Annotated in this window: 53 protein-coding genes and 7 pseudogenes (1 of these 60 running past the window's edge); 24 read left to right on the forward strand and 36 right to left on the reverse strand. The window is 69.6% G+C overall.

Annotation, left to right across the window (positions count from 1 at the left end; all coding sequences use genetic code 11):
- Positions 1–114: 114 nt before the first annotated feature.
- The 4 genes from A949_RS0128105 to A949_RS0128120 all read right to left on the reverse strand — a co-directional run bounded on the left by A949_RS0128105 (position 115) and on the right by A949_RS0128120 (position 4,200).
- A complete protein-coding gene (locus A949_RS0128105; RefSeq protein WP_019359390.1) occupies positions 115–666 on the reverse strand; it encodes a hypothetical protein in 552 nt (183 codons plus the stop codon).
- Between the two features lie 85 nt (positions 667–751).
- Positions 752–1,453 carry a bifunctional 4-hydroxy-2-oxoglutarate aldolase/2-dehydro-3-deoxy-phosphogluconate aldolase gene (eda, locus tag A949_RS0128110; protein WP_019359391.1) on the reverse strand — a complete coding sequence of 234 codons (702 nt, stop codon included), beginning with the start codon at positions 1,451–1,453 and terminating at the stop codon, positions 752–754.
- Positions 1,454–1,527: 74 nt separating this feature from the next.
- Positions 1,528–2,316 (reverse strand): peroxide stress protein YaaA, encoded by a 789-nt coding sequence (gene yaaA, locus A949_RS0128115; RefSeq protein WP_019359392.1) that lies wholly within the window; start codon positions 2,314–2,316, stop codon positions 1,528–1,530.
- A gap of 120 nt (positions 2,317–2,436) precedes the next feature.
- Complete coding sequence (locus A949_RS0128120) at positions 2,437–4,200, reverse strand: FAD-binding oxidoreductase (protein ID WP_019359393.1); 1,764 nt, start codon at positions 4,198–4,200, stop codon at positions 2,437–2,439.
- A 270-nt stretch (positions 4,201–4,470) separates the two neighbouring features.
- Here A949_RS0128120 and A949_RS0128125 point away from each other — a divergent pair, with 270 nt between their 5' ends.
- Positions 4,471–4,980, forward strand: coding sequence for a DinB family protein (locus A949_RS0128125; protein ID WP_026005105.1), 510 nt, complete (start codon positions 4,471–4,473; stop codon positions 4,978–4,980).
- Between the two features lie 50 nt (positions 4,981–5,030).
- Here the strand turns inward: A949_RS0128125 and A949_RS0128130 are convergent, their stop codons facing one another.
- The 3 genes from A949_RS0128130 to A949_RS36875 all read right to left on the reverse strand — a co-directional run bounded on the left by A949_RS0128130 (position 5,031) and on the right by A949_RS36875 (position 7,529).
- Positions 5,031–5,642 (reverse strand): dihydrofolate reductase family protein, encoded by a 612-nt coding sequence (locus A949_RS0128130; protein ID WP_019359395.1) that lies wholly within the window; start codon positions 5,640–5,642, stop codon positions 5,031–5,033.
- A gap of 128 nt (positions 5,643–5,770) precedes the next feature.
- Positions 5,771–7,159, reverse strand: coding sequence for a radical SAM protein (locus A949_RS0128135; protein ID WP_019359396.1), 1,389 nt, complete (start codon positions 7,157–7,159; stop codon positions 5,771–5,773).
- A gap of 217 nt (positions 7,160–7,376) precedes the next feature.
- Positions 7,377–7,529, reverse strand: coding sequence for a hypothetical protein (locus A949_RS36875; RefSeq protein WP_019359397.1), 153 nt, complete (start codon positions 7,527–7,529; stop codon positions 7,377–7,379).
- A 416-nt stretch (positions 7,530–7,945) separates the two neighbouring features.
- Between A949_RS36875 and A949_RS0128145 the strand changes: the two genes are divergently transcribed.
- The 7 genes and pseudogenes from A949_RS0128145 (at position 7,946) to istB (ending at position 14,123) form a co-directional block, all read left to right on the forward strand.
- Positions 7,946–8,356, forward strand: coding sequence for a nitroreductase/quinone reductase family protein (locus A949_RS0128145; protein ID WP_019359398.1), 411 nt, complete (start codon positions 7,946–7,948; stop codon positions 8,354–8,356).
- 71 nt (positions 8,357–8,427) lie between these two features.
- Positions 8,428–9,291: an isocitrate lyase/PEP mutase family protein gene (locus A949_RS0128150; RefSeq protein WP_019359399.1), complete on the forward strand. Its 864-nt coding sequence runs from the start codon at positions 8,428–8,430 to the stop codon at positions 9,289–9,291.
- A 182-nt stretch (positions 9,292–9,473) separates the two neighbouring features.
- Positions 9,474–10,130: a hypothetical protein gene (locus A949_RS0128155; RefSeq protein ID WP_019359400.1), complete on the forward strand. Its 657-nt coding sequence runs from the start codon at positions 9,474–9,476 to the stop codon at positions 10,128–10,130.
- 296 nt (positions 10,131–10,426) lie between these two features.
- Positions 10,427–11,056, forward strand: a complete 630-nt coding sequence (locus A949_RS0128160) for a hypothetical protein (protein ID WP_019359401.1) — start codon at positions 10,427–10,429, stop codon at positions 11,054–11,056.
- A gap of 239 nt (positions 11,057–11,295) precedes the next feature.
- Positions 11,296–11,538: pseudogene (locus A949_RS0128165) on the forward strand (response regulator); the annotation flags it as partial.
- A gap of 155 nt (positions 11,539–11,693) precedes the next feature.
- Positions 11,694–13,331, forward strand: a pseudogene (istA, locus tag A949_RS34880) (IS21 family transposase).
- Positions 13,328–14,123, forward strand: a pseudogene (istB, locus tag A949_RS34885) (IS21-like element helper ATPase IstB). Before istA ends, istB begins: the two co-directional pseudogenes overlap by 4 nt.
- Here istB and A949_RS0128180 read toward each other — a convergent pair.
- Positions 14,124–15,050 (reverse strand): class I SAM-dependent methyltransferase, encoded by a 927-nt coding sequence (locus A949_RS0128180; protein ID WP_237735930.1) that lies wholly within the window; start codon positions 15,048–15,050, stop codon positions 14,124–14,126.
- A gap of 79 nt (positions 15,051–15,129) precedes the next feature.
- Here A949_RS0128180 and A949_RS39345 point away from each other — a divergent pair.
- Positions 15,130–15,336, forward strand: a pseudogene (locus tag A949_RS39345) (DNA-binding response regulator); the annotation flags it as partial.
- 31 nt (positions 15,337–15,367) lie between these two features.
- Here the strand turns inward: A949_RS39345 and A949_RS0128185 are convergent.
- The 15 genes from A949_RS0128185 to A949_RS34900 form a co-directional block, all read right to left on the reverse strand.
- Complete coding sequence (locus A949_RS0128185; RefSeq protein ID WP_019359404.1) at positions 15,368–16,243, reverse strand: universal stress protein; 876 nt, start codon at positions 16,241–16,243, stop codon at positions 15,368–15,370.
- Positions 16,244–16,843: 600 nt separating this feature from the next.
- The gene (locus A949_RS0128195; protein WP_019359406.1) at positions 16,844–18,004 is read right to left on the reverse strand and encodes a tyrosine-type recombinase/integrase; all 1,161 of its coding nucleotides are present in this window, start codon (positions 18,002–18,004) and stop codon (positions 16,844–16,846) included.
- A gap of 222 nt (positions 18,005–18,226) precedes the next feature.
- Positions 18,227–18,745 carry a helix-turn-helix transcriptional regulator gene (locus tag A949_RS39350; RefSeq protein WP_337463734.1) on the reverse strand — a complete coding sequence of 173 codons (519 nt, stop codon included), beginning with the start codon at positions 18,743–18,745 and terminating at the stop codon, positions 18,227–18,229.
- A 457-nt stretch (positions 18,746–19,202) separates the two neighbouring features.
- Positions 19,203–20,033, reverse strand: coding sequence for a glycosyltransferase family 2 protein (locus A949_RS0128205; protein ID WP_051019670.1), 831 nt, complete (start codon positions 20,031–20,033; stop codon positions 19,203–19,205).
- 125 nt (positions 20,034–20,158) lie between these two features.
- Positions 20,159–20,977 (reverse strand): nucleoside phosphorylase, encoded by an 819-nt coding sequence (locus A949_RS0128210; RefSeq protein ID WP_019359408.1) that lies wholly within the window; start codon positions 20,975–20,977, stop codon positions 20,159–20,161.
- The gene (locus A949_RS0128215; RefSeq protein ID WP_019359409.1) at positions 20,974–22,776 is read right to left on the reverse strand and encodes a B12-binding domain-containing radical SAM protein; all 1,803 of its coding nucleotides are present in this window, start codon (positions 22,774–22,776) and stop codon (positions 20,974–20,976) included. The genes A949_RS0128210 and A949_RS0128215 overlap by 4 nt, the downstream gene beginning before the upstream one ends.
- 13 nt (positions 22,777–22,789) lie before the next feature.
- The gene (locus tag A949_RS0128220; protein WP_026005109.1) at positions 22,790–23,998 is read right to left on the reverse strand and encodes a DegT/DnrJ/EryC1/StrS family aminotransferase; all 1,209 of its coding nucleotides are present in this window, start codon (positions 23,996–23,998) and stop codon (positions 22,790–22,792) included.
- Positions 23,998–24,498, reverse strand: coding sequence for an RpiB/LacA/LacB family sugar-phosphate isomerase (locus tag A949_RS0128225; RefSeq protein ID WP_019359411.1), 501 nt, complete (start codon positions 24,496–24,498; stop codon positions 23,998–24,000). The genes A949_RS0128220 and A949_RS0128225 overlap by 1 nt, the downstream gene beginning before the upstream one ends.
- Positions 24,491–25,492, reverse strand: coding sequence for an MvdC/MvdD family ATP grasp protein (locus tag A949_RS39355; RefSeq protein ID WP_063826285.1), 1,002 nt, complete (start codon positions 25,490–25,492; stop codon positions 24,491–24,493). Before A949_RS39355 ends, A949_RS0128225 begins: the two co-directional genes overlap by 8 nt.
- Before the next feature lie 87 nt (positions 25,493–25,579).
- The gene (locus A949_RS0128235) at positions 25,580–25,825 is read right to left on the reverse strand and encodes a hypothetical protein (RefSeq protein WP_114018448.1); all 246 of its coding nucleotides are present in this window, start codon (positions 25,823–25,825) and stop codon (positions 25,580–25,582) included.
- 101 nt (positions 25,826–25,926) lie between these two features.
- Positions 25,927–26,580, reverse strand: a complete 654-nt coding sequence (locus A949_RS34895; RefSeq protein ID WP_019359414.1) for a hypothetical protein — start codon at positions 26,578–26,580, stop codon at positions 25,927–25,929.
- Entirely contained in the window at positions 26,577–26,807 is a 231-nt protein-coding gene (locus A949_RS39360; RefSeq protein WP_078565550.1) for a DUF5999 family protein, read from the reverse strand. The genes A949_RS34895 and A949_RS39360 overlap by 4 nt, the downstream gene beginning before the upstream one ends.
- Before the next feature lie 294 nt (positions 26,808–27,101).
- Entirely contained in the window at positions 27,102–27,566 is a 465-nt protein-coding gene (locus A949_RS0128245) for a LuxR C-terminal-related transcriptional regulator (RefSeq protein WP_019359415.1), read from the reverse strand.
- Positions 27,567–27,602: 36 nt separating this feature from the next.
- A complete protein-coding gene (locus A949_RS0128250; protein ID WP_019359416.1) occupies positions 27,603–28,100 on the reverse strand; it encodes a hypothetical protein in 498 nt (165 codons plus the stop codon).
- Positions 28,100–28,576, reverse strand: coding sequence for an ATP-binding protein (locus A949_RS34900; protein WP_019359417.1), 477 nt, complete (start codon positions 28,574–28,576; stop codon positions 28,100–28,102). The genes A949_RS0128250 and A949_RS34900 overlap by 1 nt, the downstream gene beginning before the upstream one ends.
- 192 nt (positions 28,577–28,768) lie before the next feature.
- Here A949_RS34900 and A949_RS0128260 point away from each other — a divergent pair, with 192 nt between their 5' ends.
- A complete protein-coding gene (locus A949_RS0128260) occupies positions 28,769–30,115 on the forward strand; it encodes a hypothetical protein (RefSeq protein WP_019359418.1) in 1,347 nt (448 codons plus the stop codon).
- Between the two features lie 5 nt (positions 30,116–30,120).
- On the opposite strand, the gene A949_RS0128265 is transcribed toward A949_RS0128260, so the two are convergent.
- Positions 30,121–31,152, reverse strand: coding sequence for an NAD-dependent epimerase/dehydratase family protein (locus A949_RS0128265; RefSeq protein WP_026005110.1), 1,032 nt, complete (start codon positions 31,150–31,152; stop codon positions 30,121–30,123).
- Positions 31,153–31,571: 419 nt separating this feature from the next.
- Positions 31,572–32,471, reverse strand: a complete 900-nt coding sequence (locus A949_RS35790; RefSeq protein WP_158687646.1) for a MerR family transcriptional regulator — start codon at positions 32,469–32,471, stop codon at positions 31,572–31,574.
- A 139-nt stretch (positions 32,472–32,610) separates the two neighbouring features.
- Between A949_RS35790 and A949_RS0128275 the strand changes: the two genes are divergently transcribed.
- The 8 genes and pseudogenes from A949_RS0128275 to A949_RS0128310 all read left to right on the forward strand — a co-directional run bounded on the left by A949_RS0128275 (position 32,611) and on the right by A949_RS0128310 (position 40,256).
- Positions 32,611–32,850 carry a hypothetical protein gene (locus A949_RS0128275; protein ID WP_019359421.1) on the forward strand — a complete coding sequence of 80 codons (240 nt, stop codon included), beginning with the start codon at positions 32,611–32,613 and terminating at the stop codon, positions 32,848–32,850.
- 61 nt (positions 32,851–32,911) lie between these two features.
- Positions 32,912–34,171: a polyprenyl synthetase family protein gene (locus tag A949_RS34910; protein WP_078565552.1), complete on the forward strand. Its 1,260-nt coding sequence runs from the start codon at positions 32,912–32,914 to the stop codon at positions 34,169–34,171.
- Positions 34,168–34,371: pseudogene (locus A949_RS39365) on the forward strand (FAD-dependent oxidoreductase); the annotation flags it as partial. The gene A949_RS34910 and the pseudogene A949_RS39365, both read left to right, overlap by 4 nt.
- Before the next feature lie 263 nt (positions 34,372–34,634).
- The gene (locus tag A949_RS0128285; RefSeq protein WP_078565560.1) at positions 34,635–35,882 is read left to right on the forward strand and encodes a hypothetical protein; all 1,248 of its coding nucleotides are present in this window, start codon (positions 34,635–34,637) and stop codon (positions 35,880–35,882) included.
- Between the two features lie 92 nt (positions 35,883–35,974).
- Entirely contained in the window at positions 35,975–37,195 is a 1,221-nt protein-coding gene (locus A949_RS0128290; RefSeq protein ID WP_026005111.1) for a phospholipase D-like domain-containing protein, read from the forward strand.
- Between the two features lie 727 nt (positions 37,196–37,922).
- Positions 37,923–38,924, forward strand: a complete 1,002-nt coding sequence (locus A949_RS0128300; RefSeq protein ID WP_019359426.1) for a DUF6192 family protein — start codon at positions 37,923–37,925, stop codon at positions 38,922–38,924.
- 2 nt (positions 38,925–38,926) lie between these two features.
- Positions 38,927–39,346: a hypothetical protein gene (locus tag A949_RS0128305; protein WP_019359427.1), complete on the forward strand. Its 420-nt coding sequence runs from the start codon at positions 38,927–38,929 to the stop codon at positions 39,344–39,346.
- A 64-nt stretch (positions 39,347–39,410) separates the two neighbouring features.
- On the forward strand, positions 39,411–40,256 hold the full coding sequence (locus A949_RS0128310; RefSeq protein ID WP_026005112.1) for an IS5 family transposase: 846 nt from the start codon (positions 39,411–39,413) through the stop codon (positions 40,254–40,256).
- A 708-nt stretch (positions 40,257–40,964) separates the two neighbouring features.
- Here the strand turns inward: A949_RS0128310 and A949_RS0128315 are convergent.
- The 3 genes from A949_RS0128315 to A949_RS38315 form a co-directional block, all read right to left on the reverse strand.
- Positions 40,965–42,158 (reverse strand): alcohol dehydrogenase catalytic domain-containing protein, encoded by a 1,194-nt coding sequence (locus tag A949_RS0128315; RefSeq protein ID WP_019359429.1) that lies wholly within the window; start codon positions 42,156–42,158, stop codon positions 40,965–40,967.
- Positions 42,159–42,347: 189 nt separating this feature from the next.
- On the reverse strand, positions 42,348–42,905 hold the full coding sequence (locus A949_RS0128320) for a type 1 glutamine amidotransferase domain-containing protein (protein ID WP_019359430.1): 558 nt from the start codon (positions 42,903–42,905) through the stop codon (positions 42,348–42,350).
- Positions 42,906–43,348: 443 nt separating this feature from the next.
- Positions 43,349–43,486 carry a hypothetical protein gene (locus A949_RS38315; protein WP_019359431.1) on the reverse strand — a complete coding sequence of 46 codons (138 nt, stop codon included), beginning with the start codon at positions 43,484–43,486 and terminating at the stop codon, positions 43,349–43,351.
- Between A949_RS38315 and A949_RS39375 the strand changes: the two are divergent.
- Positions 43,478–43,632: pseudogene (locus A949_RS39375) on the forward strand (transposase); the annotation flags it as partial. The gene A949_RS38315 and the pseudogene A949_RS39375 sit on opposite strands and share 9 nt — an antisense overlap.
- Positions 43,633–43,635: 3 nt before the next feature.
- Positions 43,636–43,836, forward strand: a complete 201-nt coding sequence (locus A949_RS39380) for a hypothetical protein (protein ID WP_228773899.1) — start codon at positions 43,636–43,638, stop codon at positions 43,834–43,836.
- Between the two features lie 122 nt (positions 43,837–43,958).
- Here A949_RS39380 and A949_RS0128335 read toward each other — a convergent pair whose 3' ends face one another.
- From A949_RS0128335 to A949_RS0128365, 7 genes and pseudogenes are all read right to left on the reverse strand, one after another.
- Positions 43,959–44,267, reverse strand: coding sequence for a putative quinol monooxygenase (locus tag A949_RS0128335; RefSeq protein WP_019359433.1), 309 nt, complete (start codon positions 44,265–44,267; stop codon positions 43,959–43,961).
- A gap of 304 nt (positions 44,268–44,571) precedes the next feature.
- Positions 44,572–44,982 (reverse strand): annotated as a pseudogene (locus A949_RS34915) (GlcG/HbpS family heme-binding protein).
- Positions 44,983–45,392: 410 nt separating this feature from the next.
- Positions 45,393–45,584, reverse strand: coding sequence for a hypothetical protein (locus A949_RS0128345; protein WP_147266579.1), 192 nt, complete (start codon positions 45,582–45,584; stop codon positions 45,393–45,395).
- A gap of 115 nt (positions 45,585–45,699) precedes the next feature.
- Positions 45,700–46,533 carry an aldo/keto reductase gene (locus tag A949_RS0128350; RefSeq protein WP_026005114.1) on the reverse strand — a complete coding sequence of 278 codons (834 nt, stop codon included), beginning with the start codon at positions 46,531–46,533 and terminating at the stop codon, positions 45,700–45,702.
- 134 nt (positions 46,534–46,667) lie between these two features.
- Positions 46,668–47,768 carry an NAD(P)/FAD-dependent oxidoreductase gene (locus A949_RS0128355; RefSeq protein ID WP_019359437.1) on the reverse strand — a complete coding sequence of 367 codons (1,101 nt, stop codon included), beginning with the start codon at positions 47,766–47,768 and terminating at the stop codon, positions 46,668–46,670.
- 1,214 nt (positions 47,769–48,982) lie between these two features.
- Positions 48,983–49,384: an OsmC family protein gene (locus tag A949_RS34920; protein WP_019359438.1), complete on the reverse strand. Its 402-nt coding sequence runs from the start codon at positions 49,382–49,384 to the stop codon at positions 48,983–48,985.
- 201 nt (positions 49,385–49,585) lie between these two features.
- Positions 49,586–51,184, reverse strand: coding sequence for an FAD-dependent oxidoreductase (locus A949_RS0128365; RefSeq protein WP_078565555.1), 1,599 nt, complete (start codon positions 51,182–51,184; stop codon positions 49,586–49,588).
- 229 nt (positions 51,185–51,413) lie between these two features.
- On the opposite strand from A949_RS0128365, the gene A949_RS34925 reads away from it, so the two are divergent.
- Both A949_RS34925 and A949_RS0128375 read left to right on the forward strand, forming a co-directional pair.
- Entirely contained in the window at positions 51,414–52,445 is a 1,032-nt protein-coding gene (locus tag A949_RS34925; RefSeq protein ID WP_106428942.1) for a carotenoid biosynthesis protein, read from the forward strand.
- A complete protein-coding gene (locus A949_RS0128375; protein WP_026005115.1) occupies positions 52,445–53,938 on the forward strand; it encodes a phytoene desaturase family protein in 1,494 nt (497 codons plus the stop codon). Before A949_RS34925 ends, A949_RS0128375 begins: the two co-directional genes overlap by 1 nt.
- Before the next feature lie 856 nt (positions 53,939–54,794).
- Here A949_RS0128375 and A949_RS39805 read toward each other — a convergent pair.
- The gene (locus A949_RS39805; protein ID WP_443332996.1) at positions 54,795–55,478 is read right to left on the reverse strand and encodes an SDR family oxidoreductase; all 684 of its coding nucleotides are present in this window, start codon (positions 55,476–55,478) and stop codon (positions 54,795–54,797) included.
- 122 nt (positions 55,479–55,600) lie between these two features.
- On the opposite strand from A949_RS39805, the gene A949_RS0128385 reads away from it, so the two are divergent.
- On the forward strand, positions 55,601–55,816 hold the full coding sequence (locus A949_RS0128385) for a hypothetical protein (RefSeq protein WP_019359444.1): 216 nt from the start codon (positions 55,601–55,603) through the stop codon (positions 55,814–55,816).
- A 201-nt stretch (positions 55,817–56,017) separates the two neighbouring features.
- Positions 56,018–56,171, forward strand: the 5' portion of a protein-coding gene (locus tag A949_RS0128390) for a hypothetical protein (protein WP_019359445.1). The gene runs 41 nt beyond the window's last position; only the first 154 of its 195 coding nucleotides appear in the window; its start codon is at positions 56,018–56,020; its stop codon lies off the right edge, out of view.

Raw genomic sequence — 56,171 nt, forward strand, 5'->3', positions numbered from 1 at the left:
TGCGCGGGTAACCGGGTACGGCGAGAAGCGGCGGGGGACAGCGGGGCGCGACGGGGAGCGGCGGGGACCGGCAGGGCGCGACGCGGCACCCCGGGGTGCCCGCGCGGCCGTGCGCTAGCCGGTGCCCCGGTGCCGGCCGCCGCGTGCCCCGCCGCGGGGTGCGTGCCGGGGCAGTTGGTCCGCGTAGCCGGCCTCCGTCCACACGTGGGTGCGGAACTCCTCCGGCGTCAGCACACCGGGCCAGGGTTCCCCGCCGGGGCAGAAGACGGATTCGCAGCCGTAGCAGTAGCGGGCGGGCGCCCACAGCGCGTCGGCCCGCGCCGCACCGGCCGACTCCGCGTCCTGTTCCTGCCGGTCGCCGCGCACCACGACGATGGTGCCGGCGAAGCACACGGCGGCCAGCAGGATGCCGCCGCCGAGCTGGAGCGGTTTGTCCTGGTCCATGCCCGTCCAGGCGAGCGCCGCACCCATTCCGGTGAGCACCATGCCCTCCAGGAAGTGCATACAGCCGTCGCCGGTCTTCTCCGGCCCTTTGGCCAGCCGGGTGCCCAACTCCTTCCGGAGCGCGCCCTTTCCGGTGCGTGCCTCGGACACGGGCCGGGTGTCGCCGCCGCCGCAGCCGGGGCATGTCGCCCCGTCGCCGCCGGACGCGCTGTCAGTCGCCATGCGGGCAACCTACCGGCGCCGGTGGCGACCCCGTGCGGGGAGGCCGGGGAAGAGGCACATGAGCGAGTCGAGACGTATCGTCCTCTCAAACTCCCGGGTGTGCCGTACCTTCGTGCCCATGGGGTCCCTGTGAGATCGAAGGCGCCGACGGCGTAGAGCAGCGCTCCGCCGTCGCCGCCGCCTCGGCGGCCAGCCCGCGTACCCGCTCCCAGTCCCCGGCCGCGAGCGCGTCGGCGGGCAGCATCCAGGTGCCCCCGACGCAGCCGACGTTGGGCAGCGCCAGATAGTCGGCCGCGTCGTCGGCGGTGATGCCGCCGGTGGGGCAGAAGCGGGCCCGCGGCAGCGGGGAGGCCAGGGACTTCAGATAGCCGGTGCCGCCCGCCGCGCGCGCGGGGAAGAACTTCATCTCCGTCACGCCGCGCTCCAGCAGGGCCATCGCCTCGGAGGCGGTCGAGACGCCGGGCAGGAAGGGCACTCCGGAGGCCCGCATGGCCTCCAGCAGCGCGTCGGTCCAGCCGGGGCTGACCAGGAAGCGCGCGCCTGCCGCCACCGCGGTCTCCACGTCCCGCGGACCCAGTACCGTGCCCGCGCCGACGACCGCCTCGGGTACGGCGTCCGCGACGGCCCGGATCGCCTCCGGCGCGGCGCCGGTCCGCAGCGTGATCTCGATCGCGGGCAGCCCCCCGGCCACCAGCGCCCGGGCCAGCGGGACGGCGTCCGCCGCGTCCTCCAGCACGACGACCGGGAGGACGGGGGCGAGGTCGAGCAGGGAGGGCGCGGAAGTCATGCCCGTATCGTGCCCGCGGGCAGCATCCTTCGCAACGGGCGTTGCGGCATGTGCAACCAGTCTGATCCGGCGGATCAGAGCTCGGTGACGACCACATCCAGCGCCCGCGCGTCCGGACCCTCGTCGCCCTCCACGGTGTAGCCCAGCTCGCGCAGCGCTCCGGCCAGCGCCGCGGGGGTCTTCGGCGCCGCACCGGACTCCAGCAGCGCCCGCACGATGCGGCCCTTGGTCGCCTTGTTGAAGTGGCTGACGACCGACCGCTTCTCCACCCCGTCCACCAGCCGGGACTGCAGGACCCGCACGGTCGCCGTGCGGCGCGCCAGTTCGCCCTTGGGCTTCCACATGCCCGCGTACGCCGACGAGCGCAGATCCAGCACCAGCCCGCCGCCCGCCGCCTCGGGCAGCACCGACTCCGCCGGGCCGCGCCAGAAGGCGCCCAGCGCACCCGTGCCCGGCAGCTTCACACCCGCGGACAACCGGTAGGAGGGGATCCGGTCGGTGACCCCGACGGCACCCCACAGCGCGGAGAAGACCAGCAGCGAGCGCGCGGCCCGCCGCTTGGCCGCCGTGCTCAGGCCGGCCAGTCCCAGCGCGTCGTAGAGCACCCCGGTGTAGATCTCCCCGGCGGGACGGGTCGGCGCGGTCCGCAGCCGGGCGTTCTTGGCGACCTCGCCGCGCAGCCCCTCGCCGATCCCCAGTACCCCGCGCGCCTTCTCCTCGTCGGCCCGGCAGAGCGCCACCAGTTCCTCCAGCACCGTCTCCCGCGCCGGGTTCAGCCCCGGAAGGGAGAGCGAGTCCAGGTCCAGCGGGCGCCCCCGCGAGCCCTCGGCCTTCCCCTCGGACGGGGGCAGCAGCACGAGCACGGCACTTCTCCTCGGTTCCTCGGTGCGGCGCCCGCCTGCGACGCCGGTGGTGCGATCCCTCCGGCCGCCGGAGGGGACCCCAGCGTACGGGCCCCGGCGCGGAACACCGCCGCTGGTCCCTCACACGGCGTGCGGGAACGAGAAGACCCGGTCCGGGTCGTACACGGCCTTGACCCTGGCCAGCCGCTCGGCGTTGGCACCGTAGTAGGCCCGCCGCCAGTCGCGCAGCGCCGGGTCGGGGCAGTTCTGGTAGGCGAACCCGCTGGCCCACGGCCGCATCGCGGCGTGGGTGGCGTCCAGCCAGCCGCGGTGCCCCGCCACCGCCTCGGCGCCGGAGCCGTCCGGCCAGGCGACGGCGTACTGCGCCAGGAAGCGGGCACTGCGGTGCACGAACGCCGTCGCGTCCGGGCGGGGCCGGTTGACGGCTCCGCCCAGCGCGTCGAGGACGACGCTCCCGGCGCCGCCGCCGCGCAGTTCGGCGACCCGCTCCACCCGGTCGAGCAGCGCCCGTATCCCGGCGAGCGGCAACGGGCGGGTGTAGAAGTCGGAGCGAGCGGCGTACGACTCGCGGGCCACCCTGCCCCGCTTGGTGCGGCCGGGCAGGGTGCCGCGCTGGTGCGCCTGGGCGAGGGTCCAGCCCGAGACGCCGCCCAGCACCTTCAGCGCGTCCAGGTAGCCGTGCCTGCGCAGCGACAGGTCGGCGGTCGTGCCGATCCGCCCCGCCAGCCGGTCCAGTTGCGTCTCCACCTCGCGCCGCGCCCCCAGCGACAGCCCGCCCAGCCGCACACTGCCCGGCCGCCCGCCCGCCGGCGCCGACAGCCGCAGATGCGACCAGATCTCCTCCGGCGCCACCGGCGCCCACCGCTGCCACTCGCGCACCACGGCCGCCGCCCGCGACCAGGGCCAGGAGAGGAAGAACGTCTGGCAGCCGGGCGCCACATGGGTGCGGAAGTCCAGCGCGGTGACGACGCCGAAGTTGCCGTTCCCCGCGCCGCGCAGCGCCCAGAACAGCTCGGCGTCGTCGGCCCCGCCGTCCGCGGACACCTCGCGCAGCGCGCCGTCGGCCGTGACGATCCTGGCCCCGGTGAGGCTGTCGCAGGTCAGCCCGTAGGCGCGGGCGACGGCGCCGATCCCGCCGCCCAGTGCCAGCCCGGCGATCCCCACGGTCGGCCCCGACCCGGCCGGTATCGTCCGCTTGTGCGCCGCCAGACCGGCGTGGACGTCGATCAGTTTGGCCCCGGCGCCCACCGTGGCCCGGCGTCCGGAGGCGTGCACCCCGGCGAGCCGCTGCACGTCGATGATCAGCCGGCCGTTGCCGCTGGACCAGCCCGCGGACGAGTGGCCCCCGCTGCGTACCGACACCGGTATCCGGTTGCGCCGCGCGAACGCCAGGCACTCGGCGATGTCGCCGGGCCCCGCGCAGTACGCCACCGCGGCCGGGCGCACCGCGTCGAACCGCGGGTTGAACAGCTTGCGGGCCGCGGTGAAGTCCCGGTCGCCGGGGCGCAGCAACGTTCCGTCCAGCCCGCTGCCGAGCGCCCTCCACGCCGCGCCCCTGGTGTCCGCGGCCCCGGCGCTCGCCGTGCTCGCCGTGCTCGCGGCGGCCCCGGCGTTCGCCGTGTCGGCCGGGCCGGCCGCGCTCGCCGGGTTCGTCCCACCGGCCGGGTCCGCGGTCCTCCCCGCGTCCCCTGAATCCGCGGTGTCCCCTGCGTCCCCTGTGTCCCCCGCGCTTCCCGCGTCCGCTGTGTCCGTCCCGTTCCCCGGGCCCGTTTCGCACTCCGTCATCCGCGTCCCCCTGGCCGCTGTCGCGCTTCCCGCCGCGCTCCGCGCCGCTTCGTCGTCCCGCGGCAGTCCGCGCCCCGCCTCCGCCGCCGTTCCCGGCATGTGCGCCGCCTCTTGCTCCGCTCGTCCCACCGCTCCTCGACGAAGATCCACTCCCCCGTGGGAAGGGACGGACCGGCGGGTGACGCGGTTCCGTCCGGTACCCGTGGCCCGCACCGGCGGCCCGTTACCTTCCGCCCCGCGGGCGGGTGAGCGGGGCCACCGGGGACGACCGGCCGCGCCGTACGGCGGCGGGGTGCGGGTGGCGGTCACCCCGGAAGCCAACCAGTACCACCGCACCCCCGCCAGCCAATTCTGGTTACAGTCGGCGGCATGACTGATGTGACCGGCTTTTCCGCGCGTGGCGATGTAAGGCCCCCTGCCGTGGCGGGTGGCGAGAAGGAAACCCTGCTGGCGTTCCTGCGGTATCTGCGCGAGGCGGTGATCGCCAAGGCCGCCGGACTCACCGACGAGGTCGGCCTCGCCCCGGGCGTGCCCTCCGGAACCAGCCTGCTGCGCCTGGTGCGGCATCTGACCCTGGTGGAGCGCAACTGGTTCGGCCATGCGTACGCCGGGCAGGGCGAACTCCTCGACGACGACGCGCCGCCCGAGCCGGGCGAGACCGGTGAGTCGCTGATCGCCGCCTACCAGGAGGCGATCAGCGCGTCGGACGCGGTCATCGCCGACTGCGACGACCTCGACCGGCCCGGGGCGCGCTCCCTGCGCGAGACCCCGCCGCCGACGATGCGCTGGATCCTCGTGCACATGATCGAGGAGACGGCGCGGCACGCGGGCCACGCCGACATCCTCCGCGAGCAGACCGACGGCGCCACCGGCCGCTGAACCGGGTCCGGACCCGCCCCGCCGGACGGCGGGCGGCCGGCCGGCGGCGCTCAGAACGATCCGAACGCCGGCCGCCCCGCCGGGGTGTAGGTCTGCATCGTGACGCCGGAGGGCAGCGCCTCGGCGGTCTCCAGCGCGAGCGCCGCGGGCACGCCGCCCTCCGCGAAGAGCCGTCGGCCCCTGCCCAGCACCACCGGGAAGACCAGCAGCCGGTACTCGTCGATCAGGCCGTGCGCCATCAGCGACCGGGCCAGCACGCCGCTGCCGTGGATCTGCAGATCGCCGCCCGGCTGCCGCTTGAGCTCCCGCACGGCCTCCGGCACGTCGCCCCCGAGCACCGTGCTGCCCTGCCACTCGGGGTTCCGCAGCGTGGTCGAGGCGACGTACTTGGGCAGCGAGTTCAGCCGGCGGGCGATCACCGGGTCCTCCTCGTCGCCGACCTGCGGCCAGTACGCCGCGAAGATCTCGTAGGTGCGCCGCCCCAGCAGGAAGGCGCCCGCACGGGCGAACCAGTCGCCGACGACCTCGCTCATCCCCTCGTCCGCGTAGGGCACCACCCAGCCGCCGAGGTCGAACCCGTCGCGCGGGTCCTCCCCGGGACCGCCGGGCCCCTGCATCACACCGTCGAGCGACAGCATCGTGGTCAGTGTCAGCTTGGCCATGGTCCTCGCCTCCGAGTTCTTCCCGCGTACCGGTGCCTCCGGTCCGCGCGCACCGAGGGCCCCGGTCTCTCCTGCTGGAGGAGGGACCGGGGCCCTCGGCGGAAATCATCGGTGACGGGCGGTCCGTCTCACACCACCGGCGCGCCCTCCTCGGCCGGCAGGGTGTCCATGAACGAGCTGACGGAGAAGACCGCGCGGCCCGCGCCCGCCGGACCGTAACCGGGAGGTGAGGAGAGCCCGTGCCGCTGCATCGCGGAGCGGTAGGCGTCCAGCAGCCGGATGTGGTATTCCAGCGGGGCGCCCTGCGGATTCGACTTGCCCAGCGGGGTCGTCGGCTCCGGGCACCAGGTGGTGAAGCGCGGGGTGATGCCGTGCGACATGAAGAAGTCCAGGCCCTCGGTGGTGGAGGCGATGGCGTCGTCCACCGTGCCGAACCCGTACGGCTCGGCCATCTCCACCCCGGCGACGAAGTTCGGGATCACGTTCCGGGCCCCGAAGACGTCCGCCGAGTCGAGCACGCGGCGGTGCCACTCCTCGCGGCCGACGTAGCGCTCCTTGCCGGGGCAGTACAGCTCGAACAGCCGCTTGTCCCACACCTCGAAGTTGGGGTGGTAGATGCGGATGCCGTGGTCGTGGAACCGCTTGACGTCGTCCTTGGGCAGCGCCTGCGCCACGACCTTGCCCGTCCAGCGGCCCGGGAAGCGCTCCTCGATGGCCTGCGCGTACTGCCCGTAGAAGTCCGCCTCGTCCTTGCCCTGGACCTGCGAGGTGATGGAGCCGCCGGTGAGGGTGTAGGCGTGCGAGGCGCCGAGCGTGTCGTGGTCCGAGATGATCTGCAGCGCCTCCAGCACCTCCTCGACCGGCTTGACCCCGGTGTACGGGCGGCCGGCGGCCTTGTGCTGGCGCCAGTTGTGGTTGATGTCGCAGTACTGGCACTCCTCCTTGGCGCCGAAGTACTGGCACACCCGGAAGACCGTCAGATAGATCAGGTAGCCCCACTGGATGGTGGGCGCCACCTCCATCACGGACTTGCCGTTGGCGAGCGTGTGCCGGTAGTAGTCCGGCATCGGCGGCAGGCCGACATCCGCGATCCGCCGCCCGTCCAGGTAGAGGCCGAGCGCGCCGTCCTCGCCGGCCCGCACCCGGTAGGGCGAGCTCGGGTTCACCCGTACGGAGACCACGGTGCGGCTCAGGTCGTAGGGACCTCCGGTCAGCACGATCTCCTCCGGCGGCCGCCGCAGCGCGGCCTCGCCCAGCTCGGGCAGGGTGCGGTGGTCGAAGGAGAAGATGAAGTAGGACTTCGGCTTGACCTCGCCCGTCGCCTTGTCGGCGGTGTCGCTGAGCGCCGAGTCGTCGAAGGCCATCCCGCCGCGCAGCAGGTCCTCCTTCAGCACGGCCTCCCGCGGGATATGCGGAAAGCGCTCCATGAGGTCCTCGACCAGAGCGGTGCGGTTGCCTTGCTCCGGTGGGACCTGCTGGCCCTGCTTGCCCCGTCCGGACGGCACGTGCGACGGCATCGGCAGGGGAGTCGGCGTTGGCGGCATGGTGTGATCAAGCTCCTCACTTCGCGGCCCGGGGGCGTACCCGACGGTACTCCGGTGCCCGAATCGGCCGCACACCTGCCTCTTGTTCCGTACGCCCGGCCCCGCGCCCGGCGGGCGGCACACGGCCCGCGGCGCGGGTGCGCGCGGGCTCACGCCGCGCGGAGCGCGCCCGGTCCCGCGGCGCGGAGGGTCACCGCCATACGTCGGGGCCGCCGCCGCGCCACTCGATCAGGTTGGGATCTTCGAGCTGGATCTCGGCGGGGTCGAGGCCGGCGCGGCGCAGGAACTCGACGACGTCCTCGGGCCGGTGTGCGAAGCCGAGGCTCTCGGTGTGTGCGGTCACTTTCCGTCCACCGGTCTGCGACGGAGGGTGTACGACGATCGGAGGGGTCATAACTCCAGAGTGCAACTTTGGCCAACGGCCCGCACCCGTGCCGGCGGCCCGCCCCCGGGACAGCCGCCCGGGCCTCGGGGAAGCGCCCCTGCCGCCGCCGCACGCCTCGGCCGGTGGCCTGCCCTGCCCCCGGGCCGACGCGGTGCCCCTCGCCCAGCGGGAGCTCGCCCGCCGCCGGGCCGGGGTGCGGTCTCGCAGGGATCCTGCGACCGGCCGTGCACGGCCCGGAGCGCCGTTCCGGAGCCGTTGTCAGTGGCCGGTGGCAGACTCCTGGACATCCGTAACCATCATGCTGGCTGCGTGTGGACGGAAGGCCCCGCCGACAGCGCGGCGGGGCCGCTCGACGGACGAAGGAAGGAACGCGCATGGCGGGAGCCGGGGGCAAGGGGAGCGCGGCGAAGTTCCGGGCCGTCACGGCGCTTCAGCGCCACGTGGTCAATCCGCTCTCCCGCCGGATGCCGGGTCAGACCCTGCTGGAGACCACGGGCCGCAGCAGCGGTGTCCCACGCCGCACACCGGTCGGCGGGCGCCGCGAGGGGCGGCGGTTCTGGCTGGTGTCCGAACACGGCGACCGGGCGCAGTACGTGCGCAACATCCGCGCCGACCCGCGGGTGCGGGTGAGGGTCTCCGGCCGCTGGTACACCGGGACGGCCCGGCTGCTCGCCGACGACGACCCGTACGCCCGCCTCGCCGCGCTGCCGCGGCTGAACAGCGCCGTGGTCCGCGCGGTGGGCACCGATCTGCTGACCGTCCGCATCGACCTCGACGCCGAGTGATCCGGCCGCACCCGGGCCGCGTCCCGGAGCAGTGCACAGAGCGAACCGGCGCACCGTGGAGAGGGCCCACCATGCAGCAGCCCGTGGCCGTCCCGGACCAGAACCGACGTGCCGTCACCTTCCGGGCGCTGCACGAGGGTCCCGACCCCTTCGTGATGCCCAACCCGTGGGACGCCGGGACCGCGCGGGTCCTCAGCGGGCTCGGCTTCGCGGCACTGGCCACCACCGGCGCGGGCCTGGCGCACGCCCGCGGACTGCCGGACAGCCGTGTCACCCGGGACGTCCTCCTCGACAACGCCAGGACCGTCGCCGAGGCCACGCCGCTGCCGGTCTCCGCCGACCTGGAGAGCGGCTTCGGCGAAACGCCCGACGACGTCGCGGAGACGATCCGGCGCGCCGCCGCTGCCGGTCTGGTCGGGGGCTCCGTCGAGGATTCCACCGGCCGGGACGAGGACCCCGTCCGCCCTCTGGGAGAGGCGGCCGAGCGGGTCGCCGCAGCCGTGGCCGCCGCCCGGGAACTCGACTTCCCCTTCACCGTCACCGCCCGCGCCGAGAACTTCTTCCAGGGACGGCCCGACCTGCCCGACACCATCCGCCGCCTCCAGGCGTACGAGGAGGCGGGCGCCGATGTGCTCTACGCACCCGCACTGCCGGACGCCGACGCGATCCGCGCGGTCTGCTCCTCCGTCGGCCGCCCGGTGAACGTCCTGATGGGATCGCCCGCCCTGCGGCTGAGCGTGCGCGAACTCGGTGCGCTGGGCGTGCGCCGGATCAGCGTGGGCTCCGCGCTGTCCCGGGCCGCGCTGGGCGCCGTCGTCCGCGCGGCCCGGGAGATCCAGGAACGGGGCACCTTCACCTTCGGCGCGGACGCCATCCCCTACGCCGAGGCCAACGCACTCATGACACCCGCTGCTCCGGCCGGGCCGGGGGAGTGACCCCGGCCGTCCGGACGCTCGGCGGCCTGAGCACCACCAGGAACGGAATGCCCCCGGGGCCAGGGGATTTGAGGGCAGCCGAACACGGCCGGGCACGCGGGCTGCCGCGTGCCCGGCCCCCGGAGCCGGCCCTCCCCGGGCAGGCGTGGGGGCCACCGGCGGCCCTGTCTACGATGTCGGGCATGGCGAAGCGCAAGGTGCAGCGACGGGCGCGGGCGATACTCGGCGAGCAGCCCGTGGCGCTGGTCTGGTGCGAGCTCCACACGTCCCTCCCGGTACCGCCGAAGGACGTGCACCGCGCCGCAGGCAGAGGCCGGCTGAAGCCGGGGCACCACTGGCTGCTGTACGTCGGCGCCGTCGTGTTCTTCTTCGTCGTCGTGCCGATGATGCTGATCGACAAGCTCGGCAGGAAGGGCGACCGCGCACCGGGAACGGGGAGCGCGGGCCCCCGACGCTCCACCCGGGACCGCGGCGCCGCGGACGACCGGGTGGACGATCCAGCCGCCGGCGTCTTCGACGGCGACTGGAACCTGACCGCCGGCCGACTTCTGCTGCGCTGGTACGGCCACTCGCCCAACCCCCGGCGACTGGTCGTGCTGGCGCACGACCGCATCTGCGTGGCCGCCTCTCCGCGCCGCAGGCTGTCACCCATGAAGGCCGGGGACTTCGTGCCCGTCGCGGAGTTTCCGCTCGGGGAGGCCCGGCTCGAAGGCGAGGCGGGCCAGCCGCGCGGATTCGCCACGTTCAGGATCCGCTTCGCCGACGGATCCTGGATCCAGGTCGGCCGCCTCGGCGAGCCCGAGGACGCCGACCACTTCCTGCGCACGATCAGCGCCTGACCGCCCCTGGCGACCTGTCCGGCTCCGCCCCCTCGTCCGGCCTCGGCCCGGCAAGGGCCCGGTCCCGCACCTGCTCCGCGGCATACGGGGCGCCGCGTTTGCCGCGGAGCACGGCTGCGGCGCGCCGGTGGTCGTGGTGCCGTTCGCCCGGCGTCCCTGTGGGGACCGATGGTCCCCGACCGGAGGGACCGTCGGCGCCGCGTCCGTGCCCCGTTCGCCCGGCGCCGCGTGGGGCAACGGCCGACAAGGTGGTCATGGACACGCACAGTGCGCCTCCTCGTGGAAGGGAACCCGCCATGGCACTGCACCAGCGACCGGGACCTCGCACCGACCGGGACCTGACGAACGGCTCCGCCCCCGTCCCGGACCCCGGCACCTCCGCGGCGGCCCGGCAGGCGGCAGCCGGATCCGCGGCTCTGGCCCGTACCGCGGCCACCGCTCGGCTGCTGACGGCTCTCACCTTCCTGTGGGCCTTCGGCGACAAGACCTTCGGCTGGGGCTACGCGACCCCGTCCGGCAAGGGCTGGATCGACGGGGGCTCACCGACCCGGGGCTTCCTCAGCGGTGTCTCCGCCGGTCCGCTGGAGGAGGTCTGCCACTCCTGGGCCGGAGCCGCGTGGGCGGACTGGCTGTTCATGCTGGGTCTGCTGGGCATCGGCGTCGCGCTGGCGAGCGGGGTGGCGCTCCGGGCCACCGCGGTCGCCGGAACGCTGATGATGGCGCTGATGTGGGCCGCGGAGTGGCCGCCCGCGCGCCATCTCTCCGACGGGGCGCCGAGCATGTCCACCAACCCGCTGGTGGACTACCACGTGCTCTACGCGGCCCTCCTGACGGTTCTCGCGGTGGCCTGCGCGGGGCGTACCTGGGGTCTGGGGCGCTGGTGGGAGCGGCAGCCGGTGGTGCGCCGGAACCGCTGGCTGCGCTGATCCGCCGAGAGGGAGCACGACGCGGACGTGTACCAGGGGCGGCCGGCCACGGCCGCCCCTTCGGCGTTCCGCCGCGCCCGCCGCGGCGTCGGGGCTCTGCCGCGGCCCGCGCCCGCGGATGGGCGTGCCGGACGGGGCCGTTCGGCCCTGGCCGATCCGCCCCGGCGCGGCGCTTCCTGGCGAGGAAGCCCTCGCGTGTCCGCGGGGAGCGGGCGAGCCGGGACAGCCGGAGCTGCTGGATGACGGACGCCGCCGCCACGACGCGGAAGCCGGTCAGGGTCTTCCTGCTCGACGACCACGAGGTGGTACGCCGAGGGGTGCACGACCTGCTGGACACCGAATCCGACCTGACGGTGGTCGGCGAGGCCGGCACCGCCGAGCATGCGCTGACCCGAATCCCCGCGCTGCGCCCCGATGTCGCGGTGCTGGACGTGCGACTGCCGGACGGCGACGGGGTGACCGTCTGCCGGGAGCTTCGTTCCCTGGCTTTGTTCGCGAGTTGTGAAGTCGGTTGTTGACGGATTTGGGAGGCGCCCTGGTCCACGGTCGGGTGATGTTCACGAGTTTGGGAGGCACCTGGGTGCTTGCCACGGCAGCATCGGGTTGTTCCTGGTGAAAGGTCCTGGTCATGCCGCCGATGTCGAAGGTCGAGCCGTATGCGGCGATCCGGCGTGACCACCGTGGCGGCATGTCGATGCGACAGCTGGAGCGCGCGCACGGTGTGACGTGGCGGACGGTGCGGAAGGCGTTGGACTCGGCCTGGCCGGAGCCGCGGAAGAAGCTGCCGCCCCGGGAGGCCGCCCTGGACCCGTTCAAGCCGGTGATCGACGCGATCTTGCGGGCGGATCTGGACGCTCCGCGCAAGCAGCGGCACACGGTCACCCGGATCTTCCACCGGCTGATCGAGGAGCATGCCGCGGAGGTCTCCTACGGCATGGTCCGACGCTCCGTCGCTGTCCGGAAGCCGCAGATCCTCGTGGAGTCGGGGAAGGCGCCGCTGGAGGCGTTCATTCCGCAGACGCACCCGCCGGGCATGGAGGCCGAGGTCGACTTCGGCGAGGTGACGGTGCGGCTGGCCGGCGAGCTGGTCATCTGCTACCTCTTCTCGCTCCGGCTGTCGTATTCGGGCAAGGCCGTCCACCGGGTGTTCGCCTCCTGCGGTCAGGAAGCGTTCTTCGAAAGGTACGTGCACGCGCTACGGACGCTGGGCGGCGTCCCCCGCAGCAAGGTGCGCCACGACAACCTCGAGGGGGCTGTCGCACAGGTGCTGGGGCTGAAGCGGGCCCGGGTGGAGTCGGACCGCTGGATCGCCTTCAAGTCGCACTTCGGCATCGAGAGCTTCTACTGCCGGCCCGGCATCGAGGGCGCCCACCAGAAGGGCGGGGTCGAGGGGCAGATCGGTTACTTCCGCCGCAACCACTTCGTCCCCGTCCCGGAGGTCGGCTCGCTGGCCGAGTTGAACGAGCTGGTCGAGCAGTGGGACCGGCAGGACGACGCCCGCCGCATCGGCTCCCGGCCCAAGACCGTGGGCGAGTATTTCGCGGAGGAGCGGCCGTTGCTGATGCCGCTGCCCGAGGAGCCCTTCGAGACGGGCCGGATCTTCATGCCGCGGGTCGACCGCTACAGCCAGATCCCGGTATGGCCAACCGCTACTCGGTCCCGGTCCGCCTGATCGGCCGACGAGTACGCGTGGTCCTTCACGCCTCTCACCTGGTCGTCTATGACCAGAACGTCGAAGTGGCCCGACATGAGCGGCTCATCGCCAAAGGCGGCTGCCGCCTCGAGTTGGACCACTTTCTCGAAGCCCTGGTCCGCAAACCGGGTGCGTTCCCCGGTGCGACCGCGCTGGAGCAAGCCCGCTCAGCGGGAAAGTTCATCCCGGTCCACGACGCCTGGTGGTCCCAGGCCCGCAAGGTCCACGGCCAGCGGGATGGCACCCGAGCACTGATCGAGGTGCTGCTGCTGGGCCGCCACCTGCCCCACGAACACATCGTCGCAGGCCTGGCCGCCGCGCTGCGGGGCGGCGCACTGACCGCCGATGCCGTCGCACTGGAAGCCCGCAAAGCCGCCCAAGCCGAGAACGAACCCGCGACGACACCCCAGGTGCACCCCCGCACGGGCAAGCCGGCAGCGACCGTGACCTCGTTGTACGAGTGGCGCCTGGCGCATCTTCCCCCCGGACACGCGGCCCCTGCCCTCGGTGACCGCCTACGACCAGCTGCTTCACCATCGCCGCACCAGCGGCGGTGACCATCGTGAGGGAGAAGCCCAGTGACCCTGCTCCGCCAGCGAGGCTTGACCGAGCAGGCCGCCGACGCCGCCATCGACACCGCCTGCCGCATGCTTCGGCTTCCCTCGATCCGCGGCGTGTTCTCCGAGATCGCCGACCAGGCGGTCAAGGACCAGATGACCTACCGCGGCTTCCTCGCCGAACTCCTGATGGCCGAGTGCGACGACCGGGACCGCCGCCGCTCGGAACGGCGGATCAAGGCTGCGAACTTCCCCAGGGAGAAGTCCCTGCGAGCGTTCGACTTCGATGCCAATCCCAACATCGACCCGGCCACCGTCCACACCTTGGCCAGCTGCGACTGGATCAAGAAAGGCCAGCCGCTCTGCCTTATCGGCGACTCCGGCACCGGCAAGTCCCACATGCTCATCGCGCTGGGCACCGAGGCCGCGATGAAGGGCTACCGGGTGCGCTACACGCTCGCCACGAAACTGGTGAACGAGCTGGTCGAGGCCGCCGACGAGAAGCAGCTGAACAAGACCATCGCCCGCTACGGCCGCGTCGACCTGCTCTGCATCGACGAACTCGGCTACATGGAACTCGACCGCCATGGAGCCGAACTCCTCTTCCAGGTCCTGACCGAACGCGAGGAGAAGAACAGCGTCGCCATCGCCTCCAACGGGTCCTTCGGCGGCTGGACCAAGACCTTCACCGACCCCCGACTCTGCGCGGCCATCGTCGACCGCCTCACCTTCAACCGGCACCATCATCGAAACCGGCACCGACTCTTACCGCCGCGCCACCACCCGAGCACGAACATCGGAGGCCAACGTCGGTTGACTACCTCATCCGGCCCACAAGCACGGAGACCGTGACCTCCTCCGTGAAGTACTCGTCCGGCGGAAGCGACTGACGGATCCGCTCCGCGAACGCCGGCCGAGCGCCCGGCCCGGGCAGCTCATCGGCGGGGATCGCCGAGTAGACCCCGCCGATGAGCTGGTCAAAGCTCAGCTCATCGCTATATGTGATCACGCTCTCGTGCACAGCCTCGAAGCCGGCGGCCTCCAGTGCCTGCGCATAACGGTCCCGGTCGGATGCGCCGGTGCCGCAGGACGCCTTCAGCTTCGTGCCGAAATAGTCTTCCAAGCAGATCCGTAGCACTCGTGACCACTCGGCGTCCTGCAGCCACAGTGGCGTCCCGTTGGCGATCACGGCGATGCCTCCTCCAGAACGGATTAGCGGAGACAGCGCACGGAAGAGCTCCTGATGGTCCATCCAGTGGAGTGCCTGTCCCATGACCGCCATCGCCAGCGACCGCTGGCCCATCAGCTCGCCGAGCACAGGGACGTCACTATCGGCACCGAGGACCCATGTCGCATTGCGCACATCGCAGCTCGCGGCTGTGTCCCTGGCAAGCCGAAGCATGTCCGGCTCCGGATCCATGCCGATGACTGAGCCGACCCGCGAGGCGAGCGGGATGGCCAGCTGGCCAGTTCCGCACCCGAGGTCGAGCACGATGTCGTCCGCGGTCAGTGAGAAGGCCGTCTGCAGCGCGTCGAGAGTTTGAGACGGATAGCCACGCCGGAACTTCGCGTAGAACTCGGCAACGTCGCCACTGAATCCCACAGTCATGGGTCCACCCTGAACAAGCGCGGGCTCCGGCGACAGCGCCGCGACGAACAGATCGCTACCGGCTGAAACCGGACCGGACCGTGGCGGAGCCGACACAGCCACCGTCTGCCAGCTCGAGGCGCCGTCAAAACTCATCGACATCTCAGCGTTTCAAGATCGGGAAGTGCCGCCCAAACCCATCAACAAGTGCTGTCCAGAGACATCAACGAAGCCACGTTCCCGGATGCCTGAGTCGGCCTGTCCGATGCTGACCTCGTTCGACGACGAGGAGGCGCTGCTGGACGCCATCCTGGCCGGCGCGTCGGGCTACGCGCTGAAGCAGATCACCGGTACGGACCTGGTGTCCGCCGTGCGGACGGTGGCCTCGGGGCAGTCCCTGCTGGACCCGTCGGCCGCCGCCTCCACCTCGCCGAGAAGACGGATTCGGCCGGCGCCGACGCGGTCGGACGGGGTCAGGCGTGCGGGACGACGGCCACCGGACAGCGCGCGTGGTGCAGCACCGCCTGGGCGACCGAACCGACGTGGGTACCGAAGTGCGAATGCCGCACCCGGCGCCCGACGACCACCAGCCGCGCACCTTCGGACGCCGACAGCAGTGCGGGCCCGCCGCCGGCCAGTTCGACGTGCTCGACCACCGGGACCTGCGGATAGCGGTCCCGCCAGGGTGCGAGGGCCTCGCTCAGCGCCTTCTTCTCGTAGGGGACGGGGCCGTCGGCTTCCGCCATCGCCCCCAGCCCGGTCAGCGCGTACGTCTGGACCGGCGGCAGGTTCCAGGCCCGTACCGCCCGCAGGGTGGTGTGCCGGGCAGCGGCTGCCCGGAACGCGAACTCCAGGACGTCGGCGCTCTCCTGCGGGGTGCCCTGCTGTCCGACCACCACCTCGGCGTCGTCGGCCGGGCGCACTTCCGCATCCGTGGGGCGGACCGAGACCACGGGGCATTCGGCCGCCGCGACCACCTGCTGCCCGCACGATCCCAGGAGGAAGCCCAGCAGCCGCCCGTGCCCCCGGGTGCCCAGTACCAGGCTCCGGGCCCGCCGGGCCTCGTGCAGCAGCGCCGGAACCGCCTTGTCGGGGAGGATCGTCGCCGTGCACGGCAGGTCCGGGTGCCGCCGGGCCACTCGGTCCCGGGCCTCGCGCAGGATGGCGTTCGCGGCCCGCTCCTCGGTCTCCCGCTCCTGCTCGACCGGCACGTTCAGGGGCTGCCAGAGCCAGGCGTGCACCAGTCGCAGGGGCGTGCCGTGGAGTACGGCCTCGTCGGCCGCCCAGTCCACCGCGGCCATGCTCTCGGTGGAGCCGTCGACCCCGGCCGTGATCACCGTGTCCGTCATGCTCTTCCCGCCTGTCCTCGGCCGCACGGTCACCCTCCGGGCCGTGGGGCCGATGTGTCGTGACGCTCGTGGTGTGTCGTGTGGGGCGCGATGTCGTCCCACGGCTTCAGCATCCGCTCGCACGGGTGTGCGCCGGGAGGGCCGACCGGCCCTGTCCGCCCGGCCGACCGGGCCCGGAGAGCGAGGCGGCCGGCCCGGTCAGGCGGTGCCCGGCCCGGGCCACGTGGCCACCGGTTCGCCTCGGAAGGAGGAGCCGCTCGGCAGTTCGGCCGCGTGAGGGGCCGGGACCGGGCGCGTCGCGAGCGGTGCGCGCAGACCGGGACGAGCATGGTGGGCCGGACGTCAGGGCACCAGCGCGTGGAGGTCGAGGTCCAGCGGGAACGGGACGGCGAGCTTCAGCCGGGCCCGGTGGATGCCGGTGGCGACGCAGGAGCCGGTCATGGCGAGCCCTGCCCGGCAGAGTGCCGGAAGGGGGCGGACGAGTCGGCCTGTACGCCGGGTTCTGGCCCGCTGCTGGCAGAGTAAGGCTGTGACCTGCGTTTCAGGGCCGACGGGCCGGGCCGCCCAACGCTCTGGGACTTGTGAGGGACTTTTCCTCGTTCAGGGACTTACCGGTGCGTTCGAGAGCCAGGACTGCAGCGACTTCATGCCCCGCGCGCCGGCCTGCGGCATGAAGTGTGTGTAGGTGCGGAGAGTGAAGGCCGGGTCGGAATGACCGAGCCACTTCGCGAGCGAGACGATCGACTCGCCAGCTTCCAGCATGATGGAGGCGTACGTGTGACGAAGTACATGGAAGCCGTGCTCACGGCTGGGCTCCCAGACCCTGGACGGCTTCTCACCCTCCGCCGGTACAGCGAGGGGTGAGATGACGCCTGCGGCAGCGAGCGCCGGCTTCCACGTTTTCGTGTTCCACACCGACCGGTTGATCACCGACCGTCGGGTGGTGTAGACGAGCAGCGGGACCGTTACCAAGCGTCGCTGAGATCGGGGAACGTCCGGTTCTTCCGGATCGAGCCAAGGCAGGGTGACGTTGACCGGAGGGAAGCGCTCCTGGTGGCTGATGATGCGCTTGGCCAGAGACGGAGGGAGCGGCACGTCCCGCTCCTTGCCTCCCTTGGGCGGGCCGAAGTAGAGCTGCGACTTGTACCTGATGACCTGCCTCTCGATGTGGGCGAAGTCCTCATGCACGTCGTCCGTGCTGAGCGCGAATGCCTCCCCTTGCCTCAGTCCTGACCCCACGCCGAGGTCGACCGTGACCTGATACCGCTCGGGCAGATGTCCCCTCACGCGTTCGACACGGTCCCGATGCCACGCCCGCGCCTTCCTCTCCGGCCTCTTAGGTGGCTTGATCGAGCGGCTGCCCTTGCAGGGGTTGCGGTACAGCCGCTTGTCCTCGACGGCGGCTTCGAGGATGGCCTTCAAATAGACCCAGGCCAGGTGCGCGGTACCCGCTCCGACCTCACGCTGGATGTCAGCAGACCAGCGACGGAGCTCAGCGACGCCAATGTCCCGTAGGGCGAGATTGCCCAGGCGCGGTAGCAAGTGCCCCCAGATGCGGTACTGCATGCTCTCCAGCGTCTGTGCTGGGTGAACTTGGGAGGGCCACCAGTGCTTCTCGACGTACTCGCTGAGGATGATCGCGCCGTCGCGTGCGTCCACGAAGTCGCTACGTCGCGAGTCGGTTTGGGCCTCGGCAAGCCAAGCTTTGGCGTCCGCGACCGTATCGAACGACCGGTCCCGAACCTCGGGGATTCCCTTCACGCGGTACCGAGTGCATTTTCCCCAAAGCGTGGTGCGTTCGCGTTTCCCGGTTTCCTTGTTCGGACGTTTCTTTAGCCACCTGTCTTCTATGTAACCAGGCAATGGTGTTCTTGCTCCTTGGGTCACTCGCGTTGGTTGCACGACTGATGCTTGTAACGCCTCGCCCATCACGTTCGAATCCCGACGCGGGCGGTAAGTTTCGTGATCTTCCCCCTTCAGGCGTTACCGCTTCCAGCGAGCAGTTCGACGCTGTGGTGGCCTGCTGAACGGGCTACGGGAGGGATTGGACCGGGAGTCCGCAGACTCCTGCGCGGCCACCCACTCTTCCAGAGCGGATATGCGGTACATCACTCGACGACCCATGCGGAAGCTAGGCGGACCCTGCCTGCGGTGCCTCCACACGTAAAGGGTGTTGGCCGAGATGCCGAGATACTGGGCAGCTTTCGGCAGTGTGAGAAAAGACGGTGGTGGCAGGTGCGGTTGGTACTCGGACACGTGGACTCCCGTCTCGCTGTCGGTGTAAGGGGAGTGTCCACGGGAAAGACGACTTGGTGGTGCCGAGGTTTTGTGGTAACTGAGGTCTGTCTTCCCAGCGATTGCGAATGCCCGGCGTGGCTTCCGCTGGCCAGGGTGAAGCATGCGCATGTGGGCAGGTGGTTGCTTGCGGCCAGGTGGTTGCTGAGGGGAAGCTGGGCTGTCATTTGGATCGCTGTGGAGAACACACCAGGCGCTTCCCAGCATGGCGGGGTCTTCGGACCAAGACCGTCTCTAGAATTCAGCACCACCCCTGGCTGATCTCATCGAACAGCGCCGCGTGTTCGGCTGCAGGTTGTGCGACCGCACGCGGGCTCAGTTCAGAGAAACCTCGGGCTGAGGGGGCTTCCGAGACGTTAGTCGGCCGCTCGTGTAGCGGGCGCCATGTGTCTTGTTAACCAGCATGACGACCGTCCACATCGGGCTCCTGTTCCTCTATGCCGACCGTATCGAAGAAACCCATGAGTTCTACAGCGCCATGGGTCTGGTCTTCGTCGAGGAAAGAGCACGGGGTCCGGGCCCGTTCACTACTCTGCCTCGCTGCCCGGTGGTGTGGTCGTTGAGGTGTACCCCGCGACCGGTCGGCGGCCCGCTTCCAGCGTCCGGCTCGGCTGCCACGTCGTGGGGCAAGAGAGCCCGCCTTGGTCTGCGAGGCGGCACGTGGTCAGAGAATCGGTGGGCGGCCTGCGCGAGCCAGGCGGGCGACGGTGTGCCAGCTCATTCGGGAGCGTGTCCCGTGGCCTCCTCGCAGGCCCTCTACAAAACCTGTCAGGGAGGCCCGTAGAGCGGACATGCCGCGAAGGCGCCACAGGTTCAGCAGCAGCCAGGCTGACAGGTTGAGCGGGACCAAGGCGATAGGGAGGTTGCGTCGGGCGAGCCAAACCCGGTTGCGGGCGTTGAGCCGGTAGAAGGTGGCGTGGCGGGCCGGGTCGGTGGCGGGGTGGTGGACGACGACGTCGGGCATGTAGCGGCCGGTGTAGCCCTGGTTCCACAGCCGCCAGGCCAGGTCCACGCCCTCGTGGAAAAGGAAGAAGTGGCCGGGCCAACCACCGGCGTTGTCGTAGGCGGTGCGGCGCACCATGACGACGCCCTCGGCCATGACCGTGACGGTGCCGGGGCGGGTTGGATCGGCGGCGCGCAGGCGGGGGACCCAGCGGCGCAGGGTGGTCCCGGTATCCGGGTCCGCGATGCGGGGCTGGATGTACGCCAGGCCGGGGTCGGCTGCGAGCGCGTCGACCAGGGTCCGGAGGGCGTGGGGCTCTGGCAGGTGGGCGTCGTTGTCGAAGAAGAACAGGTAGTCGCCTTTGACCGCGTTGGCGCCGACGTTTCGGCCCTCGGGGATGCCCACGTTCTCCTGCAGGGAGACGGTCCGTGCTCCCTCTGGTACGTGTTCGGGGGTGCAGCCGTTGCCCACGACGACGATGTCGAGTTCGACGTCCTCCTGCGCCAGGAGGGAGGCCATCGCCCGGGGGAACTCGATGGGCCGGTCGTTCATCGTCAGCACGACGGCGCCGATGGCGGGGAGACTCACGTGGGCTGGTCCTTTGCGCGCGGATGGGGGTGAGACCGGCGGGCCGCGCCCCCGGCCTCATGAACGGCGGGTTACGACTGGAGGACACCTTAATGCGCGTGGTGTGCGCCTGCCGACGCTCGAACGCTGGCACTCAGGGCGTCCAAGGCGGCGGACAGGAGGGCGCACAGACTGGTGAAGGTGAGGGGCTGGGTCTGCCGGGGCCGCCGGTCGAGGAGGGAGTCGGCTATGGCGAAGGCAGCGGCTGCGTCGATGGCTCGGTGAGCGGCGGCGGCGAACACGCCGGCAGCTTCCATGTCAGCGGTCAGGATGCCGTCGGTGCGGTAGCGGGTGATCTCTGGGACGGTTTCGCGGTAGGGCGCATCGGTGCTCCACCCGTCTCCGAGCCGGAAGGGGACTCCTGCGGCGCGCAGGGCGGCTACCAGGTGCTGCGTCAGGTCGGATGAGGGGATGGCGCTGCGTCCGGGGGGCAGGTAGTGGTGGGAGACGCCTTCGTCGCGCAGGGCGGCGTTACAGACCGCGGTGTCGCCGGGGACCATGTCCGGCTGGAGAGTGGCCGCGGTGCCGACCGTGATCACGCGGGTGATGGCTAGGGCAACGAGCTGTTCGAGGACCAGTACGGCGGCCGGTGCGCCGATGCCGAACCCTCCGCAGATGCCGAGAGTGCGGCCGTCGTGTTGGACGATCAGCAGCTGCCCGCGGACCCAGCCTTCCAGCACGCGCGGGCGGTAGCGGTGGAGTGCGTGCTGGAGGAGGCGCGGTTGGTAGACCATCGCCACCCCGTCGAGTCCGCCGAGGCTCGCCCCGTGGCCGTGGATGCTGCGCACCCAGGCGGCGTGTTCGGCCGGGTCGGGGGCGGCTGAGTGGGTGTGCTTGTCGGGGAAGAGGGGGAACGTCGGCTGTCTCACCGTCCCTCCCTGGACAGGATCGCGTCGGTGAACTGCTGTTCGGCGTCGCGGTTGACGTGGTTGCTGGTGTGCCAGGGCAAAACCGGTTCGTCCATGTGCCGCAGGTGCCGGTTGTAGTCCAGGCCGCGTTTGTCCAGTGCTTCCACGAGCTTGTCCTTGGTCAGGGTGCGCAGATCGGTGCCGGCCGTGTAGAGGTCTTCCAGGACGTGTCCGATACGGCGGTCCCCGCGGGAGCAGACGACTTCGAGGTGCATGCGACTGGTGTCTCCGGGCACGACCCGGTAGTGCTGCGTGTACTGCTCCTCTCCGACGAGCGTGCGCAGCCTGTCGGCGATCTGCTCGGCGTAGTCCTCGACGAGGTCCGGGTCGGCCATGCGCAGCCGCTGACTGAGCGTGCCCGGTTTGGGCATGAATTGGTGCAGTTTGACGATGACGCTGCCGTCCGTGTGGCCCAGCCGCTCGCGTACGTCGCGGGCGTAGTCGGCGATGGCCAGCCGGTCTGCGGAGCGCTCGCCGGGCGCTCCGACGATGAAATACAGCATGATCGTGTTGACGTCTTTGCTGGCCCGACACAGGTCGATCGCCTTGTTCACGCGTTCGCGTGTCTGCGTCTTTCCGTAGAGGGCGACCAGGTCGCCGGCGGCCCATTCCGGTGCGATAGTGATGATGCCGCGGGCCTGGGACAGGTTCAGCTCGGTGAACAGGTGCCCGAAGTCGCCCAGTTCGGTGACGGAGTCCAGGTAGTGGGCGCTGAGTTCGTCCGCGCGGACTGACCCGATGATGGTGGTGACCTTGCGTCCGTCGGCAGCGGCCCGCTGCGCGTAGGCGTGGATGTGTTCGAGGAGTTCCTGCCGGTGGCGGTACTGGGTGAACGTCGGCGCGCTGATGATGACCTTCTCGACCTGAAGGTCCTCCAGGCGGTCGACGTAGCGGGTGAGCATGTCCAGCGGGGCCTGCCGGAAGGGCGGGACGCCCAGGTTGCAGAAGCCGCAGGAGTGGCGGCATCCGACCACGGGGTGGAGGCCGGCGGCTGTCCCGTCGGTGAGGGGGTAGGTGAAGTGCGCCGGGTGGAGGTCGCCCACCTCCAGGTACTGGGCGTGCACGGCCTCCGGAGCCGTCGGGGCCTTGGGCTGGACGTGGCGTACACCGCCGCCAGGGAGGAAGTCGGGGGCGTACAACGACGGCACGTACAGGCCCGGCACGCCGACGATCTGTTCGTACAGCGGGGCGTGGGCTGCGCTGGGCTGGGCGCGGTAGGCGTGCAGGATGCGCAGCAGCTCGGGCAGGGAGCGTTCGGCTTCGCCGAGGGCGACCACGTCGAGGTAGTCGGCCATCGGCTCGGGGTCGGCCAGTCCGCTGTTGCCGCCGACGACGAGCGGATGGACGCCGGGCAGCCGGTCGGCCGCTCGCCTGGGGACGCCGGCCAGGTCCAGAAGGCGGAAGACACTGTGCAGGTCTCCGCTGTTGATCACCGACAGGCCCAGGACGTCGGCCTCGCTCACCGGGAGGGGGGATTCGATGCTGCGGTACGGCTCGCCATCCGGGATGACGAGCTGGTTGCCGTCCCGGACCAGGCAGTCGTACTGGATGGCCCGTTCGGCGAGGGCCGGGATGTCCTCGCTCCTGTTGATCAGGTCGTACAGGCTCATCGGGCCGTTGCACATGAGGCTGTAGGGGTGTCCGAACGGCATGACGAACACCATGCGCAGTAACCCGGCCGGGTCGGTGTGCGGGTAGGGCGGGGTGAGCTGCATCTCGCGGGCGCGGATGCCGTCGATCTCTTCGGTCTGCTGGGACATGGCCGTTGCTCCCTCAGTCGGTGGTGGCGTACGTGCGGGCGATGTGGGCGGTGGACTGCTCGATGGCGTCGCAGACCGCCGCCTCCTCTGGGGGTCGCATGCGCGGGTGCATGCAGGGGCACAGCAGGCGGGCAGCGAGCTGCTCGGCGCGCGGGCAGCGCTGCCCGCGGGTGTGGTCACGGATCAGGCGGTGGCCCAAGTAGGTGGGCGGATCGTTGACGATGCTGCCGACGCCATACCGGGCGGCCAACAGCTCCATCAGCTCATCGCGGCCGGCCCCGGCCCAGGGCTCGGGGACCAAGAGGTTGTGCCGGTAGTACAGATGCCGCCGTTCGCCCACGGCGGGGGGCAGCGAAAGCTCCGCGGTGCCGGCCAGGCGGCGGGATCGCTCGTGTGCCCGGGTGACACGGGCGTCGTTCATCTGATCCAACCGGGCAAGCTGCACAAGCCCGACCGCCGCTTGGGCCTTGCTCATCATCTGGTTGGTGCCCCAGCGCTCCCGGCCGCCATAGGTGCGCAGCCATCGCAGCTGCTCGCCCAGGGCCGGGTCGTTGGTGGTGACCATGCCGCCTTGGCCCAGGGTGGTCATCAGCTTCTTCGACTCGAAGGAGAAGACGGTCGCCCAGCCCTCCGACCCCACCCGCACGCCCGAGGGAGCCCGGCCACCGCACGCGCGCGCGGCGTCCACGATCACCACCGGCGGCCCGTGTACCGGGTGGGGATGACGTTCGGCGAGGTCCAGGAAAGGCCGCAGGTCGGCACATGCTCCGTTCCAGTGAGTGACCAGAATGACCCGGGTGCGGGGCGTGATCACCCGCTCCGCATCGGCGGGGTCGAGGTTGAGCGTGACCGGTTCGGGCTCGGCCAGGATCAGGCGACCGCCCTGGCTGATGACCGCGAGGTGCGGCCCGACGAAGTTGAGCGCACAGGAGATCACCTCGTCCCCGGGCGCGAGCCTCAGGTGGTGCAGCACCATCTCCAGGGCGGTGCCGCCCGAGTTGAATGCCACGGCATGCCGTGCTCCGGTGTACGTGGCGAAGGCCGCCTCGAACGGGTCGCTGTAGGACGTGGCTCTCCATCCGGTGCGCCAATTCGCAGACTCCGCGAGGACCCGGCGCAGCGCTTCGTGCTCGGCTTCCGTGTACCAGCCGCCTTGCGCGGGTTCCACGGGCCACCGCAGAGCATGGAGAGAGCGGGGAACTGTGGAGGGATCGGTGGGCATCAGCCTCTCCCTTGCATGTAGTGGCTGGCACGACGTTCCAGTGCCGTGATCGCCTCGACTTTCTTGGCAGCCGAGGAGGTGCTGTCGAACCGGTAGGTCAGCCACTCCGCGACAAGGCGGCGGGCGAGCTGGAGCCCGATGACGCCCTGTCCCAGCGCCAGCACCTGTGCGTTGTTCGAGAGGACCGCGGCCTGGACGGAGAGTGAGTCGTGGGCGGTGACGGCGCGGACGCCCGGCACCTTGTTCGCGGCCACGGCCATGCCCAGTCCCGTGTGGCACACCAGCAGCGCGCGGTCCGCCTCCCCGCACGCGACGAGCTGAGCAGCCGCGAAAGCGACCTCCGGGTAGGTGGCCGCAGACTGCTGGCCGGGGCTGCCCTCGATGACACCGCCCACCAGGCGGTGAGCGTGCAGATCGCCCGTCAAGACGGACTTGTAGGTATCGCCGGCGCGGTCGGAGCCGATTGCTACGCGCAGTGCCCCGTACTCGGTGTCACCCACGGGCTTCGACCGCTCGGTCGTTTCGCAGCGGAGAGAGGGTCCCACCCAGGAGCCTCGCCAAAGCGGTGGTGACGCCCAGGTCGGGGAGTGCGGTTTCGAGCCAGGACCAGCGGCCTGCCGGGTTGAGGTCCACCAGCCACCAGGTGCCATCGCCGTCGACCAGCAGGTCGACGGTCGCATACGCAAGGCCGTAGGAGTCCATGAGGTCGGCGATCCCTTGCCTCACCTCGGCCGGTAGGGGGATGACCGAGTACGACAGCGACTCGTAGTCGGCGCGGAAATCCCCGCGCGCGCGGGCGCTGTGGGTGTCGATGCGGACCGGGAACATGCTGGACCCGATGACTGTCAGTCGCACCTCGTACACCTTGTCGATACGGCGCTGGAACTGGTGGACCGCGCTCTCGACCGTCTCGTCGAGCCCGTCCGGCGGCAGCGAGGTGGTGAAGAAGGTGCGCGCGCTGCCGTCCGGCAAGCTGATCTGAGGGCTCGCCAGGGCTTTCCCAACCAGCTCGCCGGGGGAACCGGAGGCGAACCGTGCCGCGCTGGGGTAGCTGTTGCCGATCCACGTGGCAGGCACGCGCAGGCCGCACTCGGCGGCTCGCGCCAGCACGCCGGCCTTGTTCTGGGCCGCTGTGACGCGTTCGGGGTGGTTGAGGTGCAGGCACGGCAGCGCGTGCAGTACGCCGGTGAGCCCGGCAACGGTCTCGCGCTGCGCCCAGTCACGGATGTCGCGGGGGCGCAGGCTGGTGTGGGTCAGGGGTGAGGGGTGCCACCACCACACGGCGCCGATGTCCTCAAGGCACACGTGATGTGCGCCGGTGCTCAGCGTGCCGTGCCACCCGGCAGGGCCGTGGCCGGCCGCCAGAGTGACCGGCTGGCGGGCAGGGTCGAAACGCAGCACCGGGGTGCCGAGTTTCCCGAGCTCCAGGATCACCTTGTCGGCGGCCAGGTCGTCAGCAGACGTCAGGACGACCACAGCTCCGGGGACAGACATGGGGGCTCCTATCAGTCTGGGGCGGGTGGTGGGCTCGCGGTCGAGCCCACCACCTCAGGGCGTGCTGCCTTCAGTGGCAAGCGGCCGTTACCACCAGTTGGTGATCATCGGCTCGGGGTCGTCGCCGGGCCTCCCGCTCACGGTGACCGCGGTCTTCTGCACGGAAGCGCCCGGGTGAGCCTGCACGAGAGGCGCCCCGTCGGGCGCCATGGTGACCTGGACCGCGGTGCTGTAAGCGCTGCCGGTGGCCTCGGGCGTGGTGGGAGCCACTGGTCCTTCGAACAGCCGCGCGGCGAACGGCAGGGCAGGGGCCGGACTTGAGATGGTCGGCATGTCAGATTCCTCTTTCTCGGTTCTCTCGGTGAGGGTGCTGCGCTCCAGGCGGAAAGCCCGGAGACGGCTCGGGGCGAGCGAAAGCGTGCTTCCGCCGCCAGTCACGCGGTGAGGTGGAGGTCGTCCAAGTCGATGGCCTCCACGCCGTGCAGGGTGCTGACGTCCCGGGCGGCGAGGGTCCAGCGGATGCGTGGATCGCCGAATCCCACGAAAGTGAGCCCGTCTCTCGTGCCGCTGTAGCGGATCTTCAGGGTCTTCGGGTGGTGGAGGAGGCCGGCCACGCCCCAGGGCTGGAAATGCCGGACGAAGGCAGCCACGTGGCCTCGGCGCAGATGCGGGCAGTCACGGACCGACTCGGCTGCACAGCTCTCATGCACGGGAGGTGAGGCGGTCCGCTCTCCCTCGCGGATGGGTGTCTCCCCACGCACGAGGACCATGTGCCGCTCGTCGCTCCTGTCGAAGGTGTCAGCGCCGCAGACCTGGCACAGCATGAGGCTCATCGCCTGCCGTTGACGCAGCGGATGGACACTGCCCAGCCGCGCCCGCCCCCGCCCCCGTGCGAGGGGCGCCCTGACCCACAGAACGCCGTTTCGCCGGTCGACGCCGCCCATGCGCGCCTCACCCTGGTAGCCAATGCCCGCGCCGCCGACGCCATGCCGCCGCTCGACCGGTGTCGGCATGTAGGAGTCCTCGTACTGCCAGGACGCGACGTAAGGCACGCGCAGGCCGTCTTCGTAGTACTGCTGAAGGCTCATGCGGCGGTCAGGAGGTGATCACTGAGCGGACGGTGCGGGCCGACGACGCGGCCGTCCGGCAGCAGCTCTCCCGTGTCATCGAACAGGACTACGCCATTGCACAGGAGCGACCACCCTTGCTCGGGGTGGAAGGCCAAAGGCTGCGCTGCTTCCCGGTCGCCTGCCTCGGCGGTCGGGCAGGACGGTTGGTGCGGACATCGCTCGGGAACGCGCGGAGCGGGAGTCATGGTGGTGGTGCCTTTCGTCGCGGTAGGTAGCGGTGTTGAGGCCGGCCGCCGCTCCTCCAGCCCATATGAGCGGCGGCCGGGGCGCTCGCCCCCGGGGGGCACCGGTACGGGTCGGCAGGCGGGGACGGCGCCGCGCCCCTCGGGGCGGCCGGCGTCCCCGGCCAGGTCTCGGGAGCGCGGCCGGGGAGGAAGCCCATCTGGAGGGTCTTCTCCGCCAAGTGGCCTGCACCCGGGCGAGGGGGCCTGCGCGGCAGAGACGACCGGTCAATGAGGTCAGGCGACGACCACAGCGGGTCAGGGTAGCCACGTCATGACCTGCTTCTCGGTCAGGACCTGGTGCTGCCACGTCCGCGTGACCAGGTGAGCCGGGTTGACCGCCTTCGCAGCCGCCAGGAGTTCACGGCCGTCTCGGCGGACGGCGTTGAGCGGCCGAGTGAGCTGCGCCGCCATCTGGGCCGCGCTCATCCCCTGGGCGATGAAGGGCACGAGGGCGCGCTGCTCGGGAGTCAGGAGCAGTTGCTCAGGCGGCAACGGCATCGGCTGGGTGATGGCGTTGACGGCGTAGCCGGTCGCGATCGCGGACTCGGTACTGCGGGCGCCGAACAGCTTGGACTTCGCCAGGTCGAGGTAGCCCCGGGCCGTACCCTCCCGAAGCCGGAGCCGGCTTGCGACCTCTCCGAGGGTGTTTCCCTCTGCTAAGCCTGCGAGGACCTGCCGTTCCCGGGGTGCGAGCTGGGGCCTGGCGACAGAAATGGTCACAGAGGTGCTCCTTGCCGGGAGGAGTGGTGGGGCGTGTCACGCGTCGTCTCCCATCAGGTCGAGGACGTCGAGGATCGCGAAGGCGTACCGCCGCAGGTGCGCGACGGCCTGGTCGGGTGGCGGGCGCTCGTCAGCGAGAGCGATCAGGCGCGCGATCTCCCGGGCGGGGCAGACCGCGGTACGGTGCGGTGCGAGCTGCTTCAGCTCGGTCGTCGCGCTGCGGAAGTGGTCGGTGATCCGCGCTGCCTCTGCTGGGTCCATAGGCGGGGCGCTGCCGCGCCGACAACGCCGCGGCAGCGGAAGCCGGAGGCGCACCAAGGCGTCGTCGAGCTTGGGGCGGCGGAGGCTGTCGGGGGCGGGCTGGGCCCGTTCGCCGACGATCTGCTCCAGCACGTCGTAGAGGTCGTCGCCGATGCCTTCCTCCGCCGCCAGCCAGCGGCGCATGGAGGCCAGGTACTTGATCAGCGTCTCGGTATCGGTGGAGTACCGGCGTCGCACCAGCGTGGCGGCGGTGGCGTCGTCTACGGCGGTCATCAGGCCCTCCCAGCGAGGCGGAAGGAGCACCAGGTCGTACGGCCGTCGCGGCTGACGCCCCAGCTCTGCGCGAGGGCAGCGACGAGAAGCAGCCCGCGGCCGGAGAGTTCATCAACGTCGGGGCGGCGCAGTTGAGCGGGCTCCGGGTTGTCGTCGGTGACCTCGATGCGCACCTCGTCGAGAACGCGCAGCACCCGCGCTTCGACGTCGCCGTTTCCGTGCTCCAGTGCGTTGGCGAGCAGTTCGGAGACTGCGAGCTGGATGTCCTCGGCTAACTGTTCGGGCAGGTTCCAAGAACGCAGGATGGTGCGAACGGTGCGCCGTATCTCGGGTACACGGGCACTGTCCGGTGCGAAGACCACCGCGAAGGCCCGTGAGGTCTGCGGCCGGAGCTCACCGGAGTCTGACGTCCCGGTCTGCGGGCGCTTCGTCCTGTGCCTCTTCTCCACCGTCTCCGTGAGCACATCCACGCTCATTGGTTCCTCCTCGTCGCGAGGTGAACACACAGAGTTCAAGAGAGGGGGACGCGTTGGCTAGGACGGGAAGTTGGACTTTTCCAGGACTTGCATGTCTCAGGAGGACTTCTTGTCGGCCTTCTGTTTGCGCACCGTTTCCTACAGCAGACTGAGGCGGTATCCCGGGAGGGAACCGAATCTGCGGAGGGGGCCATGAACGGCGAGGACCGCACGCTGCTCTGCGAGTTGGCAACTGCGCAGGGCATCAAAGCCCACAGCAAGTTCAGTGAGGCTTATCGTGCCGCCGCGAGCGACCTGACCCGCCGTGGGGCGGATGTGGCTCCAGCACCGACCCAGCGGCACTTGACCCGCCTTCTCAAGGTGGGTGCCGTCAAGACGGAGCCCTTCGCGCCGACCGTCCGGGTTCTGGAATACATGTTCCAGCGGCCCATCGCTGAACTGCTGGGCCCGGCCCCTATGCCCCAGTCGCCCCCGGTAGACGCCGTTTCGCAGACCCGTGCGCCCAACGAAAGTGAACTGCTGATGACCGCTCAGGACGCCGCTGTACACGCAGGCCAGGCCGCTTCTCTCCACCTGGACGAGATGAGCCTCGACCAGCTCGACGACGACCTGGTCGTTCTCGCCCGCTCGTACGGAATGACCGCCCCGTCACAGACCTACGAACGCGCGAAGATACTGCTCCAAGCTGCGCAAAGCATGCTGGAGCGGACGAGCTCACCACAGCAGCACACCCGCCTCTACTATGCGGCAGCGCAAGCTACGGCGCTGCTCAGTGCAGTCTCCTTCGACCTGGGTGCGATGGCACCCGCGGTCTCTCTCGCGCGTTCCAGCGCGCAGTACGGCAAAACCATCGAAAACGGCCCTGTCCAGGCATACGCCCACGGAATGCTCGCCTTCATGGCCTTCTGGGAAGGGCGCCCCACTGGTGCGGTGCGCCTCGCCCGGCAGGCGCTGGAGTTCGGTGGCTTGGGGGACACTGCACGCCGCCGTCTGCTCGCCATCGAGGCGCGCGCACACGGGCACCTGCGCAACGACCGCGAGGCCCAGCGCGCCATACGCCAGGCGGGGGAGCAGGCGGCCGGCGACCGTGACGAGCTCCACGACGATATCGGTGGGGAGTTCGACTTCGACCTCGCTCGCACGGCGATGAGCAACGCCACCACGAGCTTGCTGCTGCGGGATGGCGAAGCAGCGGAAGCGTCCGCTACCGAAGCCCTCGCCTTGCTGAGCAACCGTCCCGAGAACGAGCAGCCGATCGTGGTCTCCGGCCCAGCCGCCATCGACCTGGCCCGTGCGCGGCTGATGCGCCGGGAGGTCGAAGGCGCTAGTGAAGCGCTCGCTTCGGTCCTGCAGATTCCACCGGAGTGGCGCGGTGCGGGCCTACTGGAACGGTTGACCGCAGCCAGGATCGAGCTGACCAGCCCCGCGTTCGAGCGAGCTCCGGCCGCGGTCGACCTGGCGGAACGCATAGAGGAATTCAGCGCGCTGTCGCCGGCCCGCCGGCTCGGAGCAGTCAGCCCCCTGGCAATCGAAGCCTGACCGTTCTAGCGGCCGAGCGCGGCGAGGATCGCTCGTTCCTTCTCGGGCGAGATACCGTGCTCGGCCCATCGCGGGTGTTCCACCGGCGTGCCACCTTCTGTCATCCATGACCAGGTGTCCGCGACCGTGTCCGCCAGCGGTCTACAGACCAGCCCAGCAGCCTGCGCGCGCGTCGAGTCGATCCGCCATACGCCGGCATGCGTGCGCCACAGCGGCAGCTCCGTCCACTGCCTCACCTCGTGGTCCAGGAGCAGCTTGTCGGAAGCCCAGATGAGCTGTGCGTGTCCGCCCGTGGCCAAGACGCACGCTGTCAGCAGATCGCTCATAGTCGCCTGGGCGACTGGCGCGACGCAGTTGTAGGCGCCTCCACTGTCGGCAGCCGCCTGGTCGAGAGCAAACGCAGCCACATCCCGCACGTCGATCGGCTGGATGGTCCTCTCTGGCGCCCCGGGAGCCAGCATGCGACCACCGCGGGAAGTACGGCGCAACCACCAGGGAAGCCGTCCGACGTACTCACGTGGTCCCAGGATGACACCCGGGCGCAGAACGCTCGTTCTCCCGGGGCCGTAGACGGTGGTAACTGCCCGCTCGGCGCCCGCTTTCTGCCGACCGTAATGCCAGTCGGGGCCTGTCCAGCCTTCCGGGAGGCGGCCGTAATCGGCATCGGCGTCCGGAGGGCCGTCCAGCAGCTCAGAGTCTTCCGTCAACGGCTCGTTTGGCCAACCGCGATAGGCGTTCACTGTGCTGATGTAGACGTACCGCCTGGCGACTCGTTCCAGGACCCGGGCCCCTGCAAGGACATCGCGTGGGGCCAACTCGGACGCGGACGTGTCCACGACGGCGTCCCAGGGCCCTGCGGAAGCAAGCCGTTCGAGATCTGCGGCAATGGTCCGATCACCATGCACCGGGCTGGCGCCATCCGGGACCGCTCCGGACTTGCCGCGGTTGAAAACGTGCACCTCCCACCCTCGGCTCAGAGCGTCGTGTGCGACCGCGTGCCCGAGGAACCATCCACCGCCCAGCACAAGAAGTCTCATGCCTGCGATCCTGCCCGAACGGTCACCCGATCAGCCAGAGCCCCGCGGCGGCTTGCCTGTGCGGCCTTCGGCCGGTGCCCGGGCAGGGGGCGTCACGCCGACAGCTTGGCCGGTCTCGTCATCACCCCATTCCTGGTGGTGCGCTGAGGAGACACACTGTGCTGCGGAGTGCAGGACACGTGGCGGGCCACGAGGTCATTGCGGCCATCGCCTTGCGAGCGCTGGGGAGGAACTGTGCCTGCCGCACCAGCTGGTACCACTGGGTTCGGCCCGGAGCGTTCGGTGGTGCAGATGGCCGCCGCGCTGACGGGTTGGGTGCCAGGCCTCGGCCGGCGTCTGGCCGGGGCCCGGAAGTGCCTCAGTCAGCCCGACAGTTCGACTGCCAGAAACGGTCGGTTGAGTCGTCTGCGGCGTGGCGATCAGATGCCGGTGAGGACGTCGAGGGTTTGAGGCAAGGTCTGGAGCACGGATGCGGCGTGTCCGGTGCAAGGGGAGCAGGGCCATCCTGGTCCCGCCGGGTAGACCGGTGCGCTCGCGCTGCTGGCAGCGTCTTGCAGCATGCCGGTGTCGGCTGTGGCCGGGTCGCGTGCCCACAGCACGGTGGCGTGTGGCTGGGTACGGGAGATGGCTTCGATCAGGTAGCGGGAAGGGAGGCTGCCGAGCAGGACGCTGGTGTAGCTGCGGTCTGCCAGGGCGGCAGCCAAGGCGGTCAGGGGCAGAGTGTGCTGTTCGTCGGAGGTGGCTGCCAGCAGCACGAGCGGGGCCTGTGCTGACGGGTTCGGGGCGTGGGCTTGGGCGTGCTGGCGCAGGGCGGCTTCGAGGAGGCCGCTGGTCATGTGCTCGGTCTCGACTCCGCAGCCGGTCTTCTCCCAGTGCTCGCCGATCGCCACCAGAGCGGGGGCGAAGACGGTCGTCCACGCCAGCGCGGCGCCCTGGCGGGCGAGCGCGGCTGCGGCCAGGCGTGTGACGGCTTCGGGGTCGAAGGCGTCCATCGCCGCGCGCAGATCCTGTGCGCTGACCGGCACGGACCCTGTGGAGTCCGGCGGGGGGCCGGCCGAGACTGCGCGGGCTGCCTGGGCGGCGGCGACGCCTTGGCGGACAAGATGGAGCATGCGATCCAGCCGCTGTAGGTCTTCCAGCGAGTAGCGCCGGTGGCCACCGGGGGTACGGCCGGAGGGCTCCAGGCCATAGCGGGTCCCCCAGGCGCGCAGGGTCGCCGCTTTGGTCTGTAGCCGCTGGGCCGCGACACCCACCGAGAACAGGCTCACCTCCGCCTCGGGCGTTGCCGAGGTCCGACAGGGTGTCGCGTGCGTGCTCATGCGCGCCATATTCCGGCGACCGGGCCGCACGTCGCAACATCGCAAGGCACGAACGGGTGCATAAGTTCTGTCGAGGTTTGCCGCTTTCGGGGGCGGGTTACTCGTCGTGTCGTCCGGTCACAACGGAGAAAGGGACGGCATGATCGTCAAGAAACTGCATGAAGCAGGACTACGCAGCGAGCACGCCTACTTGGGAGCGTTCGCGTCGATCGGCGCCTCCTTCGTCACCTGGCTGACCTCCAACAAGGCCGAGCACGCCGGTATGGACCGCGCGGACCGTTGGGGCATCTTCGTCGGCGAGTGGGCCCCGACCTTCTTCGCTCTTGGGCTGGCACTGTCCCAGTACGAACGCAGCGAGGGCACCTTGTCCTCCCAGTGATCGCGCAACGGCCACCGCACCACTGCGGTCGTCGTCTGGCTGGAGCTGCCGGACGGCACGGATGAGTGACCTCGTCAGCGCAGGTGTTGCACATGTCGGCGAAACCGAAGGGAGTGCGATGCGGCACGACGGCCCGGTCCGGACCGCACCACCGCTGCCGGACACACGCATCACCCCGGCCTGCGAGGCGGACGAGGCGCCGCCGGGCTCCTGCGCGCGGAGCGTCGCCGCACGTGTCGAACGTGTCCTCGACACCCATTTGGCGCAACGCCGCACGGAAAGCGCCGTGCTGACTGCCGCGTTCGCCGACGAAGTCGTCCACCATCTCACCCGGCTCGTCCTGGGAGGCGGGAAGCGGCTGAGGCCGGCGTTCCTGTGGTGTGGTTGGCACGCGGCAGGAGCAGCCGACGTCTCGGAAGACGCCGTGCTGGAGATCGGTGCGGCGCTGGAGTTGCTGCAGGGCTGCGCGCTCATCCACGACGACCTCATGGACTCCGCGACGAGTCGTCGGGGCCGGCCCGCCCTGCACGTCGCTTTTCAGGCCGTGCATCGCAGCCGAGGCGCAAGTGGCTCGGCCGAGGCGTTTGGATACTCGGCTGCTCTGCTGGCTGGTGACCTGGCACTGGCATGGGCACAGGACTTGTGGGAGCAGACGGACCTGCCGCAGCACTCTCGGCAGCGGACGCGTCGCTTGTGGCAGGCGATGCGCACCGAAATGGTCGCTGGACAGTACCTTGACCTGCGTTCTCAGGCTGACGGCGCAAGCTGCCCGGACGAGGCGCTGCGCACTGCCTACCTTAAGTCCGGCCTGTACACGGTGCAGCGCCCGTTGTTGCTGGGTGCCACGCTCGGCGGAGCATCCGCTGACCTCAGCGCGGGGCTGGAACGGGTCGGCCGGTGCGCCGGACTGGCCTTCCATCTGGCAGACGACTTGGCCGATCTTTTTGGGGATGAACAGCAGTTGGGCAGGCGGACAGGGGAGGACGTCCGGCAGGGCAAGCCGACCTACTTGATGACCGTGGCGTTGGAGGCCGCCAGCCGCGGCGGTCACCGCACAGCGCAGCAAGTCCTGACCCGCGCACAAGGGAATCCCGAGTTGAGCGAGGACGGACTCGACGAGGTCCGCGCAGCGGTGACGCAGGTAGGTGCCCGCGGCCACGTCGAAAAACTGGTCCGCGAGCTGGCGGACGAAGCCCGGGAGGCGGTCGCCGAGTCGGCCATGCCCCGGGCGGCAGCCGACAGCCTCACCGCGCTGGTCGGCGCCACCCTTCGTGCGGCTCCGCCCCGACACGCGAGCGCCGAGGGGGTAGATCCGGTATGAAGGCAGTGCGTGGCCCCAGCGACCATGTCGTTGTGGTGGGAGCCGGTTTGTCGGGCCTGTCGGCAGCGCTGCATCTGCTGGGGGAGGGGCGGTCGGTGACCGTCGTGGAAGCGGCACAGGCCCCCGGCGGCCGGGCCGGTCTCGACGACATGTCCGGCTACCGCATCGATACGGGGCCCACGGTGCTGACACCTCCCGACCAGCGCAGACGCATGCCGAGAGCGGAGATACGTACCCCTCTGGTCCATGTGCGCGCGCCTTACCAGCGAAAACGAGTTGCGGAAACCCGTTTCGGCTGTGAAAGCCTCCCGGGCTTGGGCGGCGCGTGTCCGGGTACCGCAGGAGATGGGCTTCTCGGCACGCACTTCGCCGCAAGCAGAACAACGTACGGAGAAAAGAAGCCGCCGACCTGGACACTTACTTCCGTGACCGGGCAATAGGGCGGTGCGAATGGGAGATGTTTTTGAGCACGCAGGAAGACCCGGCAGAAGCGGGCAACGGTCGCGGAGACGATGCAAAAGCCGTTCTCGGACTGGTCGCTGACCCTGGCCTGTCGGCTGAGCTCGTGGATGCGATCGGGCAGGAGCTGCCTGCTCTCCTCGCGGAGCGGGAGGATGGCCCGGAGCGCTGGCGGGTGGAGACCTCGTCGCAGCTGCTGCCTTTGGACGAGGAAGGTGCGTTGCCGCTACTCGACATCGGGCGTCGTCAGCGCGAGGAGCAAGGCTGGGACGTCACTGTCCTGCTGACTGAGCTGCCGCGCCGTGCTGGTCGGCAGCCGATTGTCGCCGACTGTCATCCTGAGGCCGGGGTGGGGCTGGTGTCGTTGCCCGCGTTGGGGGCGTTTCGGGTGCGTCGCCGGGCGCGCGACACGATCGCGTATCTGGTGGCCGCGCATCTCGGGAACGCGGGCGGTGCTCGATCCGCGGCCGAGGAGTCAGGTGGGGAGCGGAAGTCTCCTGGGCCCGCGCTGGGGTTCTCCTACGAGATCATCAGCGATCGGGAAGAGAGGCGCGCCGACATCGAGGAGGACGGCAGCGAGGATTCCGACGTTCAGCTCGGTACCCAGGGGGAATCCCTGCATCTTGTGCTGACGGGGGCGCGCGGGAAGCTGCGGCTGTTGACCGGGATGGTGAGGGCGAACCGTCCATGGCGTCTGGTCCCGAGCCTCTCGCCGGCGTTGGCGGGCGCTGCTGCCGGTGCCGCGTTCGGCGTGTTCTACTCCAACATCTGGCAGTTGGCAGATGCCTTCAGCACCGCGCGCCTGATCCTGGTCAACGCGGCCGCGGTGCTCGCGATGATCGTCTGGCTGATCTTCGACAACGGCCTGTGGGAGAGCCCGAGAAACCGTCGCCTGCGGTCCGAATCGGCGTTGTACAACTCGGTGACGACGCTGACCGTGTCTTTCGGTGTCTTCTGTATGTACCTGTTGCTGTACGCCGTCACGCTGCTTGCCGCGTTCGTAGCCATCCCGACCGGCTACCTCGCCACCACGCTCCGGCACGGCGCCGGCATTCCCGACCTCGCGACCATCGCGTGGCTGTCCGCGTCCATGGGAACGATCGCAGGTGCTCTGGGATCCGGTCTCGCGGGTGAGGACGCCGTGCGCCGGGCCGCCTACAGCGAACGAGAGCTTGAGCGTCAGGCGCAGCGCGACAAGGAAGAGCAGCGCACCGACCGCGAGGCGACACGCGCTGAAGAGCACGAGAGCTGAGCTCCGGCCACCGTCGTCCGGTGTCCGAGGGGCATCACTGCTGTGACGAGGGGTTTTTCCATCCCGTCGTCGCGATCCGTATGGTCCCCCTCATGAGTGTTGTGGAGCAGGCCGACAGTCCCGCCGATGACGACAAGAATTCTGCGGCTGTGCCGGTCGGTAAACGGAAGCAGGAGATACGCAGACGTCTGGAACGACTGATCGGCATCGCCGCCACAGAAGGCAACGAGCTGCGCGTGTTGCGTAACGGCGATGAGATCTTCCCCGCGATGCTCGGGGCGATCCGAGCGGCCGAGCACACGGTCGACATGATGACGTTCGTCTACTGGCGCGGTGACATCGCCCGTGACTTCGCAGCCGCGCTCTCGGAACGCGCCCGGGAAGGCGTACGCGTACGGCTGTTGCTGGACGGGTTCGGCAGCAGCCCGATCCAGCAGGACCTGCTCGATGAGATGTCCTCGGCCGGCGTGCATGTGGTGTGGTTCCGCAAGCCGCTGTGGGTCTCTCCTCTCAAGCAGAACCACCGCTGCCACCGCAAGGCTCTCGTGGTCGACGAGCGCACCGCCTTCACCGGAGGGGTGGGCATCGCCGAGGAATGGTGCGGGGACGCCCGCCATCCGGGTGAATGGCGGGACACTCACATCCAGGTTCGCGGCCCCGCGGTCGACGGCATCACGGCCGCGTTCGCACAGAACTGGGCGGAGTGCCACCAGGAGCTTTTCGACGAGAAAGACCGGTTCATTGAACACGACACGACCGGTCGGTCCGTGGTCCAGGTGGTCCGCGGTTCGGCCAGTTTCGGCTGGCAGGACATGCAGACCCTGCTGCGCGTGCTGCTGGAGTCGGCGCGGGAGCGGGTCCGGGTCTCGACCGCGTACTTCACCCCGGACGACTTCTTCGTCCAGTTGCTCTGCCGCACAGCTCGCCGGGGAGTCACGATCGACATCCTCATCCCCGGCCCGCACACGGACAAACGCGTCTCACAGCTGGGCGGCCGCCGCTCCTACGAGGACCTCCTGGATGCCGGGGTCCGGATCGCCGAGTACCAGCCGACGATGCTGCACGCCAAAATCGTGACCATCGACGGCATCGTTTCCCTGGTCGGCTCCACCAACTTCAACCGTCGCTCACTCGAACACGACGAAGAGGTCATGCTCGCTGTCGTGGACGAGGAGCTCACCGCCACGCTGGACAAGCACTTCGCCGAGGACTGGGAGGGAGGCGACCTCATCACGCCCGGACGCTGGAAGCGCAGGCCCGTGCAGCAGCGCCTCGGGGAAGCAGCTGTACGTCCCATCCGCCGCTTCCTTTGATCACCCACGGAGAGCATCGGGACGTTTCGGGCGAGGCGCCTGATACACCGCCGCGACCCCGGAGAAGTTCACGGGGCTCGCGGGGTGCGCAGACGAGAGCCTGCTCGGTGATGCGTGGTCCAGGCCCTGGATGGACATCACCCACCAGATGACGATGGTGCGACACTGCCGCGGATTGTCCGTGGCCCTGACTGAGTAGCTGTTTCCGATCCAAGGTTCTGGGTAGATTTGCCCCCTAGCCTGGACCGGTGTCTGAGGGTGCCGAGAGGGCCAGAGTGAGGGACTGTCCGGCTTGTGGTGAACGGCTGAGGCCGGACGCCCGGCCCGAGGCGGTGTTCTGCTCGTCGGTCTGTCGTTCCAGGCAGTGGCGCAAGGAACAGCGGCTGAGGAAGCGGTTGGCAGCTGTCCGGGACAAGGTCGGCCTGGTCGAGTGCCCCGAGTGCGGGGCCCGCTGGGTGGCGGGTGTCGACCGTCGCTCGGACGCCCGGTTCTGCTCGCGGCGCTGCGTCGTGGGGGCCTGGCGGAAGCGGAAGGATCCGTACGCGGATCGTGCACAGTGACCACTGAGCGAACGCATCCTTGGACCAGTTTCGTTCACGGAACGGTCAATTGCGGTCATTCCTTGCGATCTTCATATTTACGGTCTGACTCTCGGAAACAGATGCGGTCCCTGTCCTGTCACGGCCCGAAGTGCCGCGCCTGGGAGCGCACTTGGATGGTGAAAGCCATGTCCGAGGAGAACGAGACCATCGGCGCCGTCAGCCAGTCTCGCTACGAGCAGATCGTGGCCGAGCTGCGGGACGTCGTCGAACAGCAGACCCGCGGCCAGTTCACGATCGGGGACCGGGCCCTGGAGGTCGAACCGATGCGGCAGCGGGGCGGCGAAACCGGGGACAGCGAGTACACGGTCGAGGAATCGCTGACGCGCCTGGCCGAGGACATCGGCCTGAGGTTCTCCACGGTGAAGACGGCCAGGTGGGTGGCGTCGCGGTGGCCGAAGGAACGACGCCGTCCCGAGCTCGCGTCCTACACGGTCCACCGGTCGCTGGCGAGTATCGAGGACGAGGAGAGGCGGTTCGCGACGATCCTGACGCTCCCGGAGGGAAAGGCCCGCTGGACCAAGGACGACGCCAATCGACAGGTCGGCCAGCAGGTCGAGACGCCCATCACCCCGCAGGAGAAGGTTACCGCGATCCACTCGCTGGCCCGGGACGCCGAGGTCGCGGCTGCGGTGACCACCGACTTCCTGAAGCGTCCCCAGGTCGCGGCCAAGGTGTCCTCGGAGGACAAGGTCCGGGTGGTGGAGGAATTCACCCGCGACGAGCAGGTCGCGACGACCGCCGCGACCAGCCTGCTCCGCAGGCCGGACGTCGCGTTCAAGGCGATGAGCGATGACACCGCCCGCTTCCAGGTCAACTCTGCCCAGGCCGAGCGCAGTCGGCAAGCCCTTGACCACTTCGAGCGCTCGAACCCCGTCGCCCCGGCAGTCCGCAACATCGACCGGACGGTGGAGTTCCTTGACTTGGTGACCGCCTTCCACGCGTTCGTCGCCGCAGCTGGCCGGACCGTCCCCGGCCTGCGCGACCGCCAACTGTCGGAGGACGAACGCACCATCGTCCACCAGAACGTAGCCAAGGTGAAAGCGACTCTGGACTGGATCGAAACGGCGGTCGACACCGGCAAGGTCGACATGGACGACGAGCTCGCGGCGATCCTGCGGGGCGAGTAGTCGTGCCCCGCGCCTCCCGGCGCAAAGGGGACGCGGCCAGACGACACGCGGACACCGTCCGCTTCGTTCTGTTCGAGGCCCGCCCGGCCGGGCTGGAGTTTCACCAGCTGGTCCGTGCGAGCGCGCTCTCACCGCACCAGGTCCGCTCCGGCCTGGCCGCGCTGAAGGACGAGGCCGCGTCCAAGGGCTGGCCTCCGCTGATCTGGAACCGTCTCGACGGCTACCAGCTCGGAGCGGAGCGGGCCGCGCTCGAAGCCTACGAGCGGCAGGTCGTGGGCGAGAAGCTGACCCAGTTCCGGCGGTTCATCACCGGCACGGTCGCCCCGCACGCCGCCGCCCACCCGAACGACAAGTGGGTACGGCACATCGTCGCCCAGCTCAACTCCATCGAATCCACCCTCGACCTCATCGCCAGCGCCTGACCGATCCACGGGGCCGACCGGCGAAGCCGGCCGGCCCCGCAGCAGGTCACAGACGGGAGGGGAAGTGCGTCAGCGCCGCTATCCGTCGGACATGACGGATGACGAGTGGGCCCTGATCGAACCGCTGCTGCCGCTGCCGGCCTGCGACACCGCCCGCGGCGGCCGGCCGGAGAAGCACCCCCGGCGCGAGATCGTCGACTCGATTCGATATGTCGTGGACACCGGCTGCAAGTGGAGGGCCCTACCCGCGGACTTCCCGCCCTGGAGGACCGTTTGGGGGTTCATGGCCCGCTGGGCTGCCCGCGGTGTCATCGGTCAGATCCGTGACGCCCTGACCCAGCGGATCCGCCGCGAGGTGGGCAAAGGCCTCAGAGCCGTCGCGACGATCATCGACTCGCAGTCAGTCAAAGCGGCATCGACCGTCGGCAAGAACTCCCGCGGTTACGATGCAGGCAAAAAGATCAATGGCCGCAAACGGCATCTCGTGGTCGACACCCGCGGCCTGCCGCTGCTGGTCATGGTCACCCCGGCCGATCTGCATGACTCCGCCGCGGCCAAGGAAGTCCTCTTCCGTCTCCGTCTCATGCACCCCGAGATCACCATCGTCTGGGCCGACCGCGCCTACGCGGGCAAGCTCATTACCTGGGCGAAGAAGCATCTGAACCTCACGATCAAGACCGTTGCCCGCCCGAAGGACTCCTCCGGGTTCGTCCTGCTGCCCCGCCGCTGGGTCGTTGAACGCTCGCTGGCATGGATGATGAACGCCCGCCGGCACGCGAGGGACTACGAACGGCTCGTCCAGCACTCCGAAACGCTGATCACCTGGGCGGCGATCACGCTGATGACCAAGCGTCTGACCCGCAACGGGGCGGGCTCCGCCTGGGCCAGCAAGCCCAGTACGTGCGCCTGAACTGGTTATTCGCCCGGCTCCGGGCCGGGCCACGCGTACAGGTCGAAGGCTGCTGATCAAGGACCGCCAGGGGCATCTGGGTGGAGGAAGCACGGTCCGCAGCCTGTGCCTTGGCTGGCCGGGTGAACGTGCCGCTGGCCCGAGAGACCGCAAGCTCTTTTCGGTTCCGGAGCACCGGTAGCGGTCAGCCATGAGGTCGAGGAGGGCCAGTGTGCTTGCACGCCCGTCGTGTCCGAGCTCATCCACCGTCCGCGGTCCGCTGCGGCACCGGGGTACGGCAGAACCGGCGCCAGCGAAACGAGTCGGCGTTTGGTAACACAGTCGGTGCGACGCTTGAGATACAGCAGCCGCAATCGCGTCTCCCGCCGTACCGACAACCGACGATGAAGCGCTCGTCCAAGAAAGCATGGACCCCAGTCAGCTCGGCAGATAACGGCCGCACGCTCCGGCAACGTCTTCTACCAGGAGTCCTGCACTGGCGCGAGGCACAGCGCCGCCCACGCCTCCCGCCCACCTGTCGCGGTCGGCGACTGCGCTGCGGCGGCACGATCTTCTTCCAACCGATGGCTGATGCGCTGAGCGCCTACGGCGTCAGCGGGTACTAACCGCTCCTTGGGGGCACCTGGGCAGTCCGTCGCGTCGTCGGGGGTGACGGACTGCCCACTACGCCGTCGCTTATGAGTTCGCAGGGACGGATGAGGGCGGGCCTCAGGCGGGAATGAGGCCGTGGGGGTCGATGATGAACTTTTCGGACACTCCCGTGTCGAAGGTCGCGTAGGCGTCGGGGGCGTCGTCGAGGCTGATCACCTTCGTGTTGAGCATGGCGCTCAGGTAGGGCATGCGGTCCCACAGGATCGCCATCATCAGCTCGCGGTTGTAGTGCATGATCGGTGCCTGCCCGGCGGCGATCCGCGGCGACTTGATCCACGCCTTGCCGAAGTCGATCGGGTACGTTCCCTCCTGCTCGGCCTTCGACTTCGCGAGCGGGTCGGCGCCGTAGACGCCGATGACTCCGGTGGCCCCGCCCGCGCGGGTGGCGTCGAGCACCTGGTTGATGGCGTAGGCCGGGTCCATGTCCTCGGCCTCGCGGCCGATGCCGTGTGCCTCGGTGCCGACGTAGTCCACTGCGCAGTCGACCATGGGTTCGCCCAGGATGGCCTCGATCTGGTCGGTGAGCGCCGCGTCCTGGCTCAGGTCGATCGTCTCGCAGCCGTTCTTCTTCACCAGCTCCAAGCGGTCCTTGTGGTAGTCGCCCACGATGATGCAGGACGCCCCGAGGAGCCGCGCCGCTGCTGCGCCGCAGCGGCCGACCGGGCCGGCGCCGGCGATGTACACGGTCGAGCCCGGCTTGGCACCGGCCTCCATGAGACCGTGAAACGCGGTGGGCAGGATGTCCGAGAGCAGCGCCAGGTCACGGATCTTCGCCATGGCCTGGTCCCGGTCCGGGAAGCGCAGGAGCTGGAAGTCGGCGTACGGGACGAACAGGTACTCGGCCTGGCCGCCGGTCCAGTCGCCCAGGTTGAAGCCGTACGCTCCGCAGGACACCTTGGGGTTTGTGGTCTCGCAGACGTCGGTCCGGCGCGCCCTGCAGTTGCGGCATCGGCCGCACGCGACGTTGAACGGCACGGAGACGAGGTCGCCCTCACTGAGGAACTCGACGTCGGGGCCGACCTCGATGACCTCACCGGTCATCTCGTGCCCCACCACCATGCCCTGGGGCACCGGGAAGGACCCGCGGTAAATGTGCAGGTCGCTCCCGCAGATGTTGGTGGCGACGATCCTGAGGATGACTCCGTGCGGGGCCTTCTTCCCGTTCGGCATCTGAAGCTTCGGGAAGTCCAGGGACTCAACGCGCATGTCTTTCGGGTTCTGAAAGGTGACAGCACGGTTGCTGCTTGCCATGACGATCTCCTCTGCTGATTCACGGTGACTCGGCCGAGTCAGTGTCGGCGGTCATTTGGGCGACTTTGCGACCTCGCGTTTCCTAACGTAGGGCTCCATCCGAGGTATGCAGGCCAGCGCCACACCCTCTTGCGTGCCATCGCACTAACGCTGCGTGCCAAGCGCCCGGTCAAGCGCGTCTTCTGCCGATCAGGCGGGTTGCGGTGCGTTGACGAAGTGTTCGATGATCGCCTTGCAGAAGGCGGGGAGGTCTTGCGGGCCGCGGCTGGAGATCAGCTGGCGGTCGATCACGACCTCCTCGTCGACGACCTCGGCGCCGGCGTTGCGCAGGTCAGTCCGAATGCTGGGCCAGGAGGTGAGGCGGCGGCCGTGCAGCACGTCTGCCTCTGCCAGGGTCCAGGGTCCGTGGCAGATGGTGGCAACGGGCTTGCCGGTCTCCACGAACTCCCTCACGAAGGCGACGGCGTCGGGGTCGGTTCGCAGCTGGTCGGGGTTCATGGTTCCGCCGGGCAACAGGAGCGCGTCGTAGTCGCTCACGCGTGCGTCGGCGACCTTCTTGTCCACGGTGAAGGTTCCGGCCGGGTCGATGTCCATCTGGCGCGCGTTGATCTCGCCGGTGTGGAGGGACAGGAGTTCAGCCTGCGCTCCAGCGCCCAGCAGTGCGCCGAGAGGCTCTTCGAGCTCGACGCGCTCAACGCCGTCCGTGGCCAGGATTGCGACCTTCCTGCCGTGCAGTTCGTTGGTCATGGTGCGTGGTTCCTTCCGGTGATCGGCGGAGGACCGGTTCGGGTCCGTGCCCTCCGCTCAGCTGCCGTCGGGGAGGAGGACCTTGGTCCTTGCCCTGCTCGATCAGCCTGGTTGGCCTGGCCCGTCCCCATGTCTGGTGGGCACGTCACCCACATAACGACCTCACCACTCCCACTGTCCCACCCTTACAAGACACGTCAAAAGGTGCGAATTGTCTCGCTTGGCCGGTGGCGCGCCGGGAACCCGGCCTGCCCGGCCCACGACAGACCACGGCAGGAAGGGAGATGCGGCCAGACGCCGCGGTGACACCGTCCGCTTCGTGCTCCTCGAAGACCGCTCGGCCGGGCTGGACTTCGGCCAGCTCGTCCGCGCGACGGACCTGTCCGCCTACCAGGTCAGATCCGGTCTCGGAGCGTTGTCCAGCCGAACGACAAGCGGGTCAATCACATCGTCGCCCAGCTCAACTCTTTCGAGCGACCCTCGATTTCATAGCCGGTCTCGGAGATCTTGTCCGCAAGGGGACCGTCCGTCGCCGATCGGGCGGCCTCCGTCACATCGCTGGGGCGGCCGTCATGCGTCATCCTCGCTATCCGTCGGATACCACTGATGCCACTGGGCTCTGGTCGAACCGCTGCTGCCGCTGGCGGCCTGCGACACGGCTCGCGGTGGCCTGCCGGAGAAGCACTCCCGTCGCGAAATCGTCGACGCGATCCGATACGTCGTCGACGGCATCACTGAAGCCCGCTCCCGAACCGGCCAGGAATTCGGCCTCGACCGCTTCCTTGCCTTCCTCACCGGCCACATCGATGAAGGCGTGCCCCTCCCCGAGACTCTGCGCCGCCTCATGCACAGCCACCACGGACACCTCTGCGACGACGCCACCACCGTCCTCCTCCAGTGGCACGGCCCCCAGCCCTTCGCCCCACCCTGAAGCCCTCGTCGGACTCCCCACATCCGGCACCGCCCCACCAGAACGTCAATCGAGCCCCGGCTCTCCACCAACTATCCGCGACAGCTACGGCTGACCACGCCGCCCCGCGGGCAGCACCTGCTCTAGGCGGGCGGCTTCTCCACGAGGACATCGATCTGCTCGATCGTGGGCTCCTCGAAGAGCTCACCCGTGTTCTCAGCGAGCGCTTGCGCGACCTCACCCGACAGATGCGCCTGGCGTCCGTCGTCGTCGGGAAAGGCGTCGAAGATTCCGAACGACGAGGGTCCGAACTGGATTCCGAACCACCTGACGGTCATGGGCTCCCCCTCGACGATCGACAGCCCCTGGTTCAAGAAGTCCTGGACGTCGTCCTCCCTGCCGGGAAGTGCTTCGAGGCGTACCAGAAGTGCTTTGCTGACCTGTGTTGCCATCTTGGGTCTCTCCTCTTCCTTTTCCTTGGTTCGCGTCGCCGCGATCATCAGAACGCCGCTATGGCCGCCTCGGCGACCGTCTGATCTTGCTCGCCGCTGCCCCCCATCACTCCTACCGAGCCCCAGGACCTGGCCGTCGTGGGGGAGCGGGATGCCACAAACGAAGATCATCATCAACATCGGCCGAGGTGGCGGCACACCCGCGCTTGCCCGTCATGACGACTCCTCTGCTCTCCTACGCGGCTTTCGCACGACTCCTGTGCTCTCCTGCGCGGTTCGCGACGCGGGCGGGATACGCGGGGGGTTACAAGCCTGCGGCAGCCGCCTGGGCGACGCTCTGGTCTTGGTCCCCTGACCCTCCGCTCACCCCGACGGCGCCCACCACCTGTCCGTTGCGGTGGAGCGGCAGGCCGCCGGCGAAGATCATCACGCGGCCCTGGTTGGAGCCGCTGATGCCGTAGAACTGCTACCCAGGAGCGGCGTTCGCGGCGAGGTCAGCGGTGCTGATGTCGAAGGCGCGGGCGGTGAAGGCCTTGTTGATGGAGATGTCGACGCTGCCGAGCCATGCGTCGTCCATGCGGGCGTGGGCGACGAGGTTGCCGCCAGCGTCGACCACGGCGATGTTGCTCGGCTGCCCGAGCTCCTGCGCTCGTTTCTCTCCCGCGTCGATAACCCGCCGAGCGTCCTGAAGGGAGATGCTTTCGATGCTGGTCATGGCGCGCGCTCCTTCTTGAAGTCGTTTCCGGGGATATGGGCCAGCGCTTCAGCCGCCGTCGGGGTGAAGCAGGACCTTGGTCCAACCGTTGTCGCGCTGGTCGACGTGCTGGTAGCCCTCGGGGGGCGCGTGCTCCTCTCCGGGGCGAAGTGGCTCGCCGCCGTGAAAGTGTTCGAGCTGTCTCCACCGTCACCTGGCTTCGCCTCACGTGCAAACGCAGTCCGCGGGTGACCAGCGTCCGATTCGTGGACCAGGCGGCGACTCTCTGGACTCCGCTCTAACGGCCGCGCCGACCCCGAACAGGACTTGACCAAGTTCTGTGGGTGTTCGGGTTGGAGATGATGCCCAGGCGCTCGTCCCAGGTCATCACGATCCTTGGGTGGCCTTGGCGACGACCCGGCCCCGGCCAGTCAGGCGGTCTGACCGAAGCCGGCCGCCGTGAGGTCCTGCTCTCGCAGCGGAGTGCAGTCCACGTCCAGCTTCGGTCGGACACCTCGGGCTGGAGTACTCACGGTCAGGTACGGCCAGATGCGCGCCAGGTCCTCCGGCTCGATCGTCCAGCCCTCTTCCAGCAGCTGGCGGACGGTCTCGGCGAAGTCCAAGGGCGTTGTGGAAAATGCCCGCGTTTGCAGGAACAGTGCGACGCCCTCTGCCGCCACCGGTGAGGTCGGGCCACCCGGCTCCGGGCGGAGCCCGGTCGGGCACGCTGCAGGGGTGTCACAGCATCTCCAGCGGCCGTTTGCTCCCCGGCGGCGGGAACGCCCGGTCCAGCGTCGCGAGGTCCTCGGCGGTCAGGTCCACCTCCAGAGCCGCTCTGTTCTCCTCGACGTGCGCGCGGGAAGACGCCTTCGGGATCGCGATGACGTCCTCGTGCCGCAGGACCCAGGCCAGGGCGATCTGCGCGGGCGTCGCACCGTGGGCAGCTGCCACGTCCCGCAACGCCGGGTGGCCGAGCAGACGGCCCTGCTCGACCGGCGAGTACGCCATGACGGGGATCGACAGTTCACGGCACCTGGGCAGCAGACCGTACTCAGGCCCTCGACGGCTGAGGTTGTACAGCACCTGGTCGGTCTGCGGCCCGGCTCCGGGCGGCAGATCCGCGAGATCATCCACGTCCAGGTTGCTCACTCCCCAGGAGCGGATGGCACCCTCCCGCACCAGGGACTCGAATGCCTCGACCGTCTCCTCCAGCGGCACGGCTCCACGCCAGTGCAGCAGGTACAGATCGATCCGGTCCGTGCGCAAACGACGCAGGCTCCCCCGGCATGCCTCGGCCACTCCACCGGCGTCCGCATGGGTGGGGAGCACCTTGCTGACCAAGAAGACCTCGTCCCGCCGTCCGGCCACCGCCTCGGCCACCACTTCCTCCGCCGCGCCGTCCCCGTACATCTCCGCGGTGTCGACGAGGGTCATCCCCAGGTCCAGCCCGGCGCGCAGGGCCGACACCTCGGCCGCGCGGCGCCCGGGATCCTCCCCCATCCCCCAGGTGCCCTGACCGAGCACCGTGACCGCAACCCCGCAAGGAAGGATGACCGTCCTCGGATCCGCCATGGCTTCCTCCTGGATGTAACGGTGGCCAAAGACTGCCAACCACCAACAGCACCACGATCGCGCATCGGATGGCACCGCGATCACCGACGTAGGTACCACGTCGTCGGAGCAGGATGCGCCGACTGTTGGGGCGTTCAGCGGGGCTGGCCGAGTGCTGCCGCCGGCCGCAGGTTCTCCTCGAGTTCATCGTCCATGGCCGCGCCGGCCAAGGCCCGTCCCAGTCGAGGTGCCTGTTTAAAGAGGTTGTGCCCGGCGGCGAAGAAGATTCTGTCGGCTTCCCAGACCGCCATGCCGTCCTCACTCCACGGCAGGCTTGTCACCCAGCAGTTGAGGCGCTCGACGGGCTCGGGGTCAAGGCCGGGCAATGCGTGGGAGATGTACGCGCGGGCGCGGTCACTGAGTGCCGTCAAGGCTTCGGCGTCCGCGAAGCTGCCGTCCTCCCGCACCTCGACCGTTTCGCTGAGCCCCACCGCATACCGGCTGTTGCCCGGGTAAGGGGCTGCGTAGACGCCAACCTCACCGAAGTCGCCGCTGCTGTCCTGCAGGCAGGCGACCCGTTCCGGGGGCGCTCCCCTGACCTGGAAGGTGAGGCGGACGTGGGCTGCCGGCTGTACCGGCAGCGAAAGCCCCACGTTGCGCGCCAGCCGCGCGGTGCCCACGCCCGCGCACACCACGGCCGTCGCGTACTCTTCGCGGCCGACGCTACTGACCACCTCCACCGTGCCGCGGCCCGTCGGATACAGCGAGATGACTTCATCGGTGACCAGCGAGTCACCCAGCGCATCGGCCAGCCGCTCGACCGCGGCACGGGTGCGGATGGCACCGCCGCCCTCATCGAGCATCGCGGGACCGCGGTAGTCGGCGAGCAGCGGCATGCGCGCGTGAAGCTCGGCGCTGTCCACGGTGCGGGCCGGTATGCCGCCGGCATCCTGCAGAATGCGCAGTCTCCCAGGAACGGTACTGCCCAGTGCGACCACTCCGTCCCGGGAGACCAGCTCTGCGCCCAACCGGTCGGCCCACTCGTCCCAAACGGCGCGGGCCTCCCGGGTGAATTCCACCAGGCGGGCGTCGTCGTGCGCGTGGCGGAATATGCGGGACTGGCCACCGGATTGCCCGTGGCCTGGAACGCCGCTCTCGTACACCCGCACCGCCGTTCCGCGTTCGGCCAGTGCGTAGGCGGTGCAGAGTCCGACGATGCCGGCCCCGACCACGGCCACCTCGGGAACCCGGTCCATTCGATCGCCTCACTTCGCGTCCCGGAGCCGTCCCCCTGCGGGCCAGGGACTAAGTTCATCTGTCGCCGCCGCGAACGGGTGGGTGACTGGACCCCATGAGCATTGCCAGTTCTACGTGACTTGGCGGCGCAACCCTGCCTCCTCCAGCCTCACACCGGTACGAAATATGTCAACCGGTCACCTCGGACAACGATCGTGACCCACCGGCGGAGAGCCGCGGGTCGGACGTCCGGTCAAGGCACGGCAGGAGGAGTCTGAGCAGTACATCGGCCGGCTGGCGATTCCGTCGCTGTCCAGACCAGCGGGCTGCAGGGGTTCCGCTCGGCCGAGATGTCGACCCGCCGGACGTGGTGACGGCAATCGGAGCGATGGGTGCGGAATGACCTTGCATCATGATCAGCCTGGCAGCTTCCGCAGCCAGGACATCCTGCACATCAGAGTCCAGGCTCATCGTGTCGTTCCCCGTGCTCTGGCCAGCCCGTAGCGTGCGCGAGGGGGAGGTCTGTGCACGCCAGTCACCGGCCAGGCGAAGTCGTACATCAGGACGGGGAAACGACAGAGTTCAGGGCTACCGGCAGGACAATGCGGCCTCGGTGGCCTGGTCCGGTCCAGGGTGGGCGTGACATGCCGAGCCCCACGAGGCCCGGGGCGGCCAGGTGCCAAGTCGCCCACTCCCGGCCTGCGCCTCGTCAGATCACTCAGGACGACGTCAAGCGGGCCATCGCGCGCTCTGCGGCCAGCTGGCGCGATCAAGGGCCAGCTATCGCGCTCAGTCACACCTCAGACGCTCCGAGATCGAAAACAACTTCTGAGACTCGAGTCAACCCGTCGTGCCCGGGAGGCGGCCCGTGCCTCTTCGGGGCGAGCGGCCCCCGGGGACGACGGTCACCTGGGCCGGTCGGTCCCCCTACGGGAGGTCGTTGCAGTCCCGTTCGAACTGTTCAGCCTTCTGACACGAGACCGCGCGCGACCGGCCACAGCACACGATCCCTCGGCGAACGTATGGCTGGCGGCCAGCCGGATCAGTTCCTTGACGGTCCGCTCAAAGTCTGCGCTGTCGGTTGCCCAGTAGCGCTCCATAAGGCCGTCCAGGCGCTCGTGGTCTCGGCGCTGCCTGGCAAGAACGCTGTCAGAGCCGCTCAGCTCCTCGAAGCTCTGTTCCGCGACTGAGCGTGTCCGAGACGCTGGATGACAAGATGGCACCGTCGTGGGCTTCAGAGACCGTCGATGTGGACGCCGGAAGCCATGGGGCACGCGCGTGCGGCTTCGGCGATCAGGTTCTGGTACTCGCCGGCTTCCAGGTCCGGCAGGTCGATGCGCATGCTGGCCTGGAAGGCGTATCGCAGCGGGCCGCTGTGTTCGAGTGAGACGTCGGCGGTCACGCTGCTGTTCTCCACGGACAGGCCGCGGACACTCGCTGCCAGGGCCAAGGACTGTTGCATGCAGGAAGCCAGGGCAGCGGCGTGCAACTGCTCCGGGCTCCATCCCTCCCAGGCGTTGGCCCCGCCCAACGCAGTGGGAAGGGCGACCGGCAGCGTTTCCCCGGTTCCCTCGACCTTCACCTGGCCGGCTCGGGCTCGGGCCGTCGTTGTGTAGATGCTGCGTTCCTGTGTCATGTTGCCTCCGGTCGGGTGTGGTGGGCCGCGCACGTGCGGCGCGTGATGGGTTCCAGCGGCTCGGGTAGGTGCGCGGCACGTGCGGAGATCGATCAGGTCGGCCCTTTGCGGCATCGCACGCTCAGGCACACGGTCGGCGTTCGCAGTCTCGGCACGCCGGTCGCCTGCGGTTGCTACTCGCGCCTTGCCGATGGAGGGATGTCACGGGGCACGGTCGCTGGTGCGGGCGGCCGCGGCACGCAGGATCCGTGCACGGCCGCCCGTGGGCACGCTCCAGATGTCGTGCCCGGGCAGCTTCCACCGGGCAAGGAGCGCGTTGGCTGCCTGGAAGCCACTTGTGGCGGCTCGCTCCATCAAGGCGACGGGGAGGTCGACTCGGACGAGGTCACCTGCGCACATCACGCGCGGATCGGGGGTGGCAACGGTCGGCCGCCGGTCGAACTGGCCGACCGGGAAGAGCGGGCAGTCGGCCCGGACTTCGGTACGTTCGTCGACCACGCGCGCGGAGGCAGTCTCCGGATAGATGCGTCGCAGCTCTTCGAGCAGTCGTTCCCGCGTACGTGCTGCATCCTGGCTGCCGGGGAGCGCGTACGCGTGCAGTTCCACGACGGCGCCGTTGCGGCGCTCTGCCCAGGCCTGTGCCTCCTGCTCGTAGCGGTTGAGGACACTGATGTTGTCCAGGGGGCCGCAGTCGGCTGTGCCCAGGAAGGCGGGGCGGGTGGAATCCAGTGGCCGGTCCAGCCACAGGCGGGTGACCTGGAAGGGCGGGGCGGTGCGGAGCTGGTCGATCCGGCGGCGCCAGGTGCCGGTTCCCAGATTCGGCGAGGAAGCGACGAGCTTCTTCAGGCCGTCGGTGTCCATCGCCAAGACGACGCCGTCGAACCGCTGGCCTCGAAGGCCGCCTTGCGGGCCACTGTCCTCCGTCTCGACCGTGAGCTCGTGCGTGGTGTCCGCCACGAGGCGCTTGACGGGCGTGCGGGTATGGATGGAGACGTGGTGGGCGCGCAGGTAGTCACCCAATGGCTCCCACAGGGCTTGGGGAAAGGGCCGCGTCGGGACATCGAAGAGAAGTCCCTCGCTCGATCCCAAAAAGTAGAGGTGGAACATGACGGCCAGTTCGGCAGCGGAGAGCTGGGACGGGTCGGCGAAGAAGCTGCGGGAGAAAACTTCGAAGGCCAGATGGTGGGCGCGCTCGGGGAAACGCATGGAGCGCAGGTAGGTGCGGGCGTCGAGGTGATCGAGTCGTCGGTAGGTCTCGGGGACGCCGACGTTGAAGAGCGACAGTGCGGTCTGTCGGTCGATCGCTTTGAGGTCTGTCATGGAGAAGGCAGGGCTGCGCAGGATGAACGCTGCCACGTTCCATGGCGGGGTTCTGGGCAGGCCGGCGAAGCTGTCATGGTGGCCGGCGCTGTGCCAGAGGGGGTAGTCGGGCACGGGGGAAAGAAACTCAAGCTGTGGGTCGACACGGCGCAGCAGGGCCCGAAGGTTGTAGTACTGGCGGAAGAAGGCGTGGAAGCCGCGCGACATGGTCACCTGGCTTCCGTCCCGCAGTGTGCTCGGCCAGCCTGCCAGCCGCCCTCCCAGTGATGCTTGGCCTTCGAAGAGGTCGACGCGTACGCCGCGTTCAGCCAGGGCGGTGGCGGCGGTGATGCCGGCGATGCCTCCGCCGATGACCGCGACGTTTCGCGCTTTCCTGGGTGCGTGTGGATCGCCCGGCGTGGCCGTGTGCCGTACGGCGCGCCTGTCACGGCCGGGCCTCACCTCGCGTGGGCGGGGAGTTACAAACGCCGGAGTAAACACTTCACTCTCCCGAGCAGACGCCCAGTGGGGTAATCGAGCGTCCCAGCCGCGCCGACGGGGATCGCCGCGACACGCCCGCCTGCTGCGCCGAACGAGTGCTGAGTACGCAGCGGTACATGACGCATGGACGTCTCAGCGTGCTGCGTTGGGCGCCCAGTGGCACTGCGGGGGCGGAAAATGGGCCTGCAGCTCCTGCGCGGCTGATGTGTGCCTTTCTAAGCTCATGCCCATGCTGCAGTCGGTTCAGCCCCCGGCACCTGCGCCAGCGCTTGGACGGCATCGTCGGCTCACGGCTACGGTGTGTGGCCTGGCCGGCATCGCCATCGTGTGCCAGATCCTCTACCCGCTCGCGACGCCTTCCCAGCGCAACAGTCTGACCATCGTGACGGTGCTGTTCTTCTGCAGTGCTTCGCTGCTGGACGCTTCCCGGTGCCACGGTCGCCGGGGCGCGTTCACAGTGTTGCTGGTGGCCGCAGGAGGCGGCCTGGCTGTGGAGGTCGTGGGGTTGCGCAGCGGCTTCCCCTTCGGCTCCTACGAGTACAGCGACACGCTGGGTCCCTCGCTGGCCGGTGTCCCGCTCGTCGTGCCGCTGGCGTGGGCCATGATGGCCTGGCCCGCACTCGTCGTCGCTCGCGTCCTGACCGTCCGCAACCGCGACCGCACCCCGCGGCGGCACAACCGGCTGCGCACGACTCTGCTGGGGGGATGGGCGCTGGCGTCCTGGGATGTGTTTCTGGACCCGCAGATGGTCGATGCTGGCCACTGGCGGTGGCACGACCCGCACCCCGCGCTACCCGGTGTAACGGGGATTCCTTTGTCCAACTTCGCCGGCTGGCTGGTTGTGGCCACCCTCATGATGGCCGCGCTCGACACCGCGGTCGGGCGCACCGCCAGGGCCCCTCGCGCTGAGGTGCGCTTCGACGGCGCGTGCAGCGGCCCAGCGGTCACGCTGTATCTGTGGACTTACGCCTCCTGCGTGCTGGCCGCCGCCGTCTTCTTCGGCCGGCCCTCGGTGGCCCTCGTCGGAGGACTGCTGATGGGCGTCACCGCTGTACCCATGGCCTCGGTGGCTTGGCGCAGCAGGTCAGTCCTGACAGTCGTTTCAGGCCGTGTGGGCTTGGCAGCGCGCTGCCGCGGCAGCGCGCGACGCCATCGGTGGCGACGTCCTCGCGCAGCGAGAAGCGCGCCCACGCCGCCGCTTCGTCAGCCGACCGGCACGACAACGTCTCGTCAGGCACCGGAGCGAGGAGGGGGCGGCTGATGGCTCGCATTGTCGTGGTGGGTGCGGGCATGGGCGGACTGGCCGCAGCCGCACGACTCGCCGTCGGCGGACATCGCGTCACCGTCTGCGAGCGGACCCAAGTAAGCGGCGGGAAACTCGGTGTGCATCGCCGGGAAGGGTTCGTCTTCGACACAGGCCCGTCTTTGCTCACCATGCCCGACGTCTACCGCCAGCTGTTCACCGACACGGGTGCGCCTCTTGAGTACTACTGCGACCTGTCGCGAGTCGACCCGGCGTGCTGGTACCGCTTCGCCGACGGCACCCAACTCTCCATGCCGGGCAATTCGCGAGAGGTGCCGGCCGCCTTGGACCAGGCGCTCGGCGACGGGGCCGGTCAGCAGTGGAGCAGCCTCCACGAGACCACCGCACGGCTGTGGCACATCGTCAACGACACAGTCATGCAACGCCCTCTGCAGGGGCCCCGTGACCTTCTGCGCCACGCGACACGCCTACGCGACCTGGCGGCCATCGCGCCGTGGCGAACCCTGCGCGGCATGGGCAGCAGACACCTGCACGATTGGCGGTTGCGCACCTGGCTGGACCGTTATGCCACCTACACGGGCTCCGATCCGCGACGGACCCCCGCGGTCATGGCGGTCGCCGCCCACATCGAGCAGCACTACGGCGCCTGGTATGTGAAGGGCGGACTGCACCGCCTGGCCCAGGCGCTGCACGAACGGTGCCTGGAGCGCGGTGTCCGCTTCCACCACGGCTGCGAGGTTGTCGAGGTCACCACTGCGGGCACTCGCGTCGACGGCGTACGGCTCAGGGACGGCAGCGCACTGGCGGCGGACGTGGTGATCTCCAACGCCGACGCCGCACACCTCTACGGCCGCCTCACCGCTGATCCGCGTTCTCAGGGGGCGCACACCGCGCTGCGCCGCGCGGTCCCGTCGTTTTCCGGGTTCGCCCTCCTGATGGCCCTGCGGGGACGCGAGCGCGGTACGCCGCATCATCGGGTCTTCTTCCCCCGCGACTACGACGCGGAGTTCGACGCGCTCTTCGGCAGCCATGCCCGGCCCGTCACCGATCCAGCCATCTACATCAGCGCCCCCGACGATCCGGCCCTGCGCCCGGACAACGCGCACGAAGCCTGGTTCGTTCTGGTCAACGCCCCACGCCACTCCCCAAGCGAGGCAGCGGGAACGGTGGACTGGGAGGCCACCGGCTTGCGGCACAGCTATGCGGAGCACGTGCTGGACGTTCTGGCAGACCGGGGACTCGATGTGCGTGACCGCCTGCTGTGGTACGAGACACGCACACCCGCTGACCTGGAACGGCACCACAGCGCACCCGGGGGCGCCATCTACGGCACCTCCAGCAACGGCCTCCGTGCTGCCTTCCTGCGGCCGGCCAACCGGTCGCCGGTCCCTGGCCTCTTCCTCGTCGGCGGCTCCAGCCACCCGGGCGGCGGACTGCCCCTCGTGGCGCTGTCCGCCTCCATCACCGCGTCCCTGATCGGAGCGTGCTGATACCCGCCGCGCGCCACGCCCCAGGGGGACACTGCTCAGTGGGGACACTGCTTAGTAGCCCTCCCAGGGGCTCTTGGCCGCCCGCACAGCACTCCGGCAAACCCGCGCGATGCACGACAACCGCGGTACACGGGCCTTTGGGAAGAGCACTGTTTACCCGCATGGCGGCGGAGACAGTCCGGTCAACGGTGGGCAGGAGCGGCTCCTGCCTCGCCCGGGCCGGACGGCACGCACCGGGCGCCGAACACACGTCCCCTCGGCAGCTGCGGCACCAGCCGGGCGGTGCCGGCGTTGCGCGGTACGGTTTCTGGACAGTGGCCCCTGCGCTCCGGGCGCGATGGCGGCCCTGGTCCGCGCTCCGTTGCCCTGACCGGCCACCGGCACCCGGCGACGTCCGCCTCCTCGGCGTCCATCCCGAGGATCTCCGCCGTTCTGCCTATCAGCGCTCCCTCAGCGCCAGCCGTTGGCAAGCGCGAGCTTTCAGAGACCGGGCTTGAGCGGACGCGAGACGGCGCACGAGAGCCCAGGCGGCGAGAGCACCGATGGCGGCGACCGGCACGCGATGGTGTGAGGCCCACAACTGCATGGAGAAGCGCCGGGTGTAGCTCACGCAGTGGCCTTCGACGCCTCGTTCTTGATCATCGTCTGCGGCGGCCCACAGGTTCGAGGGGGGAGCGGGGTGCGGCTTCGAGGAGCTTGCGAGCCAGTAGCCCGCCGCGACGAGGACCCGGTCCACGATGGCAGGCGCCGCCTTGGTCGCCAGTATGGTCACGAGGCTCTGGCCGCCCACCCAGTACTCGCGGCGGCGCGGATGGTCCGCGGCATGGAGGATACCGCGCGCCGCGACATCGGGATGTTAGGCAGGAGGCACGGGCCTGGGCTGCCTGCCGGCCTCGGCGGGCATCCAGTCGTAAAGCGGCGTATTGACCGAAGGCAGTTGCACCATCGTCACGGCGACTTTGCTGCCCGTCGGCAGCAACTCGCAGCGCAGCGACTCATGGAAGCCCAGGATGGCGTGCTTGGCAGCGCAGTAGGCCGCCTGCAGGGGAATGCCGCGGTAGGCCAAGGCCGAGCCGACCTGCACGATCGTTCCGGCATCGCGGGGCAGCATCTTCCGCAGTGCACATTGGGTCCCAAAGACGTAACCCAGGTAGGTGACCTCAGTGACGCGCCGGAAGCTGTCCGCGCCCACCAGCGAGACCGGGGCGAAGATCGCCGTGGCCGCGTTGTTGATCCACACATCGATCGGCCCCCAGGTGTCCTCCACCATGTCGGCAGCCTGGTCCAGTGCCTGGTGATCGGTGACATCTACCGACATGACCAGCGCCTGACCGCCCGCTGCTCGCACTTCTCCGGCAGCCGCCTCAAGGCCACCGCGTCCGCGTGCCAGCAACGCGACGCGCGCCCCACGCGCAGCGAACGCACGAGCCGTGGCTCTGCCCACGCCGGCGCTGGCGCCCGTGATGACGACAACCTGCTCACGCCGATGTCGGTACACGGCTACCTCCCGGCCTCGACCCGGTATGCAGCGGTACCTCATCTCCGAGCAGCGAAACAGATAGCGGCTCACCGGTTCAGCCCCGCGCGCGTGGCAGCTTCTGCGCGGCGTTGTTCTGATGAGGACACAGGCACTGCCCGACTGGCGAACCCAAGGAGCCCAGCATGATCGTCAAAGCGCTGCACGACGCGGGAATGAAAAGCGAGCACGCCTACCTGGCCGCATTCGCGTCCATCGGAGCCTCCGTGCTCACCTGGAACGCGTCAACCCAAGTCGAAAATGCCAAGGTGGACCGGGCCGACCGCTGGGGCATCTTCATCGGCGAGTGGGCCCCCACCTTCATGGCCCTGGGCATCGCCCTGAGCAAGTACGAAGACTGACCAGCAGAGCGCCGCCGCCCGCGCCTGCAGGTTCTCGGGCTGCGGTGGCCTTGCCTCGAAGTGACAGGTGCGCGCTGCAGGTACAAGCTCGCCAGTCCAAGTTGTCCGTATTCCTTTGGGAACTGGACAGGGACCGGTTCTGCCGACGGGACTCCTGCGAGGCGCAATTCGCTGACCCTGAACGGCCCACTCGGCGCCATCGTGATCGTCGACATCAACACCACCTACCGACCGAGAAAGCGTGCCCTCGCCGAACACGCCTCGCAGCCGATCGACGATCACTTCGGTCCCATGGCCCACACGTTGAGCACTCTGTGGGGCCAGCGCACCGGAGTCGCCCACGCCGAAGCCTTCA

The sequence above is a fragment of the Streptomyces sp. AA1529 genome (assembly GCF_000280905.1).
Classification (GTDB): domain Bacteria; phylum Actinomycetota; class Actinomycetes; order Streptomycetales; family Streptomycetaceae; genus Streptomyces.

Coding starts and splice junctions, on each gene's coding strand:
- A949_RS0128105 (WP_019359390.1), bottom strand. CDS start 666: ATGGCGACTGACAGCGCGTCCGGCGGCGACGGGGCGACATGCCCCGGC.
- eda (WP_019359391.1), bottom strand. CDS start 1,453: ATGACTTCCGCGCCCTCCCTGCTCGACCTCGCCCCCGTCCTCCCGGTC.
- A949_RS0128120 (WP_019359393.1), bottom strand. CDS start 4,200: ATGCCGGGAACGGCGGCGGAGGCGGGGCGCGGACTGCCGCGGGACGAC.
- A949_RS0128125 (WP_026005105.1), top strand. CDS start 4,471: ATGACTGATGTGACCGGCTTTTCCGCGCGTGGCGATGTAAGGCCCCCT.
- A949_RS0128130 (WP_019359395.1), bottom strand. CDS start 5,642: ATGGCCAAGCTGACACTGACCACGATGCTGTCGCTCGACGGTGTGATG.
- A949_RS0128135 (WP_019359396.1), bottom strand. CDS start 7,159: ATGCCGTCGCACGTGCCGTCCGGACGGGGCAAGCAGGGCCAGCAGGTC.
- A949_RS0128145 (WP_019359398.1), top strand. CDS start 7,946: ATGGCGGGAGCCGGGGGCAAGGGGAGCGCGGCGAAGTTCCGGGCCGTC.
- A949_RS0128150 (WP_019359399.1), top strand. CDS start 8,428: ATGCAGCAGCCCGTGGCCGTCCCGGACCAGAACCGACGTGCCGTCACC.
- A949_RS0128155 (WP_019359400.1), top strand. CDS start 9,474: ATGGCGAAGCGCAAGGTGCAGCGACGGGCGCGGGCGATACTCGGCGAG.
- A949_RS0128160 (WP_019359401.1), top strand. CDS start 10,427: ATGGCACTGCACCAGCGACCGGGACCTCGCACCGACCGGGACCTGACG.
- A949_RS0128180 (WP_237735930.1), bottom strand. CDS start 15,050: ATGAGTTTTGACGGCGCCTCGAGCTGGCAGACGGTGGCTGTGTCGGCT.
- A949_RS0128185 (WP_019359404.1), bottom strand. CDS start 16,243: ATGACGGACACGGTGATCACGGCCGGGGTCGACGGCTCCACCGAGAGC.
- A949_RS39350 (WP_337463734.1), bottom strand. CDS start 18,745: ATGCTGGGAAGCGCCTGGTGTGTTCTCCACAGCGATCCAAATGACAGC.
- A949_RS0128205 (WP_051019670.1), bottom strand. CDS start 20,033: ATGAACGACCGGCCCATCGAGTTCCCCCGGGCGATGGCCTCCCTCCTG.
- A949_RS0128215 (WP_019359409.1), bottom strand. CDS start 22,776: ATGTCCCAGCAGACCGAAGAGATCGACGGCATCCGCGCCCGCGAGATG.
- A949_RS0128220 (WP_026005109.1), bottom strand. CDS start 23,998: ATGCCCACCGATCCCTCCACAGTTCCCCGCTCTCTCCATGCTCTGCGG.
- A949_RS39355 (WP_063826285.1), bottom strand. CDS start 25,492: ATGTCTGTCCCCGGAGCTGTGGTCGTCCTGACGTCTGCTGACGACCTG.
- A949_RS0128235 (WP_114018448.1), bottom strand. CDS start 25,825: ATGCCGACCATCTCAAGTCCGGCCCCTGCCCTGCCGTTCGCCGCGCGG.
- A949_RS34895 (WP_019359414.1), bottom strand. CDS start 26,580: ATGAGCCTTCAGCAGTACTACGAAGACGGCCTGCGCGTGCCTTACGTC.
- A949_RS39360 (WP_078565550.1), bottom strand. CDS start 26,807: ATGACTCCCGCTCCGCGCGTTCCCGAGCGATGTCCGCACCAACCGTCC.
- A949_RS0128250 (WP_019359416.1), bottom strand. CDS start 28,100: ATGACCGCCGTAGACGACGCCACCGCCGCCACGCTGGTGCGACGCCGG.
- A949_RS34900 (WP_019359417.1), bottom strand. CDS start 28,576: ATGAGCGTGGATGTGCTCACGGAGACGGTGGAGAAGAGGCACAGGACG.
- A949_RS0128260 (WP_019359418.1), top strand. CDS start 28,769: ATGAACGGCGAGGACCGCACGCTGCTCTGCGAGTTGGCAACTGCGCAG.
- A949_RS0128265 (WP_026005110.1), bottom strand. CDS start 31,152: ATGAGACTTCTTGTGCTGGGCGGTGGATGGTTCCTCGGGCACGCGGTC.
- A949_RS35790 (WP_158687646.1), bottom strand. CDS start 32,471: ATGAGCACGCACGCGACACCCTGTCGGACCTCGGCAACGCCCGAGGCG.
- A949_RS0128275 (WP_019359421.1), top strand. CDS start 32,611: ATGATCGTCAAGAAACTGCATGAAGCAGGACTACGCAGCGAGCACGCC.
- A949_RS34910 (WP_078565552.1), top strand. CDS start 32,912: ATGAGTGACCTCGTCAGCGCAGGTGTTGCACATGTCGGCGAAACCGAA.
- A949_RS0128290 (WP_026005111.1), top strand. CDS start 35,975: ATGAGTGTTGTGGAGCAGGCCGACAGTCCCGCCGATGACGACAAGAAT.
- A949_RS0128300 (WP_019359426.1), top strand. CDS start 37,923: ATGTCCGAGGAGAACGAGACCATCGGCGCCGTCAGCCAGTCTCGCTAC.
- A949_RS0128315 (WP_019359429.1), bottom strand. CDS start 42,158: ATGGCAAGCAGCAACCGTGCTGTCACCTTTCAGAACCCGAAAGACATG.
- A949_RS0128320 (WP_019359430.1), bottom strand. CDS start 42,905: ATGACCAACGAACTGCACGGCAGGAAGGTCGCAATCCTGGCCACGGAC.
- A949_RS38315 (WP_019359431.1), bottom strand. CDS start 43,486: ATGACGCATGACGGCCGCCCCAGCGATGTGACGGAGGCCGCCCGATCG.
- A949_RS0128335 (WP_019359433.1), bottom strand. CDS start 44,267: ATGGCAACACAGGTCAGCAAAGCACTTCTGGTACGCCTCGAAGCACTT.
- A949_RS0128350 (WP_026005114.1), bottom strand. CDS start 46,533: ATGGCGGATCCGAGGACGGTCATCCTTCCTTGCGGGGTTGCGGTCACG.
- A949_RS0128355 (WP_019359437.1), bottom strand. CDS start 47,768: ATGGACCGGGTTCCCGAGGTGGCCGTGGTCGGGGCCGGCATCGTCGGA.
- A949_RS34920 (WP_019359438.1), bottom strand. CDS start 49,384: ATGACACAGGAACGCAGCATCTACACAACGACGGCCCGAGCCCGAGCC.
- A949_RS34925 (WP_106428942.1), top strand. CDS start 51,414: ATGCTGCAGTCGGTTCAGCCCCCGGCACCTGCGCCAGCGCTTGGACGG.
- A949_RS0128375 (WP_026005115.1), top strand. CDS start 52,445: ATGGCTCGCATTGTCGTGGTGGGTGCGGGCATGGGCGGACTGGCCGCA.
- A949_RS39805 (WP_443332996.1), bottom strand. CDS start 55,478: ATGAGGTACCGCTGCATACCGGGTCGAGGCCGGGAGGTAGCCGTGTAC.
- A949_RS0128385 (WP_019359444.1), top strand. CDS start 55,601: ATGATCGTCAAAGCGCTGCACGACGCGGGAATGAAAAGCGAGCACGCC.